The organism is Pseudoflavonifractor sp. MSJ-30, from assembly GCF_018918045.1.
Classification (GTDB): domain Bacteria; phylum Bacillota; class Clostridia; order Oscillospirales; family Oscillospiraceae; genus Faecousia.
The window spans coordinates 1-57,671 of record NZ_JAHLPU010000008.1; the positions used below are offsets into that span (position 1 = coordinate 1).

The 57,671-nt window shown below is 55.1% G+C and carries 51 protein-coding genes, 1 tRNA gene and 1 riboswitch (1 of these 53 running past the window's edge); of the genes, 17 read left to right on the plus strand and 35 right to left on the minus strand.

Annotated elements, in window-relative coordinates; translation table 11 throughout:
* Positions 1 to 209 precede the first annotated feature (209 nt).
* The 6 genes from KQI10_RS00665 to KQI10_RS00690 form a co-directional block, all read right to left on the minus strand.
* Positions 210 to 1,445: a hypothetical protein gene (locus KQI10_RS00665; protein WP_216565438.1), complete on the minus strand. Its 1,236-nt coding sequence runs from the start codon at positions 1,443 to 1,445 to the stop codon at positions 210 to 212.
* 89 nt (positions 1,446 to 1,534) lie between these two features.
* Positions 1,535 to 3,418: a DUF5067 domain-containing protein gene (locus KQI10_RS00670; RefSeq protein WP_216565439.1), complete on the minus strand. Its 1,884-nt coding sequence runs from the start codon at positions 3,416 to 3,418 to the stop codon at positions 1,535 to 1,537.
* A gap of 272 nt (positions 3,419 to 3,690) precedes the next feature.
* A complete protein-coding gene (locus KQI10_RS00675) occupies positions 3,691 to 4,347 on the minus strand; it encodes a TM2 domain-containing protein (RefSeq protein ID WP_253285023.1) in 657 nt (218 codons plus the stop codon).
* Positions 4,348 to 4,489: 142 nt separating this feature from the next.
* Complete coding sequence (locus KQI10_RS00680; RefSeq protein ID WP_216565440.1) at positions 4,490 to 5,260, minus strand: DUF4428 domain-containing protein; 771 nt, start codon at positions 5,258 to 5,260, stop codon at positions 4,490 to 4,492.
* A 29-nt stretch (positions 5,261 to 5,289) separates the two neighbouring features.
* Complete coding sequence (locus tag KQI10_RS00685) at positions 5,290 to 5,772, minus strand: hypothetical protein (RefSeq protein WP_371818341.1); 483 nt, start codon at positions 5,770 to 5,772, stop codon at positions 5,290 to 5,292.
* Positions 5,773 to 5,796: 24 nt separating this feature from the next.
* On the minus strand, positions 5,797 to 6,159 hold the full coding sequence (locus KQI10_RS00690; RefSeq protein ID WP_216565443.1) for a hypothetical protein: 363 nt from the start codon (positions 6,157 to 6,159) through the stop codon (positions 5,797 to 5,799).
* Positions 6,160 to 6,403: 244 nt separating this feature from the next.
* Between KQI10_RS00690 and KQI10_RS00695 the strand changes: the two genes are divergently transcribed.
* The 3 genes from KQI10_RS00695 to KQI10_RS00705 are packed head-to-tail and all read left to right on the plus strand — an operon-like array spanning position 6,404 to position 9,632.
* Positions 6,404 to 8,050 carry a histidine kinase N-terminal 7TM domain-containing protein gene (locus KQI10_RS00695; protein WP_216565444.1) on the plus strand — a complete coding sequence of 549 codons (1,647 nt, stop codon included), beginning with the start codon at positions 6,404 to 6,406 and terminating at the stop codon, positions 8,048 to 8,050.
* A 6-nt stretch (positions 8,051 to 8,056) separates the two neighbouring features.
* Positions 8,057 to 9,025, plus strand: coding sequence for a hypothetical protein (locus tag KQI10_RS00700; RefSeq protein ID WP_216565445.1), 969 nt, complete (start codon positions 8,057 to 8,059; stop codon positions 9,023 to 9,025).
* Entirely contained in the window at positions 9,006 to 9,632 is a 627-nt protein-coding gene (locus KQI10_RS00705) for a response regulator transcription factor (RefSeq protein ID WP_216565446.1), read from the plus strand. The genes KQI10_RS00700 and KQI10_RS00705 overlap by 20 nt, the downstream gene beginning before the upstream one ends.
* Positions 9,633 to 9,850: 218 nt before the next feature.
* Here KQI10_RS00705 and KQI10_RS00710 read toward each other — a convergent pair whose 3' ends face one another.
* Positions 9,851 to 10,987, minus strand: a complete 1,137-nt coding sequence (locus KQI10_RS00710; protein WP_216565448.1) for a hypothetical protein — start codon at positions 10,985 to 10,987, stop codon at positions 9,851 to 9,853.
* Positions 10,988 to 11,182: 195 nt separating this feature from the next.
* Here KQI10_RS00710 and KQI10_RS00715 point away from each other — a divergent pair, with 195 nt between their 5' ends.
* Complete coding sequence (locus KQI10_RS00715; protein WP_216565449.1) at positions 11,183 to 12,085, plus strand: LysR family transcriptional regulator; 903 nt, start codon at positions 11,183 to 11,185, stop codon at positions 12,083 to 12,085.
* A gap of 43 nt (positions 12,086 to 12,128) precedes the next feature.
* On the opposite strand, the gene KQI10_RS00720 is transcribed toward KQI10_RS00715, so the two are convergent.
* The 4 genes from KQI10_RS00720 to KQI10_RS00735 all read right to left on the minus strand — a co-directional run bounded on the left by KQI10_RS00720 (position 12,129) and on the right by KQI10_RS00735 (position 18,410).
* Positions 12,129 to 13,436, minus strand: coding sequence for an SLC13 family permease (locus KQI10_RS00720; protein WP_216565450.1), 1,308 nt, complete (start codon positions 13,434 to 13,436; stop codon positions 12,129 to 12,131).
* Between the two features lie 208 nt (positions 13,437 to 13,644).
* Positions 13,645 to 15,915 carry a hydratase gene (locus KQI10_RS00725; RefSeq protein ID WP_216565451.1) on the minus strand — a complete coding sequence of 757 codons (2,271 nt, stop codon included), beginning with the start codon at positions 15,913 to 15,915 and terminating at the stop codon, positions 13,645 to 13,647.
* Between the two features lie 280 nt (positions 15,916 to 16,195).
* On the minus strand, positions 16,196 to 17,521 hold the full coding sequence (locus KQI10_RS00730; RefSeq protein WP_216565452.1) for an SLC13 family permease: 1,326 nt from the start codon (positions 17,519 to 17,521) through the stop codon (positions 16,196 to 16,198).
* A 19-nt stretch (positions 17,522 to 17,540) separates the two neighbouring features.
* Positions 17,541 to 18,410: a DUF6282 family protein gene (locus KQI10_RS00735; RefSeq protein ID WP_216565453.1), complete on the minus strand. Its 870-nt coding sequence runs from the start codon at positions 18,408 to 18,410 to the stop codon at positions 17,541 to 17,543.
* Between the two features lie 195 nt (positions 18,411 to 18,605).
* Between KQI10_RS00735 and KQI10_RS00740 the strand changes: the two genes are divergently transcribed.
* On the plus strand, positions 18,606 to 19,523 hold the full coding sequence (locus KQI10_RS00740; protein WP_216565454.1) for a LysR family transcriptional regulator: 918 nt from the start codon (positions 18,606 to 18,608) through the stop codon (positions 19,521 to 19,523).
* 78 nt (positions 19,524 to 19,601) lie between these two features.
* On the opposite strand, the gene KQI10_RS00745 is transcribed toward KQI10_RS00740, so the two are convergent.
* Complete coding sequence (locus KQI10_RS00745) at positions 19,602 to 19,883, minus strand: helix-turn-helix transcriptional regulator (protein ID WP_216565455.1); 282 nt, start codon at positions 19,881 to 19,883, stop codon at positions 19,602 to 19,604.
* Positions 19,884 to 20,064: 181 nt separating this feature from the next.
* Between KQI10_RS00745 and KQI10_RS00750 the strand changes: the two genes are divergently transcribed.
* The 10 genes from KQI10_RS00750 (at position 20,065) to KQI10_RS00795 (ending at position 31,574) form a co-directional block, all read left to right on the plus strand.
* On the plus strand, positions 20,065 to 22,581 hold the full coding sequence (locus KQI10_RS00750) for a zinc ribbon domain-containing protein (protein ID WP_216565456.1): 2,517 nt from the start codon (positions 20,065 to 20,067) through the stop codon (positions 22,579 to 22,581).
* Positions 22,582 to 22,854: 273 nt separating this feature from the next.
* The gene (locus KQI10_RS00755; protein ID WP_216565457.1) at positions 22,855 to 23,787 is read left to right on the plus strand and encodes an AraC family transcriptional regulator; all 933 of its coding nucleotides are present in this window, start codon (positions 22,855 to 22,857) and stop codon (positions 23,785 to 23,787) included.
* A gap of 54 nt (positions 23,788 to 23,841) precedes the next feature.
* Entirely contained in the window at positions 23,842 to 24,975 is a 1,134-nt protein-coding gene (locus KQI10_RS00760; protein ID WP_256445281.1) for an MFS transporter, read from the plus strand.
* Between the two features lie 120 nt (positions 24,976 to 25,095).
* Positions 25,096 to 26,442, plus strand: coding sequence for a triphosphoribosyl-dephospho-CoA synthase CitG (gene citG / locus KQI10_RS00765; RefSeq protein WP_216565458.1), 1,347 nt, complete (start codon positions 25,096 to 25,098; stop codon positions 26,440 to 26,442).
* On the plus strand, positions 26,435 to 27,478 hold the full coding sequence (gene citC / locus KQI10_RS00770; protein WP_216565459.1) for a [citrate (pro-3S)-lyase] ligase: 1,044 nt from the start codon (positions 26,435 to 26,437) through the stop codon (positions 27,476 to 27,478). Before citG ends, citC begins: the two co-directional genes overlap by 8 nt.
* A gap of 251 nt (positions 27,479 to 27,729) precedes the next feature.
* Positions 27,730 to 28,455, plus strand: a complete 726-nt coding sequence (locus tag KQI10_RS00775; RefSeq protein WP_216565503.1) for an amino acid ABC transporter ATP-binding protein — start codon at positions 27,730 to 27,732, stop codon at positions 28,453 to 28,455.
* Positions 28,456 to 28,508: 53 nt separating this feature from the next.
* Complete coding sequence (locus tag KQI10_RS00780) at positions 28,509 to 29,411, plus strand: transporter substrate-binding domain-containing protein (protein ID WP_216565461.1); 903 nt, start codon at positions 28,509 to 28,511, stop codon at positions 29,409 to 29,411.
* 112 nt (positions 29,412 to 29,523) lie between these two features.
* Positions 29,524 to 30,231, plus strand: coding sequence for an amino acid ABC transporter permease (locus KQI10_RS00785; RefSeq protein ID WP_216565463.1), 708 nt, complete (start codon positions 29,524 to 29,526; stop codon positions 30,229 to 30,231).
* Complete coding sequence (locus KQI10_RS00790) at positions 30,232 to 30,987, plus strand: amino acid ABC transporter permease (protein WP_216565465.1); 756 nt, start codon at positions 30,232 to 30,234, stop codon at positions 30,985 to 30,987.
* Entirely contained in the window at positions 30,984 to 31,574 is a 591-nt protein-coding gene (locus KQI10_RS00795; protein ID WP_216565467.1) for an AAA family ATPase, read from the plus strand. Before KQI10_RS00790 ends, KQI10_RS00795 begins: the two co-directional genes overlap by 4 nt.
* 379 nt (positions 31,575 to 31,953) lie before the next feature.
* Here KQI10_RS00795 and KQI10_RS00800 read toward each other — a convergent pair whose 3' ends face one another.
* The 10 genes from KQI10_RS00800 to KQI10_RS00845 form a co-directional block, all read right to left on the minus strand.
* The gene (locus tag KQI10_RS00800; protein WP_216565469.1) at positions 31,954 to 32,754 is read right to left on the minus strand and encodes an alpha/beta hydrolase family protein; all 801 of its coding nucleotides are present in this window, start codon (positions 32,752 to 32,754) and stop codon (positions 31,954 to 31,956) included.
* A gap of 33 nt (positions 32,755 to 32,787) precedes the next feature.
* Positions 32,788 to 33,195, minus strand: a complete 408-nt coding sequence (locus KQI10_RS00805; protein WP_216565470.1) for an RbsD/FucU family protein — start codon at positions 33,193 to 33,195, stop codon at positions 32,788 to 32,790.
* Positions 33,189 to 33,809: an SIS domain-containing protein gene (locus tag KQI10_RS00810; RefSeq protein WP_216565472.1), complete on the minus strand. Its 621-nt coding sequence runs from the start codon at positions 33,807 to 33,809 to the stop codon at positions 33,189 to 33,191. The genes KQI10_RS00805 and KQI10_RS00810 overlap by 7 nt, the downstream gene beginning before the upstream one ends.
* 4 nt (positions 33,810 to 33,813) lie before the next feature.
* Positions 33,814 to 34,788: a ribokinase gene (locus KQI10_RS00815; protein ID WP_253285025.1), complete on the minus strand. Its 975-nt coding sequence runs from the start codon at positions 34,786 to 34,788 to the stop codon at positions 33,814 to 33,816.
* 129 nt (positions 34,789 to 34,917) lie between these two features.
* On the minus strand, positions 34,918 to 35,877 hold the full coding sequence (locus KQI10_RS00820; protein WP_216565474.1) for a phosphoglycerate dehydrogenase: 960 nt from the start codon (positions 35,875 to 35,877) through the stop codon (positions 34,918 to 34,920).
* Between the two features lie 10 nt (positions 35,878 to 35,887).
* Positions 35,888 to 36,799, minus strand: a complete 912-nt coding sequence (locus tag KQI10_RS00825) for a dihydrodipicolinate synthase family protein (protein ID WP_216565476.1) — start codon at positions 36,797 to 36,799, stop codon at positions 35,888 to 35,890.
* Positions 36,800 to 36,824: 25 nt separating this feature from the next.
* Positions 36,825 to 37,658 (minus strand): carbohydrate ABC transporter permease, encoded by an 834-nt coding sequence (locus KQI10_RS00830; RefSeq protein WP_216565477.1) that lies wholly within the window; start codon positions 37,656 to 37,658, stop codon positions 36,825 to 36,827.
* The gene (locus KQI10_RS00835; protein ID WP_216565478.1) at positions 37,658 to 38,542 is read right to left on the minus strand and encodes a carbohydrate ABC transporter permease; all 885 of its coding nucleotides are present in this window, start codon (positions 38,540 to 38,542) and stop codon (positions 37,658 to 37,660) included. Before KQI10_RS00835 ends, KQI10_RS00830 begins: the two co-directional genes overlap by 1 nt.
* A gap of 76 nt (positions 38,543 to 38,618) precedes the next feature.
* Positions 38,619 to 39,971, minus strand: a complete 1,353-nt coding sequence (locus KQI10_RS00840; RefSeq protein ID WP_216565479.1) for an ABC transporter substrate-binding protein — start codon at positions 39,969 to 39,971, stop codon at positions 38,619 to 38,621.
* A 258-nt stretch (positions 39,972 to 40,229) separates the two neighbouring features.
* A complete protein-coding gene (locus KQI10_RS00845; protein ID WP_216565480.1) occupies positions 40,230 to 41,282 on the minus strand; it encodes a LacI family DNA-binding transcriptional regulator in 1,053 nt (350 codons plus the stop codon).
* Positions 41,283 to 41,513: 231 nt separating this feature from the next.
* Between KQI10_RS00845 and KQI10_RS00850 the strand changes: the two genes are divergently transcribed.
* Complete coding sequence (locus KQI10_RS00850; protein ID WP_216565481.1) at positions 41,514 to 42,167, plus strand: YesL family protein; 654 nt, start codon at positions 41,514 to 41,516, stop codon at positions 42,165 to 42,167.
* Positions 42,168 to 42,347: 180 nt separating this feature from the next.
* Here the strand turns inward: KQI10_RS00850 and KQI10_RS00855 are convergent, their stop codons facing one another.
* The 3 genes from KQI10_RS00855 to KQI10_RS00865 form a co-directional block, all read right to left on the minus strand.
* The gene (locus tag KQI10_RS00855; protein ID WP_216565482.1) at positions 42,348 to 43,271 is read right to left on the minus strand and encodes a serine O-acetyltransferase; all 924 of its coding nucleotides are present in this window, start codon (positions 43,269 to 43,271) and stop codon (positions 42,348 to 42,350) included.
* Positions 43,272 to 43,454: 183 nt separating this feature from the next.
* Positions 43,455 to 44,720: a UDP-N-acetylglucosamine 1-carboxyvinyltransferase gene (locus KQI10_RS00860; RefSeq protein WP_216565483.1), complete on the minus strand. Its 1,266-nt coding sequence runs from the start codon at positions 44,718 to 44,720 to the stop codon at positions 43,455 to 43,457.
* Positions 44,721 to 44,816: 96 nt separating this feature from the next.
* A complete protein-coding gene (locus KQI10_RS00865) occupies positions 44,817 to 46,106 on the minus strand; it encodes an RsmB/NOP family class I SAM-dependent RNA methyltransferase (protein ID WP_216565485.1) in 1,290 nt (429 codons plus the stop codon).
* Positions 46,107 to 46,475: 369 nt separating this feature from the next.
* On the opposite strand from KQI10_RS00865, the gene KQI10_RS00870 reads away from it, so the two are divergent.
* A tRNA-Gly gene (locus KQI10_RS00870) sits at positions 46,476 to 46,549 on the plus strand.
* 318 nt (positions 46,550 to 46,867) lie between these two features.
* On the opposite strand, the gene KQI10_RS00875 is transcribed toward KQI10_RS00870, so the two are convergent.
* The 10 genes from KQI10_RS00875 to hfq form a co-directional block, all read right to left on the minus strand.
* Entirely contained in the window at positions 46,868 to 47,203 is a 336-nt protein-coding gene (locus KQI10_RS00875) for a P-II family nitrogen regulator (protein WP_216565486.1), read from the minus strand.
* Position 47,204: 1 nt separating this feature from the next.
* Positions 47,205 to 47,573, minus strand: a complete 369-nt coding sequence (locus KQI10_RS00880; protein ID WP_216565488.1) for a hypothetical protein — start codon at positions 47,571 to 47,573, stop codon at positions 47,205 to 47,207.
* An 11-nt stretch (positions 47,574 to 47,584) separates the two neighbouring features.
* Entirely contained in the window at positions 47,585 to 49,108 is a 1,524-nt protein-coding gene (locus KQI10_RS00885; RefSeq protein ID WP_216565489.1) for a DUF1538 domain-containing protein, read from the minus strand.
* 404 nt (positions 49,109 to 49,512) lie between these two features.
* The gene (locus KQI10_RS00890) at positions 49,513 to 51,138 is read right to left on the minus strand and encodes a glycosyltransferase family 39 protein (protein ID WP_216565491.1); all 1,626 of its coding nucleotides are present in this window, start codon (positions 51,136 to 51,138) and stop codon (positions 49,513 to 49,515) included.
* Positions 51,139 to 51,562: 424 nt separating this feature from the next.
* Positions 51,563 to 51,799: a hypothetical protein gene (locus KQI10_RS00895; protein WP_216565492.1), complete on the minus strand. Its 237-nt coding sequence runs from the start codon at positions 51,797 to 51,799 to the stop codon at positions 51,563 to 51,565.
* Positions 51,800 to 51,882: 83 nt separating this feature from the next.
* Positions 51,883 to 51,971, minus strand: a riboswitch (SAM riboswitch).
* Between the two features lie 87 nt (positions 51,972 to 52,058).
* On the minus strand, positions 52,059 to 54,848 hold the full coding sequence (ileS, locus tag KQI10_RS00900) for an isoleucine--tRNA ligase (RefSeq protein WP_216565494.1): 2,790 nt from the start codon (positions 54,846 to 54,848) through the stop codon (positions 52,059 to 52,061).
* A 620-nt stretch (positions 54,849 to 55,468) separates the two neighbouring features.
* The gene (locus tag KQI10_RS00905; protein ID WP_216565496.1) at positions 55,469 to 56,182 is read right to left on the minus strand and encodes a DivIVA domain-containing protein; all 714 of its coding nucleotides are present in this window, start codon (positions 56,180 to 56,182) and stop codon (positions 55,469 to 55,471) included.
* Between the two features lie 33 nt (positions 56,183 to 56,215).
* Positions 56,216 to 56,794 (minus strand): cell division protein SepF, encoded by a 579-nt coding sequence (locus KQI10_RS00910; RefSeq protein WP_216565497.1) that lies wholly within the window; start codon positions 56,792 to 56,794, stop codon positions 56,216 to 56,218.
* 22 nt (positions 56,795 to 56,816) lie between these two features.
* Positions 56,817 to 57,530 carry a YggS family pyridoxal phosphate-dependent enzyme gene (locus KQI10_RS00915; RefSeq protein WP_216565498.1) on the minus strand — a complete coding sequence of 238 codons (714 nt, stop codon included), beginning with the start codon at positions 57,528 to 57,530 and terminating at the stop codon, positions 56,817 to 56,819.
* Positions 57,531 to 57,609: 79 nt separating this feature from the next.
* Positions 57,610 to 57,671: the 3' portion of an RNA chaperone Hfq gene (gene hfq / locus KQI10_RS00920; protein WP_216565499.1), read on the minus strand. 169 nt of this gene lie beyond the right edge of the window; 62 of the gene's 231 nt are visible here — the last part of the coding sequence; its start codon lies off the right edge, out of view; the stop codon is at positions 57,610 to 57,612.

Sequence of the window (57,671 nt, forward strand, 5' to 3'; positions counted from 1 at the left end):
GCTGTCTCACTAGGCACTTTAATGGGTCAAAATAGCAAAAAATGAAATGTCATTGCGAGCCAGTGACCGAGTCACTGGCTCGCAATGACATTGTTCTTTTTGGGCATTTTGCTATTTTGAGACAGCCACATTGTTGCGCTTTTGCCAGATTGCTGCCAAGCGGAATTTGGAAACGCAAACTTCAAAGCGGTTTGCTCCCTGCACGTTTTCTATCCTGCAGCCTGCGTCAGCACACACACCGTTGTGCTTCGCGACATGAACGGCAGACAAATGCCGCTCTCACCCGCGCCGACCAGCAGCTCCGTGCCGCTCGGGCTGATCAGGAGGGGATACGTCTCACACAGATACATTGGACCGCCCGTGACACTGTAGCTATTACCGCCCACAAGCGACAAACTGAGCGTCACATAGCTCGGCCCGTTCGGAATGGTTTGAATTGCCCAGAAGCCGCTCCACATCTCATCAATGTCGTCACTGTCTTCGTAGGCCCACTCCAGATCAACCGTACCTCCCGTCTCATCCTCGAGATAGAAGCGCAGCGAGAAACAGGCATAGCGGCCGGTTTCCCCTGCCATGGTTTCTGTGGTCCAGCCCATGCCTGTACTCTGCGCCCCGGCAAGGCCGAGGGCGGTCATGCCTGTCCAGCCATCAGAAAGCCAACCGGCAAATTCGGGAGGGGCGTTATACCAGGCATATTCCGTGAAGTCAAACGAAAGATAGTCACCGGCTTCCGATATGCACGGCGCAAGATGGCTCATCGCATCAAGCGAAGGATACCATTGGCAGGTGTTCCCGTTGTTGTCGGTAATGAAGACCTGGGTGTCGGCCTCATATGCAATGCCGTCAAGATTCGCAAAGAGCAGCACCGGCTCACCGCGCTCTGACCGGTAGAGGACCTCCGTGACCTCATCAGCCTGTGTTTTCTCGTTCCACTGTACACGGTTGATCGCAACCGTCACATTCTCATTAACGGGCACAATGCAGTACAGATGCCCTGCGCCGCCGATGATATGCTTATCGTCGATCTCCGCGATAAAGGGGTATTCGAGAAGCATTGCCTCATTGGTCCCCCGCAGCCATGCGGGGAAGCCCGTCTCGAACCCTTCGTCAAACAGCCCGCCGACGTAACCGAGATACGCCGCGCCAAACATTGTCATCGGAAAGTCGATTCTGTCCCGCAGCCATCCAAGCGAGGCCTCCGCCTCCTGTGAAAACGTGTGCCGCACCGACGGCGTGCCCGCCGCCTCATCGTGCGGTGCGCGGTCGTTCATGCCGTTCCGCAATATAGTTTCTTCCGGTCGCTTTTCCGAAATTTCCTTGTTGGGCTTTGTGCTCATTTTGGACTCGTCATGCTCCGTTTGCGTCGTCTGCGCGCAGGCACAAAGCAACAGCGGCAGAGCCAGCGCCAGCAGCAGCGCGAGTGCTTGTTTGTGTAGTGTTTTCATAGCCTCCGTTTTTCGTGAACAGCCGGACTCTCCCGCTCCAAAATGGGGCGGGAGTCGGTTTTCATATGGTTTTCAGATGGACGACAATCTTACTTGAATGACATGTTGCTGAGGATGATGTCGGGCATCGTTCCCGGAACGCAGTCCATATTCCGAAGCCCGATGGAAAGGGCGCGGTTGTTGTCGAGCTGCGCGATATACTGAATCCATTCGTAGCCGATATACTTATAGGTGCGGCCGCGGAAGGTGATGCCGCCGATCACCCGGTCTTCGATATCCTGATAGTTTTCGAAGTTGTCCTTGTAGTAATCAAATTTTTCAACGTTCTCTCTTACCTCAAACTGAATGGCGCCCGCACCAAACGCTGTGGGATCGTTGTTTTCCACCAGGCAGCGCCCCCTATCATCGAACGACCAACCGGATACCGGGATCTTCGTCATGATCTTGACCTTCACATCGTCTTTTGCAAACTGGGCGATTTCCACGGAGAAGTCCTTCATCTCGGCATTTGCAGACGCTGCCTTGTTCGCCTCGGCGGCCTCGGCCTTCACGATGTCCAGATACTTTTCTATGGCTTCTGTGCCGGAGAAGCCGCTGGTGTTGTACGCACTCACCGTATAAACGCCCGACTCGTTCTCCTTGAAATTGACGTAGATGAAATGGGAGTCATCGTCCCTGGATATCCATTTGTAGTAGCGGTAGTTTGCCTTCATGTGGTCGCTGTACTCTTCCTTGACGAACTGACCTTCCACGCCGAAGTAAGCAACAATATCATCGTAAGTTGCATCGAAAATATTCCTGTTGACCTCGTTCATCCAGACGTAGCCCTTCTGCACCTGCTCCTCTGTCACGATGCCGTCTCCACCGGAGGCCGCAGCGTCTGTCTGGGTGAGCGGGGCGCTGTCATGCGGATTGAAGTCGTTCGACGGGTCTTCTCCGATGGCATCCGGCATGGACTTGCCCGCGTCAATCAGCGGCAGATACCAGTCGGTATAGCGGTAGGGATAGCCGCTCTCGTCCATATCATCCCAGTACCGGCCCCATGGGCGCAGGTAGATATCGTAGTGGAACTCATCGTCGCCGTTCTCATAGTCGCCGTCGATCCAGATCATGTCGTCATAGTCCAGAAGGCCGGGATCGACGATCCAGTCGGCATGCTCCAGCGGTACGTTTGTGAACCAGCCGCCCTCGGACATCACCGTGCCATATGTGCCGGTGCCGGCCTCATTCAGACTGACCTGTACGGAAGCCATGGGATCGGACCTTGTGTAGTCCTCGTCCCAAAGCGTGATTGTGCCGGTGTAGTCCGTACCGATGTCAATGTTGCCGCAGACATCCCACCAGTTTCCTTCCATGCTCTCATAGGAGCCGCAGCAGCCGCTCATCTTCCACCAGCCGTACCATTCGCCGTTCCACCAGTCCAGCAGTGCGTCGCCGGTTTCGGCGGGAGTGGACAGTCCGCCGTCGTCAGTCTGGTCTGTGCCCTCGGCAGTTACGTGGCTGAGTGCAGCGGTATCGATGGTGATCTTGCCGTTTTTCTTACCAAATATCTGCTCAAAGGTCGCCTCGACCGGGCTGGTCGTGTCGTGAAGCAGATATGCTGTCCGAACTTCCAGTGTTGTGCCCGGAGCAATGTCTGTAAACTGGCTGTCAATCACAGTCTCAAAGCTGTCATAGTCCTGGAAGACCGTAGCGACTTCCAGTTCTGTGCCGTTCTGCATGAGCGTTTCATTGACGCTCCAGAGATACGAAGCATTTTCCTTGCCGTTGTTTGTGAAGTCCAGCGTCAGAACAATCGCGTCATTTCCGTCCGAATCCTCCATGATGCACGCGCTCTTGTAGAGCAGTTCATAGTCGCCGAGCTTAATCAAATTTGAATCTTTCTCCTTTTCCTTTCCGCAGGCGCTGAGGCTGCCGAGCAGCATCAGCACCGCAAGAAGCAGGCATAGAATCTTGGTTTTCGTCTGTTTCATAATTCCCTCCCAATACTCCTTCAGGAATGCGTAAATCCGCCGATCAGCAGAAAATGGCCTATACTTCCGGCAAGCACAGCAGCGCATACCTGAGACATTCAGGGGACCTCTGATTCAATCAGCAAGAGCTGTGCGCGGAAGATTTTTCGGCCAATCGAGGTACCGGAAACGGCGGAATACTGTATGTATTTCCCATTTTCGGTACCGGGGAGTGGGCGGAAAAGATCCGCGCACAGCCGCAGACGATTTATTCAGAGGTTCCCTGGCTTTTCTTATTTCTTTTCGCGCTGAATCACGTTTCCGTTCTTGTCGGTGAACTTGCCGCAGAGAATCTTGATAAAGTCCACAAGGTACCCTATGCCGAACAGGCCACCCGTCAGCGTATAGAGAATACCCGTGCCGATCTTGCCGACATAGTAGCGGTGGACGCCCAGACCGCCAAGGAAGAAACAAAGCAGGAATGTTGTCAGCCAGTCCCTGGTGTCAGCCGGAACCTCCGGCGCCACATAGTCCTCTACTTCCTCACCGTTCAGAATCTTCTTCACGGTTTCCGTCACGGTGTCGATATAGCCGCCGCGCTCCGTCGCAAGGCCCACCGTCGCGCCCTTGAGGCCCTTGCGCAACGCGCTGTTCTTATCGACGCGCATACCGCCAACCGACATCTTGGACTCAGTGATGACCGGCTGGATCCGGATGTGCGTGCCGTCCTTAAGGTAAAGCCAGAGACCAACGTCTACATTCGGTTCCTTTTCAAACGAGATGCGTTGACCGGGAACGCCGCCCTTGATCTGGAACGGCATCTGGAACGCTGCCCTGCGGGCATTGAGCTTCTCCATGATCTCTTCCAGTGTGGTGGAATAGGAGAGATCAAATTCACGGGGACTGGTCGCGAACGCAACCTCTTTCATGCTGCCGGTAAGGTTATCCATAGCGTTTTCTCCTTTCTGAAAGTCCGGTGGGTGGCTGATACGTATTGTGTTTCCACGGGGCTTTTTTCGTCAAAGCGCCGCCGCAAGCAGGAGTAATGCTACATGCTTTCTTTTTTCCCTGAATCCCCCTTTGATGGATGGCTCAGCCTTTTACCGCGCTGCCGCAGTATTCACAGCAGCCGCTTGCATCCGGCGTGGTTGTCGCGCCGCAGTAGGGACAGGTGACTGCCGCTTTGGGCGCGGCAGCCTGCTGGACCTTTTCACGCACATCCCTGCGGACCTGCGTCAGAACCTGCCGGATCTCCTCGCCGAGCTTCTTATAATTGCGGTACTCAACATTGGTTTCCGGATTGCTCCGGGTCGCCATGCCCGGACGCAATGCAGGCGGCGGCGTTATTTCCACGGAGCTGGAGTTGAGCCGGAAGCGCATCTCGTCAAAGTAGGGGTTGTTGACAAATACGGTGATGTAGAAATCGTAGGAGTATTCATAGCGCGGCGGGTTGTAACTGACCTCCTTGCCGTCCTTATCCTCACGCTTGAGCTCCGAGCGGCTCTCGTCAATGTCGAGATTACATCCGGTCACGTCCGCGAAGTCCAGAACATCCGGGTTGGCCTCCGCAAGATTTCTGGCCCGTGTCACCATGAATTTTCTGGCGTCCTCGTCAAGAAGCACCTTTGTGTCCGTGCCGAGGGTTCTGGTCGTATGGAATGCCGCAACCTTTTCCTGATTTGCTTCCCTGTAGGCAAGCTGCGCCTTGATTTCCTCGACGGTGCTGTTGCGCCGGTCAGAGAACCATGGGGATAGCTTTTTGGCGCAGTTTTTGCAGAGGTTCCCGTTTTCCAGCTTGCGGTTGCCAAGCAAGCCAATCTTTTCTCCGCAAATGTCGCAATATTTCTTATCGAACAGTCCCATATATGTATCAATCTCCTTCCGCACTATTGTTATGCCCACGGGTCTTGTGCCGCGGGAATCCGGATTCCGCTGAGAATGCTGGAATACTCCCACAAAAACCACTGGCCGGTCGAGGCCTTCTGCCGCAGCTTCATGGGCCGCGGCGAATCTGCGCCTGCCGTTTTCAGGAACACCCGCAGATAGCCCGGCTCCATATCCTGCGGTCTGGGGTCTGCCAGCACGTTAAGCCGGTATGGCGCCCGCGGCTGATAGCCGTTTTCCGGCGCCGCGCCCTCAAAATAGGCAAACGGCAAATATGCCTTTCCCCGCAGACGGTCGCGCAGGAACTGCGCATCGTAGGGCGTCATGGGCCGCGGGCCGCGCAAGAGGTTCATTGCGGCAGTTCCGGTGTCCTTGTCCCTGTCGAACAGCGCAAGCGCACACAAAAACAGCGCACAGATATGCTCCGGCTGCCGCCCTTTGGCGGCGAGTGTTTCAAATTCCTGCAAATTCTCAGGAATTTTCTGTATCACGACCTGCAAATAAATCGCTCCTTTCTAAAGCGTATCAATCACGCCTGCCAGGTAGGTCGGCGATACCGACGCATAGATAAAATTGTCGACCAGCTGATCCTTCACCGCCTGCCGTACCTCGGCGGCAAGCAGCTCATCCGCGTTTTCATCCACCAGAAGCAGAACCTTGCAGGCCCAGCCGAGCTGCCTGACGGCACTGCAAAGCCTGAGCCGCTCGCTCAGCTTCCAGATGCCCTGCCGAATGACCTCCATTACCAACACATTGGCGCGGCAGTTCCGGCACAGGGCAAGCGTTTCCTCCGGCTTTGAAGAACAGTAGACAAGGAAATCCGGGTCGCACCCCGAAAGCGATTGCATGACTGCTTCCGCCAGAAGTCCGCCTTTCATATCCAGCACAATCCTTCGCACTGCGCTTTTCCACCGCCTTTCTCTTCTATTGTATGTTCCATTTATATTTTAGCCGCTATCGCTTCTTTTTGCCCCCGCCGATTGGATAGGGTTTACAATTATTTTTTGTTCAGAAGCCGAGGTCCGGCTTGATTCTCTCGGCAAAGGGGCAAAACTGTGTTGCCTTTTTCTATCCGCATGTTATACTATCAGTACAGAGGCGCACAGTTGGGAGGTATGCGGCATGAGCAAAGCGGCAAAAAAAAGCATCTTATACGCGCTGGGCGTGTTGGCGCTCATTGCGTTTGCCATGTGGCTCCGATATGCAAGCCGGCATATTTTTCATTCTCCGGCTGTCAGCCACCTGCGAAGCGGGATCTATGTGTTTTTGTTCAGCGTGTGGTGCTACTCCCTGTGGATCCGTATCGTACAGACGCAGGTGCGGCGCTATCTGCTGGCGATCTCGGTGCTGATGGTGCTGTGGATCCTTCTTCGCTCAATCAAGTTTTCCATTGAAAACACGGATGCAGAGCGCTGGCTGTGGTACTTCTACTATTTTCCGATGCTGTTCATCCCCATGCTGTCGGTCTTCGTTTCCCGGTCACTGGGCAAGGGTGAGGATTTTCGGCTGCCCCGATGGACCAAGCTGCTGTATTTTCCAACGCTGCTGCTGCTTTTGCTCGTTTTGACCAATGATCTGCACCAGCAGGTGTTTTCCTTCCCGTCCGGCGTTTTATCGGATCGGGAGTATCGGTATGAGGTCGGCTATTTCTTTGTGATGGGGTGGGAGTCCCTGTGCGCGGGGTTTGCGTTACTATCGATGGTGAGAAACTGCCGCATCCCCCGCGGCAGGAGCGTTTGCTGGCTGCCGCTGGTTCCGCTTGCGCTTTCGTTGGCCTACGCTTGCGCATATGTGAAAGAGATTTATTGGGTCTGGGTGCTTGCGGGCGATATGACGGTGTCCCAGTGCCTGATTTTCGCGAGCATCCTGGAATGCTGCATTCAATGCGGACTGATTCCGTCCAACCTCGGATACGACGAACTTTTTGAGGCAACGAGTTTGCCTGTCCAGATTACGGATCAGGCATTTTGCTCCCAATATGTGTCTGTTGCCATGCAGGGGACTTTGCCGCCAAATGAGCTGCGGCAGATGCGGCAGGATACCATCCATCTGGGCGACGATACACTTTTGAAGCGGCACAGGCTGCGCCGCGGCTGGGTATTCTGGAAGGAGGACATCTCCGCGCTGAATCAGATTCAAAAGGAGCTGGAGCTGACAGGGGATGAGCTGCGTGATACCGGCGACGTTCTGGCGGCGGAGAATGCGCAGCACGCGAGATGGCTGAAGCTGACAGAAGAAAACCGCCTGTATGACATGATGGAGTCGCAAACCGCCCGGCAGATTGCGATGCTGCGGGATCTGCTGGCTGAACTGCGGAAGACGGAGGATCCGGACAGAGCCAGGCATCTGCTCGGGCAGGTCATCATCATCGGAACCTACATCAAGCGCAGAAGCAATCTGATTTTTGTCGGCGTGCAGCGGGGCGCAATCAGCGTGCAGGAGCTTCGGCTGTGCCTCAATGAATCTTCCGAAAATATCAGTGTCTATGGCGCCGACTGCAGGACCATTGTCAAAGGAGAAGGCCAGCTTACCGTTGAGCAGGCAACGCAGGTCTACGATCTGTTTGAGGCGGTGGTGGAAACGGAACTGGAATCCCTGCGCGCGCTGCTGATTTCCATAGAGGTCGGCAAGCGGGTAGAGGTTGCTCTCTGTGCCGCGGCGGCGGAGCCGCTCCGGGGGCTGTGCGGGCGGTTCCCGGGGCTGGAATGGGAGCAGGATGAGGACGGACTGCAATATCTGACGTGGGAGCCGGAAAAAGCAAGGGGGTAAAGGCGTATGGACAGGATTAAGGAGAGCTTCGACAATCTGCCCATCGCTGCCTGCTTCTTCGATAAAAACGGCGTGGTGCGGCTCATCAACCGCCGGATGCTTGCCATTGCGAACTGGCTGCGAAAAGGCGGCATACAGTCCCTTGCGGAGATGCGGGACGCTCTTAACTTGCCGCCCGCAAACGTCCGCTGTCTGGACCCGCGCCTTTGGATTTACCGTTTTCCGGACGGAAAGGCGCTGCGCTTTGCGCAGGAGCAGATCACAACGAAAGCGGGTGTCCGCTATACGCAGATCACTGCCGCGGACGTTACGGAGCTGATCCGGAAGCAGGACCAGCTGAAAGTGGAAAACACGAAGCTGGCGGAGGTGAATGAGCGGCTTCGGCTGCTGCTTGTTCAGATGCCGGAGATTATCCGGGAGGAAGAGACATTGGCGATGAAGCTGCGTGTGCACGATGACATTGGGCACAGTATTCTCGCGGCGCGCCGTGTGCTGCTCCAACACACGGATCTGGAGGAAATTCGCGCAAACGCGGCGCTGTGGGAACAGTCAATATCCGTGCTTTACCGCTCCAGCCAGATAACGGCGCAATCCGAACCGCTGGAGGCGGCGAAAAAACGAGCGGAAGAATTGGGCGTCAGCGTTCAGATGACAGGGAATGCGCCGCAAAGGCAGTGGATACGCGCGCTGAGCGCCCTGGCGATCTGCGAATGCGCGGCGAACTGTGTCCGTCACGCGGATGGTACAGAATTGTATGTGCGCTTCCGGCAGAAGCCGGACTGCATGGAGGTTGCCCTGACCAACAACGGCGCAGTGCCAAAGGGAAAAATTATTGAGGGTGGAGGTCTTTCCATGCTGCGTCAACGTATCGAGGAAGCAGGCGGCAAAATGGAGATTTGGAGCATCCCTCGCTTTAAACTGGTGCTCAGTCTGCCGGAACAGGAGGAAACAGCCCATGAGAGTGATGATCGTTGAAGACCAGACCATGATCCGCAGTCTGCTGGAAACCTATTTCCGTGCCGAGGACGGATACCGGATCGTGGCGTCCATCCCCGGTGCAAAGCAGGCGGTTGAGGTGTGCCGGACAAGCTCCGTCGATCTGATTTTGATGGATGTGCAAACGGAGAACCGCGAGAACGGCCTGACTGCCGTTCGCCGGATCAAAGCCATACAGCCGAAGAGCAAAATCATTGTTGTGACCTCGCTGATCGACTGCGCGGTGCTGGACGAGGCAAAGAGGGCCGGGGCCGACAGCCTGTGGTATAAGGACTCTACGCAGAAGCGTTTGATGGATGTTGTCCGGCAAACGCTTGCGGGCGAACATATCTTTCCGGACGCGCCTCCGACGGTTGAGATTGGCATGGCAAAAAGCACGGAATTTACAAAGACGGAATTGAAGGTTCTGCGGCATCTGCTCCGGGGCTTGTCTTACACACGCATTGCGGCAGAGATGGGCTGCGAGATGTCTACGGTCAAATTTCATGTGGCAAACATGCTGCAAAAAACCGGGCTGGAAAACAAACTGCAGCTTGCCCTGGCAGTCAGCGATGTCAAGTTGATTGCTGACCTGGCGGAAGATTGATGGAATTTGCCGCACATCTTCCACTGCTGTCTCATGGAAAAAGCCAGTCGGATCCCGCCTGTGCGGATGGCTGTCACGGCTGGAGATGGGGCGCCCGGTGCCTTGGGGATGCTTTTCAGCGTTCCGGTCTGCTCTGTGTTTTTTATTTTTCATACAAAAACCCGCCCCAAAGCTGTGGTGGCAGCCTCGGGGCGGGAAGAAAGGAACGAAGCAGAGCATCAATTGCCTGCGTAGTCCTCACAGGGAACAGCAGTCTTAAAGGAGCGGTTCAGGCAACCGCCAATGACGGTCGCCACATCCTGCACAACAGTCCGGCAGGTTTCAACCTTACCGATCACGTCGGGCAGTTCAATTCCATCATGACGCACGGTGAACACCGTAATATCCGCAGTCTGCCCCACCTGAATGGCAGGCGCCTTTGGCGCGACGTGCAGCAGCGCGGAGGGTGTGAGAATGACCTTTTTCAGAGCGTCCGCCAGCGGGATGCCTGCCTGAATGGCCTTGGTCATAACGCCAGCCAGGCGAATGCCGGGCTTTGTATAATTTCCCAGATGCAGGTCGGTGGAGATGGTTTCCACCACAAAGCCCTGCTGAATGGCACTGCGGGCCATATCATAGCCAAAGTTGTTGGAGCCGTGGGACAGATCAAAGCGAACGCCACGCTCCATAGCGTCCCACATTGCCTTTTTCAGCTTGCCATTCTCATCGAAAATCCCGGGGCTGACGGGAGAATAGGTGTGGGCGTACACATCGTCCCGATCCAGAACCTCCAGAATCTCCTCCACCTTGTCCGTGCAGCGGCTGGGGTGGACGATCAGCGGCAGATTGGCCTTGACTGCCAGCTCCTTTGCCATGCGCAGCGTTTTTTTGGTGTCGCAGTTGACACGGGGATCAATTCGGATCTTGGCACCCAGGATCTCCTCCGGGTATGCCTTCGCCACCTCCAGGAATGGCGCTTCCTTCAGATTGTCCAGCGTCTTCAGTTCGCCGTTCTCAATGCCCCAGCAGCCCACATACAGATAGGCTGTCGCGGGGAAAGGCAGGCGGGAATTGATCTGATGGAATCTCTCAAACGTAAACGCGCCGAAGCTCCCCGCCTCGTGGACGCGGGTCACGCCCAGACCCGGATAGGTCAGGAAGGGATCCAGGCCCCCAAAGTGGGTATGGCAATCGGTCCAGCCGGTAGAGACGCAGAGGTTCTCTCCCTCCAAAACCTCATAGCCGGGCTTCACGGCAATGTTTTGGGATATTTCCGCCACCCTGCCGTTTTCAACACGAATATCACAGGGGGCGGAAAAGGTGCCGTCGGCAGCGTCAAAGCTGCGGGCATTGCGGATCAAAATCTGATTTATCATTGGAATTTCCCTCTCGTTTTGAAAAATCTTTCCGGCTGTACGGTGGAATTCAGAGGTTCCTCAGCAGTCGGTACCGCTTATTCTATGTAATAACATCTCCGGCCTCATGCAGCACCGCGGGTATGAAATGGGGATTGACATTTTTCCCTCCGAACATTATTGTATACACAGGAACTTCAGAGAGGCGGGGTTGCTTTGACCATTGACGATATGCGCTATGTTCTGAAAATTGCGGAATGCGGAGGCTTTACAAAAGCCGCTCAGGAGTTGTATATTTCTCAGCCGACCCTGAGCCAGCGTCTTCAAAAAGTGGAAAAAGAATTGGGTATTCGTCTTTTTGAGCGAAACCGCTTCGGTGAGGCAGCGCCTACGGAAGCCGGTCAGCGTTTCTGCGCGGAGTGTAAGCATATCCTGTCCCATTGGGACAGACTGCAGCAGGAGCTTCAGGAAATGAAGGGCAAAAAGCGATTCACTCTGGGCATTCCCATCCGAACGGGCTTTGAGCTTGTCTCCGGGCTGATGGACGCTCTGGCAGCGGTCGATCCGAATATCGTACTGTCGCTGGTTGATTGCGCAAACTATCAGATGGAGGAGATGCTGGACAAGGGTGAGCTGGACTATGCCCTGATTCGTATGCCGAATCAAAGTATGCATCTTCAGAAGCGCCTGCTTGTCAAATATCTCCCGGCAGTGCATCTCCGGGATGGCAGTCCGCTCCGGGACAAAATCTACTATCACCCAGATGAGCCTTTTGCGTATATCCGCCTGGAGGAGCTGGAGCATGAGCCTCTGGTCGCCGCTCCCTCTTCTCTGGAGCACCGGACGCGGAAATGGCTGGATGCTCTGTTCGCCCAGATTCCGGGACTGTTGCCGAAGGTCGTACATACCGTTCCCAATATCAACATGTATGACTATTACGCGAAAAGCGGGACTGCTTCCTATATTCTTGCGTCCCGGGAGATTCCCTCCGGAGCCTGCAGGCTGGAACCGGACCAGGCCCTTCCCTATGAGACCTATTTCGTCCAGAGCCGTCGGGCAGATTCAAAAACCGCAGACATTCTATTCCGCATTCTCGACCGCCAAATCAATCACGGCTAGCCCCTCCCTCCGCGTTCCGCGGAGGGAGTTTTCCTATGCTCAATCAGAACGCAGGATACAGTGTCATGACAGACAGGACAGAGACCACGGTGATGATCAGAGAGGGCAGCCAGCCCTGTTTGATCAGGGAAGCCTGGTCGTAGCCGCCGGTACCCATAACCATGGGAATGGTGCCCGTGGCCATAGGCGTCAGGAAAGCGGTCAGGCAGGCGGCGGACAGCAGAATCAGAGGACCACGGGGATCGCAGCCCAACGCTTGGCAGCTCAGAATGACAATGGGCAGGAAAATGGCCTGACAGCTTTGATTGTTCATAAACTGCGTCATGATAAAAGGAACCACAAAGAAGAGTGCCCCGATGATGTAGCCATTACGGGTTTCACCCACGACAGCAGCAACCAACTCACCAATCTTATCGCCGAGACCGCACTCGGACATGGCTGAACCCATGACCAGGGCGCCGATAATCATCAGCACAATACGGAACGGGAAGGAATCGGTAGCCTCTTTGGGCGTCAAAACACCGGAAATAACCATCAGAACCGCACCGGTCAGGGTGACCTGCCAGCCGGGAATGCCAATCTTGCCCTCAGCCACCAGTCCAATAACCGTGAGAATGAAGACGGAATAGCCGATGACCTCGCGAACGGGATCCAGAGGTGCGATTTCCTTACCGCCTCTGGCCTTGGCATTGGTGGTGGTAATGGCCACAGGAGGCTGCTCGGGGGAAATCTTCGTGCCGACGAAAATCGCGTAGATAACAACAACGACCAGAGTGATGATACGGCCATAGAAGAAATCCATCATCGTGAAGGAAATATCCGTAATACCGAAGGCCTCCAGATAGCCGTTATACTGTGCAAAGGTCACCGCTCCCGCGCCAAGAGGCAGCGTTCCGCAGGTGCCGATAACGATCAGGGCCAGAGGGAACATAGCCTTGGAGGGGCTGACGCCCATATCCTCGCAGGAGGCCATGACCAGGGGGAACATAACGGCATAAACGGACATGGGGCTGGGAATGAACTGGGACAGCAGGCAGCCGATCAGGGCGTAGCCGGCAAACATCTTTTTGAAGCTGCCGCCGCTGACCTTCGTAACCAGGTGGCTCATCTTCCGCACGGCCTGGGTACGGTTAAAGCCGGTCACCACAACAAACATACCCAGAATCAGGATAACATTTTTGTTGGCGAAGTACCCCAGCGCGGTCTTGGCGGGAACCAGCCCGGTGAACACGCACAGAAGAAGCGCCGCCATGGCGGTTGTGCCCATAGAAATCTTCAGCTTATCATAGAAGACATAGCCGAGAACCATGGCCACGAAGATGGCAAGACATTTGATCATTTCAGGAGTCAATTGGATCTACCTCTTTCTATTTTATTTGCTCTGTTTGTGGAGCTTATCTATGAATGATTATAAATGCGGAGATTCTTCTGTGCAAATTGAATATTGTTTCCTCCATATATAGGGATTCCCCTATATGGATTCTGTTTCGCAGGCAAAAACCCGCCCCAAAGCTGTGGTGGCAGCCTCGGGGCGGGAAGAAAGGAATCAGGAATGCGCTTTACTGATTGCTGCGGTAGTAGTTGATCAGGCAGCCGTCGGCGATAATCTGGCGCTCAGGCTCGGTCAGATAGCCGGTGGAGACGGCGAATCTGGTGACGGTGCCGTCCGGCTTCACGGCGTAGGCATCGAAGACAGCGTCATTGGCCAGAACATGGGCCCGGACGCCGGGGACGAAGATGTAGTCGCCCAGGTCGAAGACCTCGGGGTTCTCCACCAGGAAGGGCGTCATGCCCCAGTTGATGCAGTTGGAGCGATAGCGCTTGGTGGCGTACTGTTTGGCGAAGTTGGCGCTGGCACCCATAACACGCTGGCAGGAGGCCGCCTGCTCACGGGCGGAGCCGTCGCCGGGCATATTGGCGAAGATGGTGGAGCCCAGGTCGGTGTTCTCGGGATCAACGGTCAGACCGGCCTTTGCCAGGGCGGCGTACACTGCCTTGACTTCCTCGGTCAGGCCCTTCCCGGCCCGGCGGTCACGCTCCATCTGGCGCATAACCTTAGAGCGGCTGACATACTGGGGATCCCGGCGGGACAGGGCGAACTCGGAAAGCCGCTCGGGGTTGGAACGGTAGGAGGAGGTCTCGCCGGAGGGAATCAGCTCGTCGGTGGTGGTGACGGGATCCGTGATGTAGGAGCAGACCTTCACCAGCAGATCCTCCGTCAGAGCGGGCATTTCGGGCCAGTCCTTGATGTTGGGGCCGAACTTCAGCTCATGGTCGGGCTCGGGCTTAGTCCAGCCGTTGTAGACCCGCTTCTCATAGATGCCGTTGTCGTAGTGGTACTCGGGGTTGGTGTACTCCACATCCAGATCGGTGGCAGCGGTCAGTCTGCCGCCGTTGGCGGCGGTAGCGGCGATGGAACGGGCGTCCATCAGGGCCACGGCAGCCATCTGGCCCTCGCCGGGCTTGGAGCCTTCCCGGTTGGGGAAGTTCCGGGTGGTGTGACGGATGGAGAACTCGCCGTTGGCGGGGGTGTCGCCCGCGCCGAAGCAGGGACCGCAGAAGCATTCCCGCAGGATCGCGCCTGCGGCGATCAGGTCATGGGCACGGCCGTTGCGCATCAGCTCGGCCAGGGCGGGCATAGAGCCGGGGTAGACGCTGAGGGAGAAGGCGCCGTTGCCGCAGCTGCGGCCCCGCAGGATATCGGCGGCGGCGCAGATATTGTCAAAGGTACCGCCCGCGCAGCCGGCGATCTCGCCCTGCTCCACCCAGACAGCGCCGTCGTGGAACTTGGAGACGATGTCCATCTTAGCGCCCTTGATCTGCTTGTTGGCGTTCTCCTGAATCAGGTGCAGGATGTCCGCGGCGTTCTCCTGAAGCTCGTGGATGGTGTAGGTGTTGGAGGGGTGCATGGGCATGGCAATGGTGGACTCAATGGTGGAGAGGTCAATGTACACGCAGCCGTCGTAATAGGCAACGTCAGCGGGCTTGATCTCCTTGTAGTCCTCGGGGCGGCCGTGGACGGTGAAGTAGCCTCTGGTCTTCTCGTCGGTGACCCAGATGGAGGACCAGCAGGTGGTCTCAGTGGTCATAACGTCAACGGCGTTCCGGAACTCCATAGGAAGATTCTGGATGCCGGGGCCAACGAATTCCATGACCTTGTTTTTCACATAGCCGTTCTTGTACACAGCGCCGCAGATGCTCAGGGCTACGTCGTGGGGGCCGATGCCGGCCTTAGGCGCGCCGGTCAGGTAAATGGCAATGACGCCGGGGCGAGTGAAGTCATAAGTCCTTCCCACCAGCTGCTTGGCCAGCTCGCCGCCGCCCTCGCCGATGGCCATGGTGCCCAGAGCGCCGTAGCGGGTGTGGGAATCGGAGCCCAGAATCATGCGGCCGCAGCCCGCCATGGTCTCCCGGTTGTAGGAATGGATGTTTGCCATGTTGGTGGGCACATAGATGCCGCCGTACTTGTGGGCAGCGGACAGGGCGAACTTGTGGTCGTCCTCGTTGATGGTGCCGCCTACGGCGCAGAGGGAATTGTGGCAGTTGGTCAGCACATAGGGCAGGGGGAACTCGGTCATGCCGGAGGCCCGGGCGGTCTGGATAATGCCCACATAGGTGATGTCGTGGGAAGTCATGGAGTCAAACTTCAGCTGCAGGTTGTCCATATCCCCGCTGTGGTTGTGGGCCTTCAGAATGCCGTAGGCCATGGTGCCCCTGGCAGCCTCATCCCTGGAGACGGTCTTGCCGGTTCTGGCCGTGACCTCCGCGGGATCGGTAACGATGTGCTCGCCGTTTACGAGGTAAATACCGGTATCATACAGGTTGATCATTTGGGATCCATCCTTTCATTTCTTTTGACGTCTTCATAATAGCAGAAAGGTACGCGTTTGTAAAATTGGGAAAGGGAATGGTGAAATTCCGTTCTTGAATAGGAGCTGCTAAAAAGAGATGTCATTGCGAACCAGTGACCGATGTCACTGGTTCGCAATCCCCCCGTTCGGCGTAAAGGCGCAAATCTTCCGCCAAACTGTTTGAATATCCGGGGAATTCCCACACCAGCGTGCGCGCTGGTTCGGAATGACAACGACTTTTTTAACAGCCCTTTATGCGTTACAGTACGAAGGAAACAACCAGGTTGTACACAGCGCAGATGCCAACGCTGATGGGCACAGCCACGAACAGCAGGCGGTTAAACAGGCTGTTCCGCTCTTCCTCCTGACCGCAGGCGCCCAGAATCAGGGAGCCGCCGGAGGAGAAGGGGCTGATGGCGGAGCTCTGGGCACCCAGCACGGTGCAGGTGAACAGGGCCACGGGGCTCAGGCCGGTAGAAGCAGCCAGAGCGGGGATCAGGGGGAACAGGGCCGGGCACACAACACCGGTGGTGGAGCTGAAGAAGCTCATGATTGCGCCAACCAGGCTGAAAGCCATGGGAATCAGGAACACGGGCACATTGGAGCCGATCCAGGTGCTGAGCATATCAATGGTACCGGCCTCTACAGCCACAGCGATCAGCATGCCTGCGCCGGCGATCATCAGGATGGTGTTCCAGGGCACACGGGCAATGATCTCCTTCTGGGGGGCCAGCTTCAGCAGCAGGGCAATGACGGCGAAGACCATGGCCACAAGGCCCACATCGATCTTACCGGCAACGGTAGAGATTGCCTTATTGCCGGGAACCAGCAGCTTCAGCACGGGGAAGATCAGAACAACGGCCATCATGATCAGGATCAGGGCCAGGGTCTGCTTCTGCTTCTTGTCGTAGGCCTCGGGCTTCTCAAACTTCACGCCCTTGCCGATGTTGCGGTTGGACTTGAAGCAGAAGCGGAAGACGGTGATGATGATCAGGGAAGAAACGATGGCCAGACCGAACATGGTCATGGACGCGGAGAAGGAATCGATGGCGGTGATCTCGGGAGCAGCCTCATAGGCAGTGTCCATCAGGCCGCGGAAGATGACGCCCAGAGCCGCGGTGGGGAAATTGCCGCCGGCCAGAGCGCCGCAGTTGATGGCGACAGCGCCGGTGAGCTTGTCCATCCGGGCTTCCTCACAGATGAGCAGGGTAATGGGGGCCAGGAAGGCCAGAACGGTGAAATAGGCGGCGCCCATAACGGACAGGATCACGGCCACAAAGAACAGGGCGTAAGGCAGCAGGCCGGGGAACTTCCGGCAGGCATACAGCAGGCTGCGGGAGATCTTTTCCAGGGTGCCGTTGGCGGCAGCCACGTTATAGAACAGACTGACGGCCAGAATGACGAACATGGTGTTGGTGGGCCAGTAGCCGATCAGCGCCTTGGGCTTCAGGCCCATGACAAAGCAGCCAATGACGTAGGCAAATACGATGCAGAAGAAGCCGGTGTTGATCTTCGTCTTATAGCCCAGGAACACGGCCAGGGCAATGGCGGCGATGATGCAGATGCTCAAGATAGAACCTTCCATTTAATCTCTCTCCTTATTTTTATGCTTCCAGCCCCAACAGGTAGCAGGGCAGGTCGTGGCTCATGTAGCGGACGTGCTCTTCGGGGATGCCGTGGTCCAGCATATACTGCAGGTACTCCTCCTCGGCCAGCTCCCAGTGGGGATTCTCCACCTGGCCGCCGTCGGTGCTGATGAGGACATTCTTATAGCCGATCTCTTTGATGGTTTCCAAGTTGGAGGGGAGATTGCTGATGTAGCCGTGTCCCGCGCCCACGCCCTTGTTCTGGGCGTAGCACCGTTCCAGAATCACATCGTATTCCCTGACGATCCGCTTCTGGTCCTCCATGGACATATTGACGATCCACCACTCGGGATGGGTGACGACAACCTTCTTGACCCCCATCTCCCGGGCCGCCTTGGTAACGGTGAAGATCTCTTCCACGGAGATATGGCCGGTGCCCAGCACCGCGTCATACTGCTTCACCAGCTCCAGAACCTTTTCCAGCTCCGGAACGATCCTGCCGTCCCGAACCACATCCACACAGCCGTCGGTGGGCTTGCCCAGCTTCTGCAGATGGTTCCGGGCGGAGGAGGTAGGCAGCCAGACCACCTTGGCCCCCAGCTTCAGCGCGTTTTCCACGGCCACAGGGTTGACGCCGCCGACGCAGCTGTTCAGCACGATGGCGCCGAACATGGTGAAATCATTCTTGCCGTTCACCCGCTCGTTGTATCGGTTTGTCAGATAGGCCCGGTTGACCGTGCTGCCCAGGTGGCTCTTGATGACAATGGCCCGCGCACCTACCCGAACGGCAGCGTCGCAGAGCTCCAGATCATCATAGGCCCGGATCCGCAGGTCCGGATTTGTGTGGACGTGCATATCAATCACGCCCTTCATGGATACTTTTCCCATGATTTTTCCTCCTTTGTTCCCATATCCTTCCGAATGCCGGAAGTCCCGCTTGTTTTTTGCACGTCCTTATTATATAATGTAGAAAAGGCCGGCACAATGGGCAATCCGCTATGCTGGTCATCGGATAATCCGATATCGCTTTGCATCTTGCACAGTTTTTTACATGAAATCTGTGCAGCTTTCACAGGAGGGCTTATGGAACTCAAGGAACTGGAATACATCGTCGCGGTGGCGGAGGAACGCAGCATCAGCAAAGCGGCGGACAGGCTGTATCTGGCCCAGTCCAGTCTGAGCCAGTTCGTCAGCCGGTACGAGGCAGAACTGGGGGTGAAGCTGTTCAAGCGTACCTCCGGCGGCGTGCGGCCCACGACGGCAGGAGAACTGTTTCTGCGCAACGCCCGCCAGATGCTCCTGCAATACCACCAGGTCCGGCAGCAGCTGACGGATATGGACGCCCCCATGGAGGGCCGCATCCACTTCGGCATCAGCACCTTCCGGGGCAGCTACCTGTTCCCCAAGGCCATGCACCTGTTCCGGCAGGAGGCCCCCACCGTGGACGTGATCCTTCACGAGCATGACAGCATCTATTTGCAGCGGAAAATCGCCGCGGGCGAACTGGATCTGGCTCTGGCTGCCTACCGGGAGGATCAGTGGGAGAATCAGGGAAAATTCCTGATGAAGGACGAAGTCCTTCTGGTCGCCAATCGGGACAGCCCCGTTATGGAATTCGTCCGGGAGGGCCAGGGCGGCCCGGACCGGCCCTGGGTAGAGCTTTCGGAGATTGCCCATCTGGATTTTCTCCTGTCCAGCCGTTCCGCCATGCTTGGCTCCATCGCTCAGCAGATGTTTGAGAACCTGGGCATCCAGCCCCACTATGTCTGCGGCACCCAGACGGCCTCCATGTCCGCCGCCCTGGCCCGCAGAGGGGTGGGTCTGGCCTTTACCTATCGCTCCTGCATTGAGGAAAGCCGGGACGTGATCTACCTGAGCATCGGCAAGCACCGCTGCTACGTCAACCTGGCCCTCATCTACCCCCAGGGCGGCTACCGCAGCCGCGCCATCCGCGCCTTTGAAAACGCCCTGTATCAGGTGCTGGCCACGGAGGTCTTCTGAGCGCGCCCCTTCCGTTACATGTGTACATACCCGTGCGAAATAGAACAAGGCACCATCAAGCAACGATGGTGCCAAATTTTATTCAGATGAACGTAGATGGTCAATAATTGTGTGAATTAAGTGAATATCCTTATCGGACAGACCTGCAACGCTAACACTTGACGTCTGTTCAACCCCAAGCAGGAAGTCCGTCGACACATGAAATAGCATAGCCAGTTCAACAACATACTGGGTCGATGGAACGGAAATTCCCATCTCCCATGCATTCACACAGGAACGAGTTACTCCAAGAAGTTTGGCTAAATCCGCCTGTGTCCAATTTTGTTCCTCGCGAAGCAATTTTATTCGCTCTGCTATCACAACACCACCTCTTTGTTTGACAATTATATCTTATCTGTGTGATATTTCATTATCATATAGATAATCTAAATTGACATTTTCATTTGTAGGTGTTATGATGAAAAAGTACATTTCCCAAAAACGCACACTATATTTACCATTTTTCAATACAGTATGTAAAATAGATTTGGAGACGTTCACTATGAAATGTGTAAAATGCGGAGCACAGTTATTTGAAGGAGATCAATTCTGTCATAAATGTGGGGCAAAAGTGCCAACAAGTGCCCCTGAAATTCAGTTTTGCAGGGAATGTGGAACTCCGTTAGATGAAAAATCAAATTACTGTCCCAAGTGCGGGATCAGAGTATTATTTACCGAAGATGATCCACTGGAACAATCCGAGCAAAGAAGAAAAAGCACTTCAAACACGGATGATACCACAGATACGCATATTTCCTGCAGTGACGCAGACATTCCTCAACTGACGTCTGTTCAAAAAATTAAGCAGCAAGTGATGAGTCTTTGGAGCAGTCTGGATTTGTTTTCAAAATGTTCAGCTATTTCTTTGACTATAGGCGTACTGCTTTTGTTGATTTCTATTTGTGTCTCTAAAGGCAGCGCCGGATTTCTCTCCGTTTTGCAAATATCATTCGCACTTATCGCAGTGTTTATACATAAAGGCATCGTATGTGTCAAGAAGCGTTGGATAAAGTATATGCTGCTTTTTCTAACCATTCCGTCGATTTTTTTGAATATAAAATGTTACGTTCCTCCGAAAGCGCAACCTACCGAGTCTTCTCAACAGGTTGTGCAAGGGACAGATACTAGTTCTCACCCGCAGACAACGCAAACGGCATCCATCAAGTCCGAAACTGTACCTCATGGCGTTGCTGTTCCAGGCAATTCCTCCAGTTTCTACAGAGAACCATTAGAGAGTGTGGAATCAGCTTTCAACGCAGCTGGTTTTTCTAATATTCAAGTAAAAGAGAAAGTCGTCTCCACTTATTTTGATACAGTAGATATTGTCGATTCAGTTACTATTGACGGAATTGACGCATTTGAAGATGGACAAATATTTTCTGATGATGTCCCAGTGGTCATTTCTTTTTTGAAGGCACAGAAAGAAAAGAATATCATCAATCTGTACATTGACTTCACAAAAAACATGATCTTCAGCACATATGATGTAACTTTGGCAATTGATGATTATTCGCTCGGGACACTCCCACACGGAACCAACAAAAAGTTCGAACTGAACTTGGATGCGGGAAGTCATGTCTTGGAAGCAAATAGAGTCGACAATCCTGCTATGGGCGGATCCATAGTGCTAAATATTTCCGAAACCGCCGATATAACAATTCAAATGTCTTGCCACAGTGATTCCATCATCCTTACTCAAACATACTACGAAAGTCGGCGGGAACTTCAAGAAAATGAAGCACGGGTTCCCCAATCAGCTAATTCGTACAAGGGAAAAATATATTCAGATGTTGTTTCTGAACTAAAGAATGCTGGATTCTCAGAAATAAGCACCTACGCTTTTCATGATATAACAGGTGCGTGGTTGGATCCGACAGAAGGTTCGATAAATTCAATCTCGATTCGTGGGAAAAATGATTTTATTAAATCCGAAGTTTTTCTGAAAAACGACCCAATTGTTATTCAATATCACGCTCAGGCATATACGCAGCAAGAAATACAGGAAGAAATTTTAGAAAATATTGAACAACCGGCGAGTGAAATTCTATCCTATTTCAGAGAAACGCCTTGTTCCGTGGATTGTTATGTTCTAGGGAAGAAAATTGACTCATTTACTCCGGATGGATACTTCCTCGAAAGCGGCACAGTTTCGGATGATGGAAAAAACGTCGTATTGAATTTTACAAACCCGGAATTAACGACAATGAAGGAAACTCTGGAGAAAAACTTCCCACAGGATATGGCCATTCGAGCAGTTGTTACCGCAATGACAAATGGTCAAGCAACGGATGTGTTTATGGCAGACGGTATGACGTACAACACGCAAAAATTCCACAAATATTGCGATATTTCTGGATTCTATTTGTATCCGTATGAGATTGGTACATGGATCATAGTAAGTGAAAACACATGGCGTGTTGAAAATATGAAATGCATGCTCAGCGGCTACTCAACTGCAATAAAGGTTTCCACAGATGTTACTTTTGACGGATCAAACTATACGCTTTCCAACGTTGAAAAAGTCATTGCAGGAAAAGAGATTATAGACAGTGGTAATACCGATAAATATGTTACTGAGCGCTACACAAATTCTGACAGCGCCCCATTCTTAACGGTTCAACCGCATCTTGTCAACGAAGGTCGAAATGCTGAGGCCGAGAAAGAACGGAATAACAGGACGATGCCTACAGACACAAGAACGGAGTGGATTAATGGTCAATTTAATTGGTTCAGCGGTCGACATGAACAGTTCGAAAAAATAATCAAGCGAAAGCTGAATGACGAAAAATCGTTCAAGGAAAGCGAAACTACTTATATAAACATTGTGAATGAAGAAGTGCTCAAAGAAGTGAATACCGCACTACAGAAAAGTGGATATTCGAACCGGTGCAAAATTGGAGACCTGTTTGTAATATGCAAATTCACCGCTAAAAATGCATTTAACGCAACAATCAAATCTACCGCTCTTGGAATATCGAGCTACGACTCAAACACTATAACCCTAATTGGAATAGAATAAAAAAGATAGAATCTGCCGACGTAGCAAGCGCTAGCCAATTATTACACCATTGGTTAGCGCTTGTTTCATTCAGCCGCTTGATCTGGGGGTGCAGAATCAGGTATTCCGGGTGACGGCATGGCCGTCACCCGGATTTTGCATGGGGTACAGGCCGTATGGAGATGTATATGCTCCTCCGGGAGAAAGCACGGGATATTGCCTGTGCCGCAAAGGAGCATCTTGCGAATCGGCACAAATGTGATACAATGAAGAAAAACTTTCAGGAGGCGCGCTATGGAAACGATCCTGGATATCTCCGTCGATCCCCAAAGCTACGAGGAGCAGCTGCCGGGCTACTCCCCGGAATTTCCCTATATCTGCAGCCGGGCCCTGCTGAGCCAGTACCGGCAGCCCTTTGTGCCCTGGCACTGGCACGGTACGGTGGAGCTCTTCTATGTGGAGAGCGGATGCATCGAATACGCCACGCCTCAGGGCACCATTCTGTTTCCCCAGGGCAGCGGCGGTTTTGTGAACCCCAATGTACTCCATTCCAGCCGGGTTATGGGGACGGACGGAGAGACCGTGCAGCTTATACACCTATTCGACCCCGTCCTGCTCCCCGGCGCGCAGAACAGCCGTATTGCCCAAAAGTACATTCAGCCTCTCACCGCCTCCGGAATTGAGCGGATTGGTCTGTTTCCCGGAAAAAATGATGGGATTCTGGAGCTTTTGCGGCAGTCCTTTGCTCTGGATACCCAGGAAATGGGGTACGAATTCCGGCTTGTGGGTCTGCTGTCCCGGATATGGCTGGGCCTGCTGGAGCTTTCCGATCAGCAGACCGTTTCCAGCGCCACAGACGGCGCTCTGAAAAAAATGATGGTCTATCTTTACGAGCACTATTCCGAACCCATCTCCGTAGACGATCTGGCCGGGGCCGGAGGCGTCAGCAAACGGGGCTGCTTCCGGCTGTTCCGGCAGCAGCTGCGCGCAACGCCCACGGACTATCTGCGGCAGTACCGGCTGCAAAAAGCCAGCGCCCTGCTCTGCTCCGGCACACTGCCCATCACGGAGATTGCCTACCAGTGCGGGCTTGGCTCCAGCAGCTACTTCGGCAAGCTCTTTCGGGAGCAGTATGGCTGCTCTCCCCGGGTCTATCGGAAAAAGTGGCACGATCGTGATAGTTCCGGGCAGGAATCGAATAGCAATGCAAATGGATCTCCGCTATAGTGGACAGCAGAAAGAGGGTGGTTTCCCCTGAAGGATCTGACCCTGCGCTATTCTCTGACGCAGCTGACATTCTGGGCCAGTGCCACAGGCATGGCCAGCTTCGCAACTACCTTCCTGTTGAAGTCCGGTCTCCCCTCCGCTGTGGTTGGGACGCTTCTGGCAATGGCAGGACTCTTGTCCTGCGTAACGCAGCCTGTACTTGCAGGCTGGGCGGACAAAGCCAAGCGCTTCCCCGTGCCGGGAATGATGGCCGCTCTCAGCGCGATATGTAGCCTGTGCTGCCTGATGCTGCTGATCCGGGGAATGCCGCCGCTGGCGACAGGACTGCTCTACGGTCTGGGTCTGTGGTGTTCCGATGCCATGATGCCCCTGCTGAACGCCTTGTACGTTGGCTATGATCAGGGAAATCACTGCATCCGCTTTGGAATTGCCCGATGCATCGGCTCCATTGCTTCTGCACTGATTGCTTTGGTCCTGGGCCATGTGATCGCGGCCCTGGGGCTTACCTGGATGCTGATCCTGCTGATTCTCTTCCGGATACTGTGCATTCTGCTTCTGTTGGGCTATCCCAAAATTGCCGCCGTCCGTTCTGAGAAAAAAACGGCATCCGTCTGCACAGTCTCCCAGTTCTTCCGCCGCTACCGCTGGTACTGCGCCGCCATGGCAGGCGTGCTGTTTCTCGGCATGTTCCATGCCATGAATGAAAACTATCTGATAGCCATCGTTGCCCCCTTCGGCGGGGACAGCAGCCAGGTAGGCACAGCGCTCTTTATCTCCTGCATGGCAGGGACCGGGATGCTGCTCTTCGCGGATAATATCCACCATCGGCTTTCCACCGCCTGGATGCTGCGCATCGCCGGACTTTCCTTTCTGCTGAAATCCATCCTTTTCTATTTTGCCCCCGGCATTTCCACGATCTATGTTCTGGAACTGCTGCAAATGACCTCCTATGCTTTCCTGAATCCCGCCCAGATCTATTTTGCGGGAGAGCGGGTTTCTAAGGAGGACATGGTCAAGGGGCAGGCCTTTTCCACCGCCGCCTATTCCCTGGGCTGTTCCGCGGGAAACTTTTCCGGAGGGGTCCTTCTGAACGCAGGACTGCACACCCTGCTTCTGGCCGGTATCGGCATGGCCCTCGCCGGGACAGTTCTTCTCTTCCTGACCGTGGACAAGCAGGATGCCCGATAATGCACACATTTCCGCCGGTTCTGGAATGCAGAACCGGCGGAAATGTTTTTTGGACTTCACAAAACAGGGAAAACAGTGTATGATAACAAATAAATGAAAGCATACACCGGGAGGAACTACATGGAAGTATCACTTATGGAAATGCTGGAGGCCCGGGAGAAGCGGGCCATGCGGCAGCGGGAGCTGCTGGGCGGCGGGCAGACCATGGTCTGCTTTACCATGAATATAGCGGGGCCCGTCAAAAACAGCCCCCTGATCAGCGGCGGCTACGCTCTGGGCAAGCGGCTGCTGCGGGAGCAGCTGGAGGTCGCCGGGCTGAAAGTGACCCATTTTGAAGAGGTCCGGGAGAAGACCGGAAATGAGTGCATTCTTCTGGTGGACGCGGAACCCTTGACCGTAAAGGCCATTACGGCGGAATTGGAGGACTTTGCCCCCGTGGGGCGGCTGTTTGATATGGACGTACTGCGCCCGGACGGCCGGAAGGTGGACCGGCAGGAGCTGGGGCTTCCGGGCCGGAAATGCCTGCTCTGCGGGGAAAGCGCCCAGGTCTGCGCCCGCAGCCGGCGGCACAGCGTAGCGGAGCTTCAGGAAAAGACGGGTGCCATTCTGCGTGCCGCGGCAGACGAAGCCGACAGCCAGGAGGCCGCGCGTCTGGCCTGTCAGGCCCTGTTATATGAAGTCGCCGCCACCCCCAAGCCCGGTCTGGTGGACCGGGAGAACAGCGGCAGCCACAGGGATATGGATTTCTTCACCTTTCAGGCCAGCGCCGCGGCTCTGCACCCCTATTTTACCCAGTGCGTCATGATCGGGCGGCAGGCCGCTTCTCCGGAGGAGACCCTGCGGCAGCTGCGGCTGCCCGGGAAAATCGCCGAAGGGGAAATGCGCCGGGCAACCGGCGGCGTCAACACCCACAAGGGGGCCATTTTTTCCATGGGCATCCTCTGCGGCGCCCTTGGGCGGCTGGAACGACGGCAGTGGAGCGACCCGGACCGGGTTCTTGCCGAATGCGCCGCCATGGCAAAGGGCATCGTCAGCCGGGACTACGAAGGTCTTACTCCGGAAAATGCCCGAACTTCCGGGCAGAAATTCTATCTGCAATACGGCGTTACCGGTGTCCGGGGGCAGGCGGAGGCAGGCTTCCCCGCAGTGCGGGAGGCAGGGCTTCCCAAGTTGGAAGCGGCTCTGACGGCAGGGAAAAACATCAACGAAGCGGGCTGTGCAGCGCTGCTCGCCATGCTGGCACATACGGCAGATACCAATATGCTCCACCGGGGCGGCCCCACAGGTATGCAGGAAGCCTCCGAAAAAGTCCGGGCCCTGCTGGAAAAAGAGCCATTCCCCAGCCGTGCATCCCTGGAGGCCCTGGACGCCTGGTTTATCCGGAAAAATCTCTCCCCCGGGGGCACGGCGGATTTGCTGGCCCTGACCTATTTTCTGCATTTTCTGAAGGAGGCAGACAATGAGTGAGTATTTTATTTCCCAGATCTACCCGTCGGACAGGCGGAGCCTTGCCCAGGTTGACACTCTGCTGCAGAAGGAGGGCATCACCCGGGACGGGAATCTGGACTATATCTGCGCCATGCGGGATGAAAATGATGCCATCATCGCCACCGGCAGCTGCTTCGGCCCTACCCTGCGGTGCTTCGCCGTCAGCTCTGACCACCAGGGCGAGGGGCTGCTCAATGAGATCATCACCCACCTGATGGAGGTGCAGTTCAGCCGGGGCAACACCCATCTGTTCCTGTACACCAAAACAGGCTCCGCCAAATTCTTTGAAAGCCTTGGCTTCTACGAAATTGCCCGGGTGGACGGGAAGCTGGTCTTCATGGAAAACCGTCGGAACGGCTTCTCCGGCTTCCTGAACGCTTTGGCAAAGACAAAACAGGACGGCGTTTCCGCCGCCCTGGTCATGAACGCCAATCCCTTCACCCTGGGCCACCAATATCTGGTAGAGACCGCCGCCGCCCAGTGCGATACCCTCCACCTGTTTATCCTCAGTGAGGACGCTTCTCTGGTGCCCTTCGCCGTACGGAAAAAGCTGGTTCAGGCGGGCACAGCCCACATTTCCAATGTGGTGCTCCACGACTCCGGCCCCTATATCATCAGCAACGCCACCTTTCCCAGCTATTTTCTGAAGGACGAGGCCGCCGTCATCGAGGGCCACGCCCGGCTGGATCTGGCGGTGTTTATCAAGATTGCCCGGGCCCTGAATGTCACTGCCCGGTTCGTAGGTGAGGAACCCACCAGTCAGGTGACCGGGCTGTACAACAAGATCATGGCGGAGGAACTGCCGAAGGCGGGCATCCAATGCCATATCATCCCCCGGAAAGAAGCCAACAGCAAAGCCATCAGCGCCTCCACCGTCCGGCAGGCTTTGCAGGCAGGCGACTGGGAGGCTCTGAAAGCCCTCGTCCCCGCCACCACACTGGCATATTTCCAAAGTCCGGAAGCCGCGCCGGTGCTCGCCAAAATCCGCAGCGCCGGGAATGTGGTACATTATTGATTTCAATATGCAAGTCCGTTATTTCGGACTTGCATATTTTAGGTCCCAATTTTGTAGAGCTTTCACAAAAGGCATTTATCCGTGAGTGGAATAATTGGCAATTCCCCGCCTTGATTTCATGGGGTTATGTGGGTATAATAGGGCCCATACAAAGATTCCTCCGGGAATTCTCAAAAGGCACAAAGCAAGGGCGCTTTGACTGATGCAGGCAGTCAGAGCGTCCTTTTTTGAGGTGATATGCTGTGAATGAAATGATTCGGCTGGAAAATGTCAATAAGATGTTCGGAGATCTGCACGTACTGAAAAATGTGAACCTGACCGTGGCCGAAGGAGAAAAGCTGGTCATCATCGGTCCTTCGGGCAGCGGAAAATCCACCACTGTCCGCTGCATGAACTTTCTGGAAGAACCCACCACCGGCAAGGTATTCATTGCCGGTCAGGAGATGACCCATAAAAACAAGCGCCAGCTGGTCCGTGACAATATGAGCATGGTTTTTCAGCAATTCAACCTGTACCCCCATATGACGGTTCTGAAAAATCTGACCCTTGCCCCCATGAAGCTGCACCACAAATCCAAAGAGGAGGCCGAGGCCCTTGCCTACCACTATCTGGATGTGGTAGGTCTCCGGGATAAGGCCCACGTCTACCCCGCCACCCTTTCCGGCGGCCAGCAGCAGCGGATTGCCATTGCCCGGGCGCTGTGCTGCCAGTCCCGCATTATTCTTTTTGACGAGCCTACCAGTGCCCTGGACCCGGAGACCATTCAGGAGGTTCTGGACGTGATGATCAAGCTGGCCTCGGAGAATATCACCATGGTGGTCGTCACCCACGAGATGGGCTTTGCCCGAAAGGTCGCAGACCGGATCGTCTTCATGGCGGACGGGCAGATCATCGAGGAGGGAACGCCCGAGCATTTCTTTGAGGATGCCCAGAACCCCAGAGTGCAGCAGTTCCTGGGCAAAATCCTGAAGCACTAAGATATTCTGGCCCCAGGGCCTGGAATAGAATTTCCCAAGAGGAGGATACCAAAATGAAAAAACTGACCAAACTTCTTGCGGCTGCTCTCTCTGCCCTGACCCTGATGGGTCTGACCGCCTGCGGCACCTCTGCCCCCGCAGACACCACCGCCGCCCCTACCGTCGCTGATACGACAGCCGCTGAGACGACAGCCGCTGCGGGCCTGGATGCCGATGTGCAGGCCATCGTAGACCGGGGCGTACTCCGGGTGGGCGTAAAAAATGCCGTTATCGGCTTCGGCTACCAGGATCCCATTACCGGCGAGTACACCGGCATGGAAATTGACATTGCCAAGGCCCTGGCCGACCAGCTGGGCGTAGACGTAGAATTCACCACCGTTACCGCCGCCACCCGCACCGAGCTTCTGGATTCCGGCGATATTGACTGCGTACTGGCAACCTTTACCATTACAGACGAGCGGAAGCAGAGCTGGGACTTCACGACCCCCTACTATACGGACCATGTGACCGTTCTGGTGGAGGATTCCTCCGGCATCAAGTCCCTGGCAGACCTGAAAGATAAGCTGGTGGGTGTCTCCTCCGGCTCCACTTCTGCCCGTGCTTTGACCGCCGCCATGATCGATGCAGGTGTCATTGAGGATACCGGCTTCGATAAGAGCACCTTTGATCCCGCCACCTGGAAGGACGGCATTGCTTTCCAGCAGTTTGACGACTATCCCGGCATTTCCACCGCTCTTGCCGCCGGACAGGTAGACGCTTTCTGCGTGGATAAGTCCATTCTGGCCGTGTATAAGACCGAGGGCCGCAGCTACATCGCCGATGAGTTCGCGCCTCAGGAATACGGCATCGCCACTAAGAAGGGCAGCGGCTTCAGCGCCTACTGTGAGGACTTCATCCAGAGCAAGCTGGCCGATGGCACCATTGACGGCTGGATTGCGGACTACAATCTGGGCTGATCCCTTTTGGGGCTGCCGCGAATGCGGCGGCCCCAAATCTGGAAGTATTGAGAAGCTTCCCCGCCGGAGCGAGGAATTTTCTCAATGTTCCCACCAACAGGAGGTCATAACGATGGATGAATTATTCTCCCCGGAAGCCTGGCAAAAGCTGTGGACCTATCGGGCCACATTTCTGACGGGCTTCGGCAACACCCTGCGCACCGCCGCTGCGGCGCTGCTGCTGGCGCTGGTTTTGGGCTTTCTCTTTGGCCTGATGGCCGCATCCGGCAAACCGTTGCTTCGGGCCCTTGCCAGGGTGTATGTTGAGTGCATTCAGAACACCCCCGTGGTGCTGCAAATGTGCTTTCTATACTACGTGCTGGCCTTTTCCAGCGTAAAAACCGATATTATCGCTACGGGCATCGTTTCCCTGGGTGTCTACACCGGGGCCTACATGGCCGAGGTCGTCCGGGCAGGCATCGGCTCTATTCCCAAGGGACAGTTTGAAGCGGCTCAAAGCCAGGGCTTCGGCTACTTTTCCACCATGTGGCGCATCATTCTGCCCCAGAGCATCAAAATTATCCTGCCGCCCATGGTCAACCAGATGGTGAACCTGATCAAAAACACCAGCTGCCTGTACATTGTCGGCGGTGCGGACCTCATCAGCCTGACCTACAGCTTCGTCACCGGTGCATCCACCGGCGGCGCTTATGCCCCGGCCTACATTCTCTGCGGCGTCCTGTTTTTCTGCATCTGCTATCCCCTGAGCCATCTGGCCACCCGCTGGGAAACCGTCCTCAAGCGCCGGGAATCCCAACAGCATCTGAAGGAGGCGGCATAAATGGATTGGAAAGCCAGCTTTTCGATTCTGGGTTTCCCCGGAGTCCTGTCTTACATTGGAAAAGGCGTTGCCTTTACGCTCATTTTATCCGTTCTGGCTGTGGTCATCAGCATCTTTCTGGGCAGCGTTCTGGCCCTGTGCCGGAATTACTGTCATGGAAGGAGCAGAATCTTCCGCTGGATCTCCACAGTCTATATTGAGGTGTTCCGGAACACGCCGCTGCTGCTGTGGATCTTCATCTGCCTGGTGGCCTGCCCCTGTCCCAAATTCTTCGCCCGGAAAATGTGGGGGCTTACCAGCGTGGAAATGAAGATCCTTTTCCGGGCCGTGGTGGCCCTGGTGCTCTTTGAATCCTCTATCATTGCGGAGATCATCCGGGGCGGCCTGAACGCCATCCCCAAGGGACAGTTTGAGGCAGCCCACACCCAGGGCTTTTCCACGGTGCAGACCATGCTCTATATCATCCTGCCCCAGGCTTACCGGGCCGTGGTTCCCACCCTGCTGAGCCAGATCATTTCCACCATCAAGGATTCCAGCTATCTGGCAAATCTGGCCTGCATTGAGCTGATGAGCCGGGTCCGGAAAATCCTGGCCACCTCCAATATGTTCAACGGAGTGGGGCGGCAGATGGTCAGCGACGTATTCGTCCTGTTCGGTCTGGCCTTTGTGATTTATTTTGTCATCAACTTTACCCTGTCCTGCGCCGTGCGGAGAATCCAGAAGCGCAGGCCGAAAAAACAGGAGGCCGCCGCATGAAGCATTTTGTCATCACCCTGACCCGTCAGTTTGCCAGCAACGGCCGACCCATTGCCCAAGCCATGAGCCGGGAACTGGGCATTGAGTTCTACGACCGGGATATTGTGGAAGCCACCGCCGCCCGGTTGGGGCTTTCCGTCCGGGAGATCAGCGATTCGGAGGACACCCACAGCACCAGCTTCTTCCGCAGTCTCTACCCTTTGGGCACCGGAGCCCTCAGTGTCCAGGATGAGCTGTTTCAGACCCAGTCCAACATCATTCGGGACCTGGCAAAGAAAGAAAGCTGCATTATCGTCGGGCGCTGTGCCGATGCGGTTCTCCGGGACCGGACCGACACCCTGAACATCCGGGTCTACGCCCCCTATGAACACCGGCTTAGGGTCTGCCTGGACCAGCTGGGCATGGACGAGCGCACCGCCCGGAAAATGATTGACCGCATTGACAAGAGCCGGGAACAGTACCACCGGGAATACGGTGGCTGCGAGCCGGACTACTACAGCCACGTCCTGCTAAATTCCGCCCGTTTCACCGTCCCCCAGGCAGCGGAGCTTCTCTGCGGCATCGCCCGGCAGCGCTTCGAACTGTAAGTTTTCTCCAACGCCATGCAGCCGGCATATTGACTTCCCCTTTGCCGGAAGAATAATGAATCTATAGAACCTCTGTCTCTATGCCGGGCAGTTCTATATCTTCTTCTGTTATTACCCCGCCGTCGGCGCCACCGGAACCATCAGTGCCTCTCTTTACTCCGAGCAGGGCATATATCTGGCCGGCGGCAGCGCCGAAGTCGTGGACTGACCCCCCCATTTCAGAAGTTTGGGGACATCAACCCATAAATTTTTCCCGGGCGGCAAAATCTGCCGTCCGGGATTTTTCATATTGATTCGACGTTCTCTCTTTGTTCCTTTTCCATCTGCGGACCAAAACCAGAGTTGCTGCAATTACACAAGAATGAAGACAGATATTAAATTATTCGTCGACCAGCGTATGTTTCAGCGGTAGCCATTCCAGAACGCGGCGGATTTCGTCGTCCCAGAAGTCCCAATCATGCCCGCCGGGCTGTTCATGATATGTGTAAGAGAAGCCGATGCTGTCCAGATACTGCTTGAAATCTCGGTTGCATTGCGTTGTCAGCGGATCCGTCGTGCCTACACAGAGATATAGCTTCGGGCAGAGTGGATGATAGACGACCTGCTTTGCCAGCCAATACGGATCTTCGATTGTGCCGGTCAATACCTCGTCGGAACCATATGCAGCCGCATGGAGGCAGTTCCGGTCGTGCTCAATTCTTTCGGGCAGGAGGAATCCGCCGGAGAGGGAAGCAACCGCGCCGAAGATTTCGGGGTTTGCCATACCGACTTTGAATGCGCCGTAACCTCCCATGCTCAAGCCGGCGACAAACGTATTCTCGCGTTTGCGTGAAATGGGGAAGGTCCAGTTGATGATTTCGGGAAGCTCCCGCGAAACATAGTCATAATAGGCATAGCTATTGGGAATATTGTGGAAGGAACTGTTCTGTACCTCCGGCATAACAACGGCCAGACGGTGTTTTTGCGCGTAGCTCTCAATGCGCGAGAAGCGGAGCCAGTCCCAGCTGTCGCCATGGGTACCGTGGTAGAGGTAAAGCACCTGATATTTTTGATTGCTTTTATAAAATTCCTCACCCTGCCGCTGCTCCAGCTCAAAAGGCGACGGCGTTGGCAGAATCACGTTCAGGTTTGTCTTTGTTCCAAGTGCTTTGGAAGAAATCTTGTATTGAAGAAGTGCCATAATAATTCCTCCAGAATGATACGAGAGGTACGCTTACGCGCAACCAACCGTCAGAATGATACAGGCATACGTTCGCTGCTCACCAGTTGAGATGGCAAGCGCCAACGGCTGCTTGGTGCAGCTGTCATAGAATTCAAAGCGGCCAAGGGTGTTGAGGGCAAGCCCGTTCAGTTCTCTGCGGAACTCCGAATAGATTTCCGGTTCCCGGCCATCGTCCGGGAGCATGACCTCTGCTTTCTCAATTTCGATCTCCCCGTGCAGAACAGACAATACTTCCGTTACCGTCGGGGTCCCGGCAGTCAGGCCAAGATAGACTCTGGCGGCGTCGCCGCATTTTTCTGCCAGCGGATAATTGCCGTCGGCGATCAGAATACGGCTTCCATGGCCGCATCTGGCCAGATGCGCAAGAAGCTCCGGGTGGATGCATCGTCCTGTCAACATGCTGAGGCCTCCTTTTCGTTTTCACGCAGCTTTCCGAGCGAGCCGCCCGGATGCCAGCTTACATACTGCTGCGGTGTAATACCGCGCCGTGCCTGCAAAATCACGCTCAGCGCCTGCAGAATAAGCGTTTCCGCCAGAATGGAAAGCCTGGGAGCGCGGTCGAGCGGACCGCCTTCGTGTGAAACGTTTGCCAGCAGGTGCAGGTCGCTATGGCGGGCGAGCCAGGAGGATTCGCTCCGGCTTACACCGATCACGTGGCAGCCATTATTTTTAACCGCAGAAACCGTGGCCCGCATTTCCTGCGTTTCACCGCTGTTAGAAATGAAAATGACAACATCTCCCGGAACCAGCTGGCCGCAGGAGCCATGCACGGCCTCTGTCCCGTGCAGGAAATAGGCCGGCGTCCCGGTTGAGGACATAACGGAGGCAATGTAGCCGGCAATGTGCGCGGGTTTACCAATACCGGATATGTGGACACGATTGCTGCGCTGCATGGCATTGTCAATCAGATCCGCGGCGGTAACAAGGGAGGAAAAATCCATAGCATACAGGAAAGACCGTAATTCTGTGCTCACTGTCTGTGTGAATGCTTCATATGCTTTCTGATCCTGCATCGTTTCACCTCAAATCAGACAAATCGGGAACGGGAACACACTCACGGCGCAAAAATGCTTCCACCTGCGCCAGATTGGGTAGCGAAGGCATTGCGCCCATGGAAGAGACCGTAAGTCCGGCTGTGTGATTTGCAAACAGCAGGGTCTGCGGTATATCCCAACCACAGCATACTCCCACCGCGAAAGCGCCGATAAAGGAGTCGCCGGCTGCGGTCGGGTCAACACTGCGTACATGAGCCGCACATGGGGTAAGCTGAATACCTTCTTTTGCGGCCAGTGCCGCGCCTGCACTGCCAAGTGTAATAATGACGTTCGGCACGCCTTGCGCGAGGAAAAACTCCGCACAGCGGCGGATGGAATCCTCGCTGGTTGTGACAGGCAGGCCGCTCAACGCGGCAGCCTCGTGTTCATTTGGCGCTATATAAGTCAGATCGCGGAGAAACGCAGAAGAAAGCGGCGCACTGGGGGCAGGGTTCAGGAGTACAGGAACGCCCTGTGCATGTGCCAGATGCGCGACATATTCGTTGACCTCCTGGGGTATTTCCAGCTGGAGTACAACCAGATCATACGATGCGATGGTATCCTCCAAAAATGTCAGTTCCTCTTTTTGAAGCGAGAAATTGCTGCCGGGAATAACAATAATACGGTTTTTTCTGGAGCCTTGTTCATCTTCTTCAAGAATAATCATGGAACAGCCGGATGCGGCTGTCCGGTCACGAAAAACGTGCTGAACATCAACACCCCGCTCCTGGAGCGCACGGAGCATTTCATCTCCGTTGGAGTCCAGACCGACCTTGCCGCACATGACGACCTCCGCGCCAAGCAACGCCATCTGTGCAGCCTGATTGGCACCTTTTCCGCCGGGTGCTTTCTGAAAGCTGGTGCCAAAGATTGTTTCTCCTTCCGCAGGTAGGTTTGGCATAATGCCGATTTGGTCCATAACCAAACTGCCTACAACCAGAATTCGTGGTTTGGACATGATAATTTCTCCTTCCTGTGTATGCGTTCCGATGCGGCTGAGGCGGCCATTCAATGCTTGGCACAAGGCCAATACGCAAAATGTAAACTGCGGTGCACCTCAAAGGGCATCGGGATGATGAGCAGATTGTCAGCGGTTTACCCAGAACATTGGATCTTTGCCATTCAGGACGTCAATAACGCCCTGGGCAACGCACATGCTGACACGGTGGTAAGATTCTTTCGTCTCCGCTCCAGTGTGTGGCGTGCAAATCACTTTACCGGTCAGGAGCAGGGGATCATCCGCATGCAGCGGTTCGTGCTCGAATGCGTCAAGCGCGGCTTTTGCAACTCGGCCGGACTGCAATGCGCGCACCAGCGCATCGGTGTCAATGATCGCACCGCGCGCTGCATTCACTAGGTAGGCGCCAGGCTTCATGCGGGAAAAGACTGCATCGTTGAACATATGGTATGTTTCCGGTGTGCTGGGAATGTGAATGCTTAAAATATCGCTGTGTGCGATCACCTCGTCAGAGGAGACGATCTGGACGCCATATTTTTCCGCCAGTTCCAGATTTGGATAGAGATCGCTGGCAAGAATGGTAACGTCAAATCCCTGAAGCTTTTTGGCAACCAGACGCGCGATAGCGCCGAAGCCAAGCAGACCGACGGTGCGTCCCTCCAGCTCGGAACCCATGAAACGGGGCCACTCCCCGCGCGTCATGGCGGTATGCAGATCCGTTATTTCGCGCAGCATATCGATCATCATTCCGACGGTCAGCTCCGCGACGGCGTTGGAGTTCATGCCGGGCGCGTTAATGACCTTGATTCCATAACGCTTTGCGGCGTCTTTATCAATGTTGTCTGTGCCAACGCCGAACTTCGCCACAACCTTCAGCTTTGGGGCAATTCTGAAAACCTCTTCGGTCCAGTCGTCCAATCCGATGATCGCACCGTCGATTTCCGGTGCGACGGCAGCAATTTCATCGAAGCTCATGTAAGGCAGCTCACCCTTGTGCAGAATGATCTCGTGACCTGCATCCAAAAGCAGCTTTTTCGCCCCCTGGCACAGGGATTCAAAGTGTGAAGACGAAACAAGAATTTTTCCCATGATATTCTCCTTATGCCTCCAGTGAAATACCGCTCTCCTGGCAGAATGCTTCCAGTTCCCTGCGCAGGGCCTCTGCCTCGGCTGCCGTCAGATCGAGCTGCGGTCTGCGCATATGGCCGCCGGTCAGACCGCGCAGGCGGAGAGCTTCCTTGAAGTAGGCCATATTGCTTCCGCCGCGGAGAATATCGGTAATGCGGGCAGCTTTCATCTGCCACTTGCGGGCCGCATCCAGATCTCCGGCAAGATATGCCTTGTAGACATTTACAAACGGCTCCGGGAACACGCCAGAAATGCCGGATACCGTGCCGTCACAGCCCAACGCGAGCATGGCGATGAAAACCCGATCACAGCCGTGCATGACGGAAAAGCTGCCGCCGTCTATCCGAAGATAGTCCAGCGTCCGGTTGATATCGGCAAAGCTGTATTTGATGCCAACCACGTTGGGGCAACGGGCGGCGATGCGCGCAGCAACATCGGCCTTGAGATCATTTGCGGCGCACTGGGGAATGTTGTAAAGATAGACCGGGAAATCAGGCGCAACGCTGCCGGCGACGGACACATAATACTCTTCCATTTCGCGGTCATTGAGTCCGAAGAACTGCGGCGTCACAACCCCGACGCCATCCGCGCCGATTGACTCAGCATGCCGCATCAGCGCAATGGTATCCGGCTGCGTCATAGCACCGCAGTGGATGTATACCGTGACCCTTCCGGCTGCGGTTCTGACAACGGTCTCGGCGATCTGCTTGCGCTCATCCAGACTCAGGCGGAGCATTTCACCGGTCGTACCGATCGGATACAGACACTGGACGCCTTTCCGAATCAACATTTCGCATTGCTGGGCCATGGCAGCCAGATCTACGCTGCCGTCTTCATGGAAGGGCGTTGTCATGGCTGTCGTAACACCGAATAACTTTTTCATTTTGAGATCCTCCTGCGTTTCTTTGTCAGCCCTTAACAGCACCGGCTGTCAGACCGCTGACGACGTATTTTTGAAGAACGATCGAGATAATAACAACTGGCATTGTGACAACCACGGATGCAGCCATCAGGGCACTCATATCGATTCCGGTATAGCCGATGAACAGTTTCAGCATGGTTGGAAGGGTTTTGGTGCCGCTGCCGCCGAGAACGTAGGCAAACATGAAGTTGTTCCACGCGTGAATGAACGCCAGAATGGCAGCGGTAACGATACCGGGCACAGCCAAGGGAATCATGATGCGCGTAAAAGCCTTCGCTTCCGAGCATCCGTCGATCAGGGCCGCGTCCTCCAGTTCTTTTGGAATAGAGCCGAAATATGGCGAGACGATCCAGATGATAAGCGGGAGCAGAACGAGAAGATTGGAAAGAATCAGCGCTGTTTTTGTGCCGATGAGCGAAAAACGCCCCAGGATGATGTACCACGGAACAAGAAAGGTGACGGCAGGCACGATACGGACACAGAGAATGATTGCGGACATTGTGTGCATACGATGCCGGGCAATGGCATACGCCGCGGGCAGACCCAACAGGCAGGCAAGTCCCGTCGCGCCAAGGCTTACGATCAGGCTGTTCAGAAGCGGTGTGAACAGATCATATGCTGTGAAGATTTTGACGTAGTTTTTCAGCGTCGGCTTGAACACAAAGAATTGCTTCATGTCCATCATCTGCACCTTCGTTTTGAAGGACGAGGAGATCATATAGTAGATCGGAATCAGCAACAGACACAGCGACACAAGAATGACAAGCCAGAAGAGCACCTTCAAAAGCGCCTTTTTCAGATTTATGTTACGATGTTCCATCACATATACCTCGCTTCGATCAGCTTTTTGACCTGCATGCAGATCAGGGCAAAAACCAGCACGATGACAAAGAACACAATCATCAGTGCGGAAGCCTGCCCCATCTGGAAATAGTCAAACGCGTAGGTATAGACCAGAAGGTTCAGGTTTTCAGTCATCTGGTTCGGTCCGCCCATGGTGGTAGCATAGATCAGGTCATAAACCTTCAAAAGCTCAATGCCGCGCAGCATGAACGCCATCATAATGGTAGGCGAGAGCAGTGGAAGCGTGATCCTGAAAGTCGCCTGCAGCTCGTTTGCGCCATCGATCTTGGCAGATTCATAAATGTCTGTACTCAGGCCGGTAATGCCCGCAAGCGTAATCAGGATAATCAGCGGCGTGCCGGCCCAGACTTCCATAATCATCAGGGACTTGAACACGGTTTTCGAGCCATACCAGTTGACAACGGGGCAGTTCAGAAGACGAAGGACCGCATTGAAAAAGCCAAGCGACGAATCAAACATGGTCTTCCACACATATCCCATTGCGATCGGTGTCGCAACCATCGGAAAAAGGAAGCCGGTGCGGATAAGGCCCTGGTGCTTCCTGATCTTGGAGAGAAGCAGCGCCAGCAGAACACCGAGCACAACCTCAAAGAGAACAGCGACAAAGAAATACTTGAATGTGAAGAGAATCGCGTTGAGATTTCTCGTATCGGTCAGAAGTTTAACATAATTTTGCAGTCCAACCCAGACCGGGCCTTCCACAAGAGACATTCTCCATGAGTGGAAACTCATAAAGATTGCGTAGCACAGCGGATACCCGATGCAGACGATGACGAACACCACGGTTGGGACCGTGAAGATATATTTCAGATTCTTATCGATCCAGTTACGAAAACGCATAATCAGCCTCCTGTTTTTTCTGCCGGGGTATGCCCCAAGAGAGGCATACCCCACTGTTTTTCCGAACAGGCGCGGATTACTTTTCTGTATCCAGAATGGTCTGCATTTCCGCGTTGAGCTCCTCGACGACAGTCTTAAGTTCGTCGCCGCGCAGACCGGAATTGGCAGCATCGATCATCTTACCAACAATGGCGCGGACTTCTGCGGCATTGCTGCAGAAAGGACGGTCATAGGGCTTTCCGACTTCACTGGTCTTTGCGACAACTTCTGCCATCTGCGGATCGTGCAGGCCGGAAATAATCGGGTTCTCCCAAGTAGAGGTACGGGCGGAATAGCCGCCTTCGACCATGCCCTGGACATCCATATCCTTGCTGCTGATCCACTTGATGAACTCCCAGGCTGCGTCCTTCTTTTCAGAAGTGCTGCTAATACCCCATGCCCAGGCAACAATGTTGTACGGCGTCGAGCCGGCGGGGCCTTCGGGGAACTGGGCGTAGCCAACCTTATCCACAATCAGAGACTTTTCAGGATCGACGATGGAAACCGTGTGTGTATAGGCATCGATGCGCATGGCAGTCACGCCGTTGATGAACCAGTCAAGGGTATTGTTCATCGTGGAAACGTCCGCACCCTCGGGGCCGGTGGCGACAAGATCGGCATAAAGCTCCAAAGCCTGAAGCGCTTCCGGGGTGTTCATAGTCGCATTCTTGTTTTCGTCAAAGAAGTCTCCACCGTAAGCGTACAGGAAGCCGGAGAACTGAGTTACTGCACCGTTGCCTTCGCCGCGCAGAGACAGGCCGTAAACGTTGTTTGCCGGGTCATAGCACTTTTGCGCAACCTCAAGAAGTTCCTCCATTGTTGTAGGTACGGAGCAGTTGTACTTTTCGAGGATCTCAGTGTTATACCAGATGATTTCGCCTTCAACAAGGTAGGGGATACCGACGATCTGACCATTGACCGTGGTGATCTCGCGTGCGGCCGGAGAGAAGTCCTCGTAATCATATTCATCGCCGACAGCAGCAATGTAATCATTCAGCGGCTCAAAGTAGCCATTATTCGTCCACGCAATGGTCTCCTGAATGGGACGATAGCAAAGAACGTCGATGTCTTTGCCGCCAGCGGCTGCATTGATGGCAATCTTGTTGACAGCCTCCTGGAATTCATACTGTTCCAGATTGACGGTAATGCCGGTAAGCGCTTTGAACTCATCAAGGTGCTTCTCTGCGGCATAAACAGGGCCGGAACCAGTCGTCACAACGGTGATTGTCGTACCATCGTAGGGCTTGTCTGCTTCAGTGGCAGGGGTTTCATTTTTCGCATTATCAGAGGTCGTTTGTTCGCTGCCGGGGGTATTCTGCGCGGGGCTGCCGCACGCGGCAAGGGAGAAGAGCATAATCAGGGCCAGGGCCAGGGTAATCAGCTTTTTCATTTGTTTTTCCTCCTTAATGTTTCAGAATGTGTTTTGATGCGCAAGAAAAACCTCAGTAACCACACCTTTCAATTTGGAAATATTATTGTTTTCTATATTGAAAACGTTTTCAAATCATTTATAGCAAAACAATCTGAAATCGTTTTCAGTCTAAATAAAAATATGTGAGATGCAACCCGCGTAGAATTAAAGAGAGGCGTATTGGAAAGGTTCATAGCAATCACTTCCTTATCATTACTGGTCCCGCAGGCTGGGATCTTATTCCGCAGCCTGCGGTTTTTCAAAATCAGGGTTCAATATACGTGTACGGGGCGGCGCACAGGAATCGCCCTCTATAAGCCGCGGCTTCAGGATTCGGTTGTCTGTCGGCAGGACGGGCGTATCCCCTTCGACCATTCGGATCCACTCCAGAAGCTGATCGGCAACCGCGGCGTATTCGTCCGCAATGTGCAGAGGCTTTGGCCGGACCATGTCATCGTGCCGGAAGGTACCGAAGGTTGCAAGTGAAATATCATCTGGAATTGAAATGGCGTGCGCTTCACAGAATTCCATAATACCAATGGCAAGGATCAGGCTGCCGGTGATATAGGCAGTTGGCGCATTTTCACCATAAATTGTCTGCTCTACAATCTGCTGGGCGAAGGATTCACTGAATTCACGTTCAAAAATCAGCACGCTGTCTTCCGGCAGGTGGTAATCCTTGAGAAATCGACGCACCCCTTTGCGCCGGTCTGCGTTTGTGGAAAGGCGCGGCGGACCGCTGATGAAGCACATTTTTCTGTGCCCAAGGCGGTAGAGATAAGCAAGAAGCGCATAGATTCCGTCAGCCTTGTCGACATAAACAGAAGGGAACGCATTATGTGCCGGATAGCGGTCATAGCCGAGGAAGCACATACCACTCTTTTGCAGGGAGTCAAGGCGCTCGTCATTACCGCCGGTGGAGTTAATGAGAATCAGATCAACACGGCCCTGCGCCATCAGATCAACGAGCTTGTTTTCCGTCTCCGGAGAATCGTAGGTGTTTGCGACAATGATCTGATAGCCCTCGGAAAGAAGCTCCCGTTCCAGAATCTGAAGAACACTGACAAAGAACGAGACCGAAAGGTCGGATGTCATCATGCCGATCAGCTTTGTTTTCTTATGCTTCAGGGACTGCGCAATGGCATTTGGCGTGTAGTGAAGCTGCTCGATTGCGGCCATAACCTGCCGCTCCTTTTCGGGCGTCACAAGGCCCTTCTGATTGATGACGCGGGAAACGGTAGAGATTGATACACCGGCAAGTCTGGCAACGTCTTTGATCGTTACTTCCACATGTTTCCCCCGCTTTCTTCGGAATTCACGATTATCGTATTCTGAAAACGTTTTTTTGTCAAGAGATTTTCATTTTGGGACTTAAAAATTGGTGAAGTTCACAAAAAGCAATACACATTTCTGTTTCAAATAACATATTGACACGTCGAAAATAGAGAAATATACTTGCGGTAAAGAATTGAGAACGTTTTTATAGCAACGATTTATTGAGATTCAGAGAGGGGATCCGCCTTGGAAGAGCTTCAGAACTTTGACGCGCCGGTATACAAAAGAAACGCGCTGGCGGTCCGATTTTTACAGATTGTCGGCGTGAGTGTTCTCTGGCTGATCTGCTGCGTCCCAATCGTAACGATCGGTCCGGCGAGCTGCGCACTGTACTACGTTACCGCAAAGACAATTCGCCATGGCCGCGGAAAACTGTGGCAGAATTTCATCGGAGCCATGCGGGCGGATTTTCGGATCAGTGCGCTTTATGGTACATCGATGGTGCTTTTTGCGGCACTGCTCGTATTTTTCATCCGGTTGACAAATACGCTTGGGGCAGAGAACAGCATGTGGAGAATCCTTGGCTGTGCGTATGGTATGATGCTGATTCTGACAGTGTGCCTTGCAGTTATGGTATTTCCAGTCCTTTCGCGTTTTCGTTTTGCCGGGAAGCAGCGGTTGAAATTTCCGATTTTGTTTACCCTAAAGCACCTTTTTACAGCGTTTACCTGTCTGCTCGTATGGTATTTGGGTATCAGCATCACAATGCTGTTCCCGGCATGTCTGCTCTTTGTGCCCTGCATGTGTACGCTGATCTGCTCCATGGTGTTGGAGCCGCTGTTGAAAAAATACGCGGTAAACGCTGAAGAGGAATCGTCTGACCAGTGGTATATGGAATAGTCTGCACGCATAGGGCATCTGCTGCAATTCCATTGCAAAATAACAGCCAGTGCCGGCCGACACTGGCTGTAAAATTTATAGAAGTGGCTGCTTCGCGGTACCATAACGTTCATAATGAACGGTCTCCATTGCGGCTATTTTTGGAAGCCGAGCAGCGCTACTGAATATCCATTGGTTTTCTCAAGACTCCTGCTTTTCCGGCCAGAAGGGGCCGGGGCAGTTTGCCCGCTGGCGGATCTGCAGCTCCTGGCTCTTGACGCTGACCGTGGTGCAGGGGGAAATGGAATGGGTGATGAACACGTTGGAGCCGATGACGCAGTCCCGGCCGATGACCGTCTCGCCGCCCAGGATAGACGCGCCGGCGTAGATGGTCACATTGTCCTCAATGGTGGGATGGCGGCGGACCCCCCGCAGGCTCTGGCCCCCCCGGGTGGTCAGAGCGCCCAGGGTCACGCCCTGATAGATCTTCACATGGTCGCCGATGACCGTGGTCTCGCCGATGACGATGCCGGTGCCGTGGTCAATGAAGAAATACTTGCCGATGGTGGCCCCGGGGTTGATGTCGATGCCGGTAACGCTGTGGGCGTGCTCCGTCATCATTCTGGGCAGCAAGGGAACGCCCATGGTGTAGAGCACATGGGCCAGACGGTATACCGTAATGGCGAAAATGCCGGGATAGCAATAGACGATTTCATCGGTGCTGTAGGCCGCGGGGTCGCCATCGTAGAATGCCTCCACATCGGTCTGGATCACGCCGCGCAGCCCCGGAATGGCCCGGAAGAAATCCAGACTCACCTGCTGTGCCTTTTCCTGAGCCTGACGCTCCTCCATATCCGGCTGGTACACCATGGTCAGCTGCTTTACCAGATTGTACATCACATCCTCAATGAGCATGGACAGATTGTGATGGGTATTGTAGATGCGGTAGTTCCTGTCCCGGCTGAAGCCCGGGTAGACAATGCGCATGAGCTTGCCGATCATATCGATGACCACAACCTTGTCCGGGTGGGCAAAGGGATTCATGCGGTCAATGCTGCGGCCGTTGCGGTAGTCCTCCAGAATGGTATCCACAATGGTCTCAACCTGCTGTTCCATTGTTGCCATGGCGTGTTCCTCCTTCTATTTTGAAAAAGGGTTGTTCAAAATTTTATACCTGTAGGGGCGGCTACCAGCCGCCCGCTGAATTTCGAGACAGAGCGCCCAAATACCAGGCACTCAATTTCGTTCATTAGCGGGCGGCAGATTGCCGCCCCTACAAGGAAAGCTTATTTGATACCCTTGCAATGTTCAGTCTTCCACCCGGCGGATCTGGGCGCCCAATGCCGTCAGCTTGCCGATCAGGTCCTCATAGCCCCGCTCCACATAGTGGATGTCCTCCACCTGGGTGGTTCCCTGGGCGCTGAGGCCCGCAATGACCAGAGCCGCGCCGGCCCGCAGGTCATGGGCATAGACCGTAGAGCCATAGAGCTGCTCCACGCCCACCACCGTGGCGGTTTTTCCGTTGATGTGAATGTTGGCACCCATGCTCTCCAGCTCCGCGCAGTAGCCGAAGAAGCGGGTTTCGTAAACGCTCTCGGTCAGGCGGCTGGTTCCCTTTGCCAGAGACATACAGACGCAGACCTGGGCCTGCATATCCGTGGGGAAGCCGGGATAAGGGCTGGTCTTCACCGTGGTCTGCCGCAGTGCGCCGGTACGCATGACCCGGATGGCATCGTCAAAGACAATGACCTTGGCGCCCATCTCCTCCAGCTTGCTGGTAATGCACTCCATGTGCTTGGGGATCACGTTCTGCACAAGAACGTTTCCTCCGGCAGCCGTCACCGCCGCCATGTAAGTGCCCGCCTCGATCTGGTCCGGGATGATGGCATAGCTGCCGCCCCGGAGGCTGTTGACGCCCCGGATCTTCACGGTATCCGTGCCCGCGCCGGTAATGCGTGCGCCCATGGTATTCAGAAAGTTGGCCAAATCCACAATATGGGGCTCCTTGGCCGCGTTTTCGATCACCGTCTGGCCGGGCAACAGGGTCGCCGCCACCATGATATTCACAGTGGCACCCACGCTGGCCATATCCAGTGTGATTCTGGCCCCATGGAGGCCGCCCTCCGTGGGTTTCAGGGCCACATAGTCCTCCCGCTCATCCACGTCCGCGCCCAGAGCCAAAAAGCCCTTGATGTGCTGATCGATGGGCCGGGATGCAAAATTGCAGCCGCCGGGCAGGGCCACATGGGCATGGCCGAAGCGGCCCAGCAGCGCGCCCATGAGATAATAGCTGGCCCGCATCTTTTTGACCAGTTCCGGGTTCGGCTCGGTACACTGCACCTCTGAGCTATCCAGCTCCACAACGTGAGGCTCGGGATAGGCGAGCTTTACGCCCATACCCTCCAGAATGTCCAAAAGAATGCGGACATCGGAGATATCAGGTACGTTTTCAACGCGGCACTTCCCGCTGACCAGCAGCGCCGCGGGCAATATGGCTACCGCCGCGTTTTTCGCGCCGCTGATGGTGACGGTCCCTTCCAGGGGTCTGCCGCCGTTAATTTCATATCTGGCCAAGGAACGATCCTCTCCTTGTGATAAATTCGGGGTTGAAACATTAGAATTCCAAGGTATTCTATCATGGAATGAACAGTTTGTAAAGAAAAACCTTTTTCACCGCCGCAGGCCCTTCGGATAATGGTTCTTCAGCTGATTTCCGTCACTTTTCCCCCAGCCGATACTGTAGCCGCCTACGCTTACTAGACACCAGCCCTTTTCCCGGCAAGGCAGTACATCACCGTGCATATATTTTCCGATTTCCTCCCCTTGGGGATCCAGATCCAGCACTCTGGCGAAATGCTTTCCCCACAAGGCAAGGGCATGGGCAGGCTCCAGGCGGTCCTTCTTCCGTTCCCCCAGTTCCAGACCCGGCCGCAGCACCCGCAGGCCCTTCAATTCCGGACAGCCCCAGGGGGCCAGATACAGCCGATCGCCGAAGCTGAGGTTTATACCCTCCGGAAGCTCAATGCCGCATTCTTTGGCGAAGGCCAGCCAGGGCTTCGGGAACGCGGTTCCCCGCTCTTCGGAAATATCCGTTTCTTCCCCTTCCAGCTTACGCAGCACGGCCCCAAAGTGTCCCTCTCCCAGGAGCTTGTGGGGCCACATCCGGTAGGTGCCGTTCTCCCCCGCCGCAAACCAGGGCGCGTCCACGCTTTCCGGAACGAATTCCGGATGCCGGGCCAGAAACGCCTCCACCGTCTGTTCGTTTTCCTCCGGGGCAAAGGTGCAGGTAGAGTATACCAGCCGTCCGCCGGGCTTCAGGAGCTTTGCCGCGTTGTCCAGGATCTCCGCCTGCCGGGCGGCGCACATCTCCACAGTCTGCTGGCTCCAGTCCGTCACCGCCGCCTCTTCCTTGCGGAACATCCCCTCGCCGGAGCAGGGGGCATCCACCAGCACCCGGTCAAAGAATCCCGGCAGCCGGGCGGCCAGATTTTCCGTTTTTTCGTTGGTCACAATGGCATTGGCAACGCCCATGCGCTCAATGTTCCGGGAGAGGATCTTTGCCCGGGCCGGACTGTATTCATTGCACAGGAGAAGCCCCTGCCCCAGCATTCTCCCCGCGATCTGGGTGGATTTTCCGCCGGGGGCCGCACAGAGGTCGCAGATCTTTTCTCCGGGCCGGGGGTCCAGCAGTGCCACGGCGGACATGGCGCTGGCCTCCTGCAGATAGTATACCCCGGCCTCGTGATAAGGGTGCAGCCCGGGCCGCTCTGTTGGGTCATAATAGTACCCCATAGGCTCCCAGGGCACGTTCTCCCCCACAAAGGGCAAATGCGGAGCAGGCCCTTTCAGCGGATTGAACCGCAGCGCCACCGCCCGGGGCCGCTCCAGACTCTCCAGAAACGCCGGATACTCCTCCCCCAATTGGCCCTGCATTCGTATTAAAAAAGCTTCCGGAAGCATAGTCGGTCTCCTTTGATCGGTTGGTTGTACAGGATGGAAGTTTGGGACATTGGGAGTTGCCGTACCAGCGCAGAACGCCCTTGGCTCTCCCTATGGGAGAGCTGGCACGGCGGAAACGCCGTGACCGAGAGGGCTGCAATGCCGAAGCATTCATGCGAATCCCGCCACTGGTACCCTCTCAGTCGTGCTGCGCACGCCAGCTCCCCCAGAGGGGGAGCCAAGGGGGAACCCCCAATTTACCTTCATTCTCGTAAATCTGCGGGTATTATAGCACACTTTCCCCTCTTTTTCTACCGCCAAAAGAAGATAACCTCTGCCGACAAATTAGGCATTGATTTTTTCTCTCCCGTCTGTTATAATAGCCCCAATGCAGGGTTAGTTCATCGGTAGAATGGTCGCTTCCCAAGCCACAGAGGCGGGTTCGATTCCCGTACCCTGCTCCAAAAGAAAAGGCACCCCGTGGGGGTGCTTTTTCTTTTTGAATAATTGGAAGGGAATCGAACCCACTCAAATGCAAGTGTCCTGCGGACACTTGCCTCTCCCTCTGGGAGAGGTGGCCGAGCGCAGCGAGGACGGAGAGGGTCAACGTTGAGGATTTTAATGGACGTGATCATTCAAAACAAACGCCCCAAGGCCCTCTCAGTCTCGGCTGCGCCGAGCCAGCTCTCCCAGAGGGAGAGCCAAGGTTGCCTTAGCCACGTCCCCCCATTATGTCATTCTGGCCGCACAAAAAGCACCCTTTCGGGTGCTTTTTGTAGAAATCATTCCTCTTTTTCCGGTTCCGGTACGGCCAGGCCGGCAACATCGGAGACGGGAAGAGAAAAGGCGATGCCTTTGGCTTTTTTGGCCATGCCCATTTCTTTGTAGATGGCGTTCAGCACCCGGTCCCGGATGGTTTTTTCCACCACCATCATCAGAATCTCCTTGTCCGCATGGACGGTGATGCCGAAAAAGCGGGCGGCGTCCTCTTTGACCACCCCTCGGGCATTTAGTATGGTGCCGCCCCGGACGCCGTTTTCCCGGGCAACATCCATCACGTCCTCGGCAAAACCTGCGTTGACGATTGCAAAAATGACCTCGTGGTTTTCCGTTTTCATCTTATCCCTCCCTGCCCATGCGGTTGTCACTTAAAAACTGATACAGATTGACCCCGATCACACTGGATAGGGGTACGGCAAAGCAAATGCCCTTGCCTCCCCGGACCGAGTGAAATTTGTCTTCCAGGCAATTCATGATCTCCTCCACCAGGTCCTCCCGGACCACGCTGAGGATCACCGCCTTGTGGGGTTCCAGACCCAGCAGCTCCAGCAGCTGGGAGTTGGCCGTCCCCTGACCGTTGGTCACCATCTGAAAATTTACATTGTACTGCCCCAGTACATCCAGGTAAAACTCGCCCTTGGGCCGGTCCACCACGGTGATCAGGAGCTTTAATTTTTTGATTGCGGAATCCTTTACCGTATTGTTCATAGGCGGCTCCTTTACATGAAGTTGATGATCTGCTGATCGTCCGCGTCCAATATCCGCTTCATGGCCCGCCGCTCGTTGACCCGCTCGGCAACGATGCCCCGGAAACCAAGAAGCTGAATGGCGATCAGGGGGGTCATGGCCACCATGGCCACCACGCCAAAGCCGTCCCGCAGCACCGCTTCGCTCCCCTGGAGACTGACACAGGCCCCCACCGCCAGGGGCAGGATGAAGCCGGAGGTCATGGGTCCGCTGGCCACACCGCCGGAGTCAAAGGCAATGGCCGTATACACCGGCGGCACAAAGAGGGACAGTGACAGGGACAGAAAATATCCGGGAATCAGATAATACACCAGGGAAAAATCATAGACGATGCGCACCATGCTCAGGGCAATGGAAGCTCCCACCCCCAGGCACAGGGCCACCATCATGGATTTTCTGCCCACCAGTCCCCCGGTCACTTCTTCTACCTGAGTATTGAGGACATGAACCGCCGGTTCTGCCAGCACTGTCAAAACCCCTGCCCCAAAACCGAAGCAGACCAGTACGGCCGGATGGGCCTGGGCAAGGCTGCTGCCCATTTTGTAGCCCAGGGGCATAAAGCCCACGTTGACCCCGGTGAGAAACAGCACCAGGCCGAGATATGTAAACACCACGCCTACGGCAATGCGGTTCAGCTGCTTCCGGGAAAGCTTCAAAAACAGCACCTGACACACGCCGAAAAACACCACGATCATCCCCAGGGCCAGCCCCACCTCCCGGCAGGTATGGAGCAGGGTGTGGCCAAAGGCTCCCAGAATATCCTGGCTCATGGCAAAATCCGGCACGTCATACATAAGCTCCTTCCGGGACAGGATGCCTAAAATCAGCACCGCCAGCACCGGGCCGATGGAGCAAAGGGCCACCAGGCCGAAGCTGTTTTCCTTGCTCCGCCGGTCACCCAGAACGTGGGAAACACCCACGCCCAGAGCCATGAGGAAGGGCACCGTAATCGGCCCCGTGGTCACGCCGCCGGAATCAAAGGCCACCGGCAGCATAGAGAGCTTCCCGCCCACGGCCAGAAGCAACGACAGGGCAAACAGCAGCATATAAAACAGCATTAAAATCTGGGACAGGGACTTCTGGAACACGATTTTGAGAATCGCCACCAGCAAAAACACACCCACGCCCACACCCACGGTGTAGGTCAGCACCATGCCGTTGATCACGGACTGCACCTGGCCCGCCAGAACCTGCAAGTCCGGCTCGGCAATGGTAATCAGCACCCCCAGCACAAAGCAGACCCCCAGCAGCAGCCCCAGCTTCTTCTGCTTGGAAAGGCCGGAGCCTACATGGGAACCCATGGGAGTCATGGCCAGGTCCGCGCCCATGCTGAACAGGCCAATGCCCAAAATCAGCATGACCGCCCCAATGGTAAAGGTGATTAATTCTATTCGTGTCAGGTTCAGCAGCGGCGTGGCCGCCAGCAGATAGACCATGGCCGTAACGGGCAGCACGGACATGAGGGCCTCTTTGATTTTCGCTTGCAGTTCTTTCAAGGGGGCGTTCCTCCTTTTGGGTTTCGATGTTCAAAACCGTTGAATGATTGTTACCTACAAATTATACCAAAAAAGTAAGTCCTTGCCAACCCGCTAAAACGCAACTTTTTGTAAACAAATCTCCGACAAATTCCAGATTTTGACTGAATTTCCCTAGAAGGAAGTGAGATTCACCCGTACACGCAAAGAATCACCCATCACAAGGACGGGTGATTCTTTCCTATATGCCCAAATAGCGGTAAAATCTGATCAAATCGGTCCACAAACCCTGAATGGGGTGTATTTTTACCGCCAAATTCACCGCCAGCAGCAGACCCACCACGGCGCAGAAAAAGCACAGTCGCAGTATAAAGCCGTAGGCCTTACAGATTTCTTGAGAGATTTTTTCCATGACCTACCCGCCTTTACTGTAGCTTATAAACCGTAATAGGGCTGCCGCTGCATGTGACCTTGGCGGTCAAATAGTCCAGACAATCCAGAATGTTTGGCAATATCCACTTGCTGCTGCTTCGGTTTCCGTCAGGGCCACGGGTGTATACCACCGGGTAATGCTGGGCAATGGCGGCGTAAATGGCGTTCTTCTGGGCATAGCGTTCCGGTTCCGCCGCATAGCGTCCGGAAAAGCTGTCACTCATCACGAAATAGGTCTTGTCCGCGTATTCCGGAGCCACAGTGATTTCCCCATCCGTCAGGCAGAACCCATCGGTCTTGTCCGTATAGCCCGCCGGGTCAAAGGGGGTATAGCCCTCGTAAATGGAGTTTTCCGCCGTAATGCCCAGGGCCTCAAAATCCTGTAGGGCCAGTTGGCGGCTGTCCGGTACCGTCAGGTGCTTGGTATCCGACAGGCCGAACACAAAGGAATTGACCAGCACCCCGGCGGTAAACACCAGCACCACCGCTGATACTGCTTTCCCGCCTTTGGGCATGGCTCTGGCTCTACTGTAAAGGTCTCCCAGGCCGATGCCGATCAGCAGCATGAAAAAAGGATACACAGGAATGCCCCAACGGGACCAATGGAGCTTTAGTACGCTCATGCAGCCCCAGTAAATCGCCCCGGTCAGTAGACACATTCGTCCCTCGTCTTTCATCCCCAGCACACAGACCAGGCCCCACAGCAGCAGCACCCAGGTCTCCGTTCCAAAGGCATGGAGGAAATCCGTCAGATAAAACCGGAGATTTCCGGTGAAAGACAGGCCGTCCGCCCCCAGATGTTCTGGCCTCGCCTCCCGCAGAACGTTGGAAATCACCGCCTGATAGTCCAAGAACAGATTGGGGGCTATGAGAAAAACGGCGCAGACCACCAGCAGCACACTGAAGGCCCCCAGGCGAAGAATGTCCACAGGCTTTTTGTTCCGCAGGCTGCGATATACCACCGCCAGGGCCAGGGGCAGACACAAAATGGCCCCGTTGTACTTGATGGTCACGCAAATGCCGATGATCAACGCCCCAAAATAGATATACTTATCCTTCCCGTATACCAAATACCGTCGCAGCATCCAGGTAAACAGCACCACAAAGAAGCAAAGCACCACATCCGGGTTGGCAAGGGTGGAATAGCGAATAAAAATCGGCAGGAAGCCCACACCGCAGCCCACACAAGCCCCTGCCATGCGCCCCAGGCATTTGGGCTGTTTTTCCAGCAGCTCCTGGGCAAACAGCATAGTCAGCGGGATCAGAGCCGTTCCAAAAAGGGCCGAAAAAAATCTGGCCACCAGGTAAAAACTGTGGGCATGGGTCTCAAAGGCCACATAGGCCGGTTGATGGTAATAAAGTCTTGAAAAGACGGCAAAGAGGATGGCATCACATTTGATTTCAAAATGGTCCGGGCGGTCAAAGGACTGGGCCATCCAGGAGTGTCTGGAGAGCATTTCCATGGCATAGTCCACGGTTGCAGGTTCATCGGGGTGCAGCAGCAGGGGCATTCCCCAGAAGCAGCCCAACAACCGCATCAGGAACCCGGCCACCGTCAGGGCGATCAGGAAATACCAGTACCGCCTTTTGCTCTTTTTTTCAAGTGTTTCAGTTTCCATTGGTTTCTCTGCTCCTTTTATCATCCGCTGCCAGGGTGGCGGCCAATTTTTGCGTATCAAAGCTATTTTTCTTATTGTAACGCCTGGGCTATTGTTTTGCAAGCACCAATCCGGTCACTCCCCCGACTTCAAAAATCCCGCACCGGGTCTTTGGGAGACACGGTGCGGGGAAATTGGGTGGGAAGCTCTGATTAAATCGGCAAGAGCTGACGGCGAAAGATTTTGGTTCCAGGCAAGATTCTAAAAGTGGAGGAATACTTTATGTACCCGCAAGGGGTATGCCGCATCCGTAAGCCAGCTTGCGCTGGCAACGGCTGCGCTATATTTCCCGCTTTTAGAAGCGCAGACTGGGGGCAAAAGATTCGCCGCTCAGCCGCAGCTGATTTATTCAGAGTTTCCCTCTAGAAGACGGTGAAATTCGCCCTCATGCTCTGCAGCGAAACGCCTCATACATTCGCCACACCCCCTCTGCCCGCTTCTCCGTCCCCGGCTCAAACAAAGCCATATCCACGCAGACCAGACCTTTTTCATATTTTTCAGCCGCCTTTTTGGCATAGTCCACCGCCGCCTCTTTGTCCTCCAGGGGGAACAGCTTCAATACCTCCACCCGGTCCCCCACCACGTAAACCACCGCAAACTTCTGTTCTTTTCCGCTGTGCATCTGTTATTCCTCCGCATTCAATATTTCCACAGGAGCGGCAAAAAAATCACCCATCGAAACGATGGGTGATGTATGTTCTATATCCCCCATCGTACAGACATTAGCACCTTACCCCCCGGGCAGGTTGCTGGGCGATCATCGGGTCTGTCCCTCACGCCACTCTATATGGTAGATTCAGGATAACATATGGCGGCAAACTTGTCAACACAAAAATCCCGCACCGGGTCTTTGGGAGACACGGTGCGGGGGAATTGGGTTTTTAGAACTCCACGTCCATCTTGGCGATGACGGCGGCGCAGCGGGGGCACAGGCCCTGGGCGTTGGCTTCCAGAGAGTGCATCCAGCAGCGGGGACACTTTTCTCCCTTGGCTTCGGATACGCCAACGGTCAGCTGGGGGAAGTTCACACCGGCGGCCACCTCGGCGCCCTCCTCGGGGGCAGACCAGGAGCAATCGGAGACGATGCAGATTTCTGCCAGGTTCAGACCCTCGCAGGCATTTTTCAGGGCTTCGTCCGCGGTTTCCAGGGTCACGTGGGCTTCCAGAGCCTTGCCGATGCGCTTGTCGGCCCGGGCCTTTTCCAGAACGCCGTTGACATCCTGACGGAGCTTCATGACGGTATCCCAGCGGGCCATGGCGGCATCATCCAGGCAGTAAGCCTCGAAGGACCCGGGCATCTCGTTCAGGAGCACGTTCCGGGCATCGTCGGAGGAACGGTGGGGCATGGACTGCCAGATTTCATCGCAGGTAAAGGCCAGAATGGGGGCGAAAACCTTCGCCATGGCGTCCAGAATCAGGAACAGGGCGGTCTGGGCGGAGCGGCGGCGCAGGCCGTTCTTCTCCTCGCAGTACAGCCGGTCCTTCAGAATGTCCAGATAGAAGCTGGACAGCTCCACCACGCAGAAATCGTTGATGGCATGGGAGACCATGTGGAACTCATACACATTGTAGGCCCGCTTGCATTCCCGCACCAGGGCATCCAGCTTGGTCAGCGCCCACTTGTCCAGTTCTTCCATATCCTGGGGAGCCACCAGATCGTCGGGGTCAAACTCGTTGAGGTTGCCCAGGCAGTACCGGGCGGTATTCCGGAATTTCAGGTAGTTCTGGGCGATCTGCTTGAAAATCTCCTTGGAGCAGCGGACATCCGCATGATAGTCGGAGGAAGCGGCCCACAGACGAACGATGTCCGCGCCGAATTCCTTGATGAGGTCCGCAGGGTCCACGCCGTTGCCCAGAGACTTGTGCATGGCACGGCCCTGGCCGTCTACGGTCCAGCCGTGGGTCAGCACCTGGCGGAAGGGCGCGCCCTGGTCCAGAGCGCCGACGGAGGTCAGCAGAGAGGACTGGAACCAGCCACGGTACTGGTCCGCGCCCTCCAGATACACGTCCGCGGGCCACAGTTCGGGGGTCCGGTGCATCAGGGAAGCAAAGTGGGTAGAGCCGGAGTCAAACCAGCAGTCCAGAGTGTCCTTCTCCTTGGTGAAGTCCTTGCCGCCGCAGTGGGGGCAGGTAAAGCCCTCGGGGGCCAGCTCCATGGCATCCTTCTCAAACCAGATGTTGGAGCCGTACTCATCAAAGAGCCGGGACAGCTTTTCAATGGATTCCGGGGTGGAGACAGGCTTGCCGCAGTCCTTGCAGTAGAACACGGGGATGGGCAGGCCCCAGCGGCGCTGACGGGAGATACACCAGTCGGCGCGCTCGCGGATCATGCTGGTCATGCGGTCCTGGCCCCAGGCGGGGTACCACTGGACATTTTCAATGGCCTTGATGGCCTGGTCCTTGAAGGATTCCACAGAGCAGAACCACTGAGGGGTGGCCCGGAAGATGACGGGCTTCTTGCAGCGGTCATGGTGGGGATAGGAGTGGACGATCTCCTCGGAGGCAAACAGGGCGCCGGAGGCGCGCATATCCTCCAGGATGACGGGGTTACTTTCCTCGGTCTTCATGCCGGCATACTTTCCGGCGTAGTCGGTGTGGCGGCCGTAGTCATCCACGGGCACCACCAGCTCCATACCGTAGCGCATGCAGGTCTGGTAGTCGTCGGCACCGAAGCCGGGAGCGGTGTGGACACAGCCGGTACCGGAATCCATGGTGACGTACTCGGCATTGACCAGCCGGGAGGTCTTGTCCATAAAGGGATGCTGGGCCAGCATATTCTCAAAGAAGGAGCCGGGGTAGCTGGCCAGGACCTCATAGTTTTCAAAGCCGCCGATGTGCATGACCTTGTCCATCAGGGCCTCGGCCATGATGTAGGTCTCGCCGTTTTCGGCCTTGACCAGCACATAGCTGTCTCTGGGGTGCAGGCAGATGGCCAGGTTTCCGGGCAGAGTCCAGATGGTGGTGGTCCAAATGACAAAGTAGGTCCTGGAGAGATCGAACTGAGAAAGTTTGCCCAGATCGTCCTTCATGGGGAACTTGACATAGACGGTGGTACAGGGGTCGTCCTTGTACTCGATATCCGCCTCGGCCACGGCGGTGACGCAGTAGGGGCACCAGGTCACGGGCTTCAGGCCCTTGTAGATGTAGCCCTTGTCGAACATCCGGCCAAAAATCTTGACCTCCTGGGCCTCAAAATGCTTGTCCATGGTGCGGTAGGGGTGTTCCCAGTCGCCTACCACGCCCAGACGCTTAAAGCCGCCCATCTGCTTCTGAATAAAGTCCTCGGCAAACTCGGCACAGGCTTTCCGGAATTCGGGAACAGTCAGATCCTTATTGAGCTTCTTCTTGGAGGTCTCAATGGCCCGCTCGATGGGCAGACCGTGGTTGTCCCAGCCGGGGACATAGGGGGTGTAGTAGCCCATCATGGCATGGCTGCGGACGATGAAGTCCTTCAGCGTCTTATTCAGGGCGTGGCCCATGTGAATATAGCCGTTGGAGAAGGGAGGGCCGTCGTGCAGCACAAACCGGGGCTTGCCGGCGTTCTTCTTCAGCATTTCGTTGTACAGGTCCAGGTTCTGCCAATGCTCCAGCATTCCAGGCTCCCGGGCAGGAAGACCAGCCTTCATGGGAAAGTCCGTCTTCGGGGTGATGATGGTGTTTTTGTAATCCATGGGAATAACCTCCGTCGTTTGTTCTATCGAGCGTTTGTGAAATTGATTTTTGTATTACAATATACGGTTTGAATTGACAATTGACAATTGACAGTTGACAATTTTTATGGAAGCTCTGATTAAATCGGCAAGAGCTGACGGCGAAAGATTTTGATTCCAGACAAGGTTTGGAAAACGAGGGAATACTGTATGTATTTCCCATTTTTCAAACCGCAGTCTGGGGGCAAAAGATTCGCCGCTCAGCCGCAGACGATTTATTCAGAGTTTCCTTATATTTATTTTCGAAGAAAATACCACAATTGTCAATTGTTCATTGTCAATTGTCAATTAAAAAAAGCCTTTGTCTCTGGTTGTAAGAGACAAAGGCATAATTTCCTCTGCGGTACCACTCTTGTTCCGTTTTTTGATAACGGCACTTGTGCGCGCTGTATCGGGCGTACCCGGTGGGGTCTACTGCCCCAGAATGGGGGTTCGGCTCACTGCTCTGAGGGGATAAGCATCCCGGGCCTTTACCACCTCGCACCAACCGGCGGCTCTCTGAAAAGGCTGTCGAAATACTCCTGTCCTCGTCCTTGCATTGGGGATATTGTCTGTTATGAGGAACTGGTCAAGCCGGGTCCTTACTTGTGGGTGGGATCGTAGTTCCGGCCGAATTGCAGGTTCAGGTTGGCAAACCGGCTGGTGGTGGTGTCGGCAGTGGGGTGCCTGGGTTCCGCCTTGGGGGCAATGTCCTCCGTGGAACCCACCAGGGCCTCCACGTTGTGGGCAATCTCATCGGCGACGGAGCCGCTGTCATACTGCATAGCGGCCTCCGCGGCGGGGGCAGCGGAAACAGCAGGCTTTGCGGCAGGAGCCGCGCCCTTGATTCGCTCCAGCGCCTGGATGCAGGCACGCATTTGCTCCTGGATCTCGGCAATCTTGGCGTTGGCAGCCTTCCGGGCCTCTTCCACACGGGCGTTCTCGGCGGCAATCAGGGCCTCCGTATTGGCACTGGGAACCACCGGCGCGGCAGCGGGGGCGGCAGGCATGGCGGCGGCCTTGGCGGCGGCCTCCTTCAGCATCCGGTCGCACTTGGCCTTGGTCTCCAGGAGCATCTTATCGGCAGCGGCCTTGGCGTCCACGGAAGCGTTCTTCACCTCAACGCCGTTCTTGCGGTACTCTTCCAGCTTGGTTGCCAGAACACGCATCTTGCTTTTCAGCAGAGCGTTTTCCTTGTACAGCGTTACATAATCTTCGGTCAGAGGCTCTAGGAATTCATCCACCTGCTGCATGTTGTAGCCGCCGAAGGAAGCCTTGCTGAAGGACACCTGATCAATTTGCTGCGGAGTAATCATATCTGTATCTCCTTCCTGTGATCTGTCAAAGGGTTAGATGTAGTTTTCAACCTCTGCCTGCAAGGTCTCCAGATCGCCGGAGATCTCCATATTGTGGGGGCAGAAGAGATAAGCGGACTGGGCGATCTTCTTTACGTCGCCGTCCAGGGCATAGACGCAGCCGGACAGGAAGTCCACCACCCGGCGGGCCATGGCCTTGTCCACATTCTCCATATTTACAATGACGGCCTTGCGGTTACGCAGGTCATCGGCCGCCTTGGAGGTATCGTTGAAGCTGCCCGGACGGAACAGCACGACCTCCTGCTTATTGGCAGAGGAGCCGGTATGCAGCACAGGGCCGTTGAAGCCTGTGGAGCTGCCCAGAGCGCTGGAGCCGGAACCGGATGCAGAAATGGAGCCGAAGCCGAAGTCGTTATTGTCCTCGTCCTCCTCCGGCTCTTCTTCTGCCGGGGCAGCGGGGCGGGTGCGGCGGGCGGGAGCACTGCGGCGGGCAGGCTTTGCCTCCTCCTCTTCATAATCGTCATCGGCGTACTCTTCGTCTTCGTCGTAATCGTCGTAATCGTCGTCGGAATAGGGCGCGGCAAACTTTTTCACGTTATCCCAAAGGCTCATTTCTGTTTTTCCTCCTGTATATTTACATCTTCTGATGAGCGGTGGTGTAATCTCTGGCACCGAAAACAGCGGTGCCTATGCGAACCATGGTGCTGCCCGCGGCGATGGCGTCTGCGAAGTCGCCGGACATGCCCATAGATAAACAGTCTACCGAAACATTATCCTTCTTTTTTGCCCGTATGTCAACATATATTTGCCGCATTTTAAGAAAAAATTTTAAATTATCCCCGGGATTCCGGGCAATTGGGGGAATTGCCATAAGTCCCCGGAGCCGGATGTTGGGAAAACTGTCAATTTTGTCCACCAGCGGCAAAATTTCCTCTGCCCCAAATCCGGACTTTGCCGCCTCCTGCCCGATGTTGATCTCCAGAAGGATGTCCTGAATGATCCCCTGGCGCCGGGCTTCTCCGGAAATTGCGGTGAGCAAGTGTTCGGAATCCACGCTTTGGATCAGGTTCACTTTGCCCACCACCTGCTTCACCTTATTGGTCTGCAAATGGCCGATGAAATGGATCTCCGCCCCTTCGTAGGCGTTCTCCGCCAGCTTTGCGGTCAGCTCCTGGACCCGGTTTTCGCCGCATACCCGGACGCCTGCCCGGATGGCCTCCCGGACCGCCTGAGCATCGTTCATCTTCGTCGCGGCGCAGAGGGTGATCTCCCCCGGGTCCCGTCCCGCGGCACGGGCGGATTCGGCGATCTCCGCCAGAACTTTCCCAACATTTTCTGCAATTGACATATTTTACACCTCTCTGTCTATGGCAAAAGGCGGCGGATCGCTCCGCCGCCTGATTTTCCGGAGCGGAAAGCACCGCGCCTTATACGCTGGGCGCAGCCGCCTTCAACGGCCGGATGGGCGCAAGGGTAGAAATGGCGTGCT

Coding starts and splice junctions, on each gene's coding strand:
- KQI10_RS00665 (WP_216565438.1), bottom strand. CDS start 1,445: ATGAAAACACTACACAAACAAGCACTCGCGCTGCTGCTGGCGCTGGCT.
- KQI10_RS00670 (WP_216565439.1), bottom strand. CDS start 3,418: ATGAAACAGACGAAAACCAAGATTCTATGCCTGCTTCTTGCGGTGCTG.
- KQI10_RS00675 (WP_253285023.1), bottom strand. CDS start 4,347: ATGGATAACCTTACCGGCAGCATGAAAGAGGTTGCGTTCGCGACCAGT.
- KQI10_RS00680 (WP_216565440.1), bottom strand. CDS start 5,260: ATGGGACTGTTCGATAAGAAATATTGCGACATTTGCGGAGAAAAGATT.
- KQI10_RS00690 (WP_216565443.1), bottom strand. CDS start 6,159: ATGAAAGGCGGACTTCTGGCGGAAGCAGTCATGCAATCGCTTTCGGGG.
- KQI10_RS00695 (WP_216565444.1), top strand. CDS start 6,404: ATGAGCAAAGCGGCAAAAAAAAGCATCTTATACGCGCTGGGCGTGTTG.
- KQI10_RS00700 (WP_216565445.1), top strand. CDS start 8,057: ATGGACAGGATTAAGGAGAGCTTCGACAATCTGCCCATCGCTGCCTGC.
- KQI10_RS00705 (WP_216565446.1), top strand. CDS start 9,006: ATGAGAGTGATGATCGTTGAAGACCAGACCATGATCCGCAGTCTGCTG.
- KQI10_RS00710 (WP_216565448.1), bottom strand. CDS start 10,987: ATGATAAATCAGATTTTGATCCGCAATGCCCGCAGCTTTGACGCTGCC.
- KQI10_RS00725 (WP_216565451.1), bottom strand. CDS start 15,915: ATGATCAACCTGTATGATACCGGTATTTACCTCGTAAACGGCGAGCAC.
- KQI10_RS00730 (WP_216565452.1), bottom strand. CDS start 17,521: ATGGAAGGTTCTATCTTGAGCATCTGCATCATCGCCGCCATTGCCCTG.
- KQI10_RS00735 (WP_216565453.1), bottom strand. CDS start 18,410: ATGGGAAAAGTATCCATGAAGGGCGTGATTGATATGCACGTCCACACA.
- KQI10_RS00740 (WP_216565454.1), top strand. CDS start 18,606: ATGGAACTCAAGGAACTGGAATACATCGTCGCGGTGGCGGAGGAACGC.
- KQI10_RS00750 (WP_216565456.1), top strand. CDS start 20,065: ATGAAATGTGTAAAATGCGGAGCACAGTTATTTGAAGGAGATCAATTC.
- KQI10_RS00755 (WP_216565457.1), top strand. CDS start 22,855: ATGGAAACGATCCTGGATATCTCCGTCGATCCCCAAAGCTACGAGGAG.
- citG (WP_216565458.1), top strand. CDS start 25,096: ATGGAAGTATCACTTATGGAAATGCTGGAGGCCCGGGAGAAGCGGGCC.
- citC (WP_216565459.1), top strand. CDS start 26,435: ATGAGTGAGTATTTTATTTCCCAGATCTACCCGTCGGACAGGCGGAGC.
- KQI10_RS00775 (WP_216565503.1), top strand. CDS start 27,730: ATGATTCGGCTGGAAAATGTCAATAAGATGTTCGGAGATCTGCACGTA.
- KQI10_RS00780 (WP_216565461.1), top strand. CDS start 28,509: ATGAAAAAACTGACCAAACTTCTTGCGGCTGCTCTCTCTGCCCTGACC.
- KQI10_RS00785 (WP_216565463.1), top strand. CDS start 29,524: ATGGATGAATTATTCTCCCCGGAAGCCTGGCAAAAGCTGTGGACCTAT.
- KQI10_RS00790 (WP_216565465.1), top strand. CDS start 30,232: ATGGATTGGAAAGCCAGCTTTTCGATTCTGGGTTTCCCCGGAGTCCTG.
- KQI10_RS00795 (WP_216565467.1), top strand. CDS start 30,984: ATGAAGCATTTTGTCATCACCCTGACCCGTCAGTTTGCCAGCAACGGC.
- KQI10_RS00800 (WP_216565469.1), bottom strand. CDS start 32,754: ATGGCACTTCTTCAATACAAGATTTCTTCCAAAGCACTTGGAACAAAG.
- KQI10_RS00805 (WP_216565470.1), bottom strand. CDS start 33,195: ATGTTGACAGGACGATGCATCCACCCGGAGCTTCTTGCGCATCTGGCC.
- KQI10_RS00810 (WP_216565472.1), bottom strand. CDS start 33,809: ATGCAGGATCAGAAAGCATATGAAGCATTCACACAGACAGTGAGCACA.
- KQI10_RS00815 (WP_253285025.1), bottom strand. CDS start 34,788: ATGTCCAAACCACGAATTCTGGTTGTAGGCAGTTTGGTTATGGACCAA.
- KQI10_RS00820 (WP_216565474.1), bottom strand. CDS start 35,877: ATGGGAAAAATTCTTGTTTCGTCTTCACACTTTGAATCCCTGTGCCAG.
- KQI10_RS00825 (WP_216565476.1), bottom strand. CDS start 36,799: ATGAAAAAGTTATTCGGTGTTACGACAGCCATGACAACGCCCTTCCAT.
- KQI10_RS00830 (WP_216565477.1), bottom strand. CDS start 37,658: ATGGAACATCGTAACATAAATCTGAAAAAGGCGCTTTTGAAGGTGCTC.
- KQI10_RS00835 (WP_216565478.1), bottom strand. CDS start 38,542: ATGCGTTTTCGTAACTGGATCGATAAGAATCTGAAATATATCTTCACG.
- KQI10_RS00840 (WP_216565479.1), bottom strand. CDS start 39,971: ATGAAAAAGCTGATTACCCTGGCCCTGGCCCTGATTATGCTCTTCTCC.
- KQI10_RS00855 (WP_216565482.1), bottom strand. CDS start 43,271: ATGGCAACAATGGAACAGCAGGTTGAGACCATTGTGGATACCATTCTG.
- KQI10_RS00865 (WP_216565485.1), bottom strand. CDS start 46,106: ATGCTTCCGGAAGCTTTTTTAATACGAATGCAGGGCCAATTGGGGGAG.
- KQI10_RS00875 (WP_216565486.1), bottom strand. CDS start 47,203: ATGAAAACGGAAAACCACGAGGTCATTTTTGCAATCGTCAACGCAGGT.
- KQI10_RS00880 (WP_216565488.1), bottom strand. CDS start 47,573: ATGAACAATACGGTAAAGGATTCCGCAATCAAAAAATTAAAGCTCCTG.
- KQI10_RS00890 (WP_216565491.1), bottom strand. CDS start 51,138: ATGGAAACTGAAACACTTGAAAAAAAGAGCAAAAGGCGGTACTGGTAT.
- KQI10_RS00895 (WP_216565492.1), bottom strand. CDS start 51,799: ATGCACAGCGGAAAAGAACAGAAGTTTGCGGTGGTTTACGTGGTGGGG.
- ileS (WP_216565494.1), bottom strand. CDS start 54,848: ATGGATTACAAAAACACCATCATCACCCCGAAGACGGACTTTCCCATG.
- KQI10_RS00905 (WP_216565496.1), bottom strand. CDS start 56,182: ATGATTACTCCGCAGCAAATTGATCAGGTGTCCTTCAGCAAGGCTTCC.
- KQI10_RS00910 (WP_216565497.1), bottom strand. CDS start 56,794: ATGAGCCTTTGGGATAACGTGAAAAAGTTTGCCGCGCCCTATTCCGAC.
- KQI10_RS00915 (WP_216565498.1), bottom strand. CDS start 57,530: ATGTCAATTGCAGAAAATGTTGGGAAAGTTCTGGCGGAGATCGCCGAA.